This window comes from Kineosporia sp. NBRC 101731 (assembly GCF_030269305.1).
In the GTDB taxonomy this organism is placed as follows: domain Bacteria; phylum Actinomycetota; class Actinomycetes; order Actinomycetales; family Kineosporiaceae; genus Kineosporia.
Genome location: NZ_BSTC01000002.1, coordinates 57,429 through 112,845 on the forward strand (window position 1 = coordinate 57,429; position 55,417 = coordinate 112,845).

Annotated in this window: 58 protein-coding genes and 1 pseudogene (2 of these 59 only partly in view); 29 read left to right on the plus strand and 30 right to left on the minus strand. The window is 69.4% G+C overall.

Annotated features, from left to right (window positions below; genetic code table 11):
• On the plus strand, window positions 1-351 hold the 3' portion of the coding sequence (locus tag QSK05_RS07410; protein ID WP_285595307.1) for a winged helix-turn-helix transcriptional regulator. 90 nt of this gene lie to the left of the window's left edge; only the last 351 of its 441 coding nucleotides appear in the window; its start codon lies beyond the left edge, outside the window; it ends in the stop codon at window positions 349-351.
• A gap of 94 nt (window positions 352-445) precedes the next feature.
• Here the strand turns inward: QSK05_RS07410 and QSK05_RS07415 are convergent, their stop codons facing one another.
• Entirely contained in the window at window positions 446-2,116 is a 1,671-nt protein-coding gene (locus QSK05_RS07415) for a methyl-accepting chemotaxis protein (protein ID WP_285595309.1), read from the minus strand.
• Window positions 2,117-2,389: 273 nt separating this feature from the next.
• Here QSK05_RS07415 and QSK05_RS07420 point away from each other — a divergent pair, with 273 nt between their 5' ends.
• The 4 genes from QSK05_RS07420 to QSK05_RS07435 all read left to right on the plus strand — a co-directional run bounded on the left by QSK05_RS07420 (window position 2,390) and on the right by QSK05_RS07435 (window position 5,841).
• A complete protein-coding gene (locus QSK05_RS07420; protein WP_285595311.1) occupies window positions 2,390-3,256 on the plus strand; it encodes a VanW family protein in 867 nt (288 codons plus the stop codon).
• 104 nt (window positions 3,257-3,360) lie between these two features.
• Window positions 3,361-4,479, plus strand: a complete 1,119-nt coding sequence (locus tag QSK05_RS07425; RefSeq protein ID WP_285595313.1) for a helix-turn-helix domain-containing protein — start codon at window positions 3,361-3,363, stop codon at window positions 4,477-4,479.
• A 70-nt stretch (window positions 4,480-4,549) separates the two neighbouring features.
• Entirely contained in the window at window positions 4,550-4,834 is a 285-nt protein-coding gene (locus QSK05_RS07430) for a winged helix-turn-helix domain-containing protein (protein ID WP_285595314.1), read from the plus strand.
• 35 nt (window positions 4,835-4,869) lie between these two features.
• Window positions 4,870-5,841, plus strand: a complete 972-nt coding sequence (locus QSK05_RS07435; RefSeq protein WP_285595315.1) for a threonine ammonia-lyase — start codon at window positions 4,870-4,872, stop codon at window positions 5,839-5,841.
• Here QSK05_RS07435 and QSK05_RS07440 read toward each other — a convergent pair.
• The gene (locus QSK05_RS07440; protein WP_285595317.1) at window positions 5,812-6,291 is read right to left on the minus strand and encodes a hypothetical protein; all 480 of its coding nucleotides are present in this window, start codon (window positions 6,289-6,291) and stop codon (window positions 5,812-5,814) included. The two genes, QSK05_RS07435 and QSK05_RS07440, sit on opposite strands and share 30 nt — an antisense overlap.
• 131 nt (window positions 6,292-6,422) lie before the next feature.
• Window positions 6,423-6,974, minus strand: coding sequence for an RNA polymerase sigma factor (locus QSK05_RS07445; RefSeq protein WP_285595319.1), 552 nt, complete (start codon window positions 6,972-6,974; stop codon window positions 6,423-6,425).
• A gap of 257 nt (window positions 6,975-7,231) precedes the next feature.
• Between QSK05_RS07445 and QSK05_RS07450 the strand changes: the two genes are divergently transcribed.
• Complete coding sequence (locus QSK05_RS07450) at window positions 7,232-8,239, plus strand: GGDEF domain-containing protein (RefSeq protein WP_285595321.1); 1,008 nt, start codon at window positions 7,232-7,234, stop codon at window positions 8,237-8,239.
• A 24-nt stretch (window positions 8,240-8,263) separates the two neighbouring features.
• On the opposite strand, the gene pyrH is transcribed toward QSK05_RS07450, so the two are convergent.
• On the minus strand, window positions 8,264-8,989 hold the full coding sequence (pyrH, locus tag QSK05_RS07455; RefSeq protein ID WP_285595322.1) for a UMP kinase: 726 nt from the start codon (window positions 8,987-8,989) through the stop codon (window positions 8,264-8,266).
• 270 nt (window positions 8,990-9,259) lie between these two features.
• Between pyrH and QSK05_RS07460 the strand changes: the two genes are divergently transcribed.
• The gene (locus tag QSK05_RS07460; RefSeq protein ID WP_285595325.1) at window positions 9,260-9,532 is read left to right on the plus strand and encodes a hypothetical protein; all 273 of its coding nucleotides are present in this window, start codon (window positions 9,260-9,262) and stop codon (window positions 9,530-9,532) included.
• A 3-nt stretch (window positions 9,533-9,535) separates the two neighbouring features.
• Window positions 9,536-9,736 (plus strand): hypothetical protein, encoded by a 201-nt coding sequence (locus tag QSK05_RS07465; protein ID WP_285595327.1) that lies wholly within the window; start codon window positions 9,536-9,538, stop codon window positions 9,734-9,736.
• On the opposite strand, the gene QSK05_RS07470 is transcribed toward QSK05_RS07465, so the two are convergent.
• Window positions 9,708-10,343 carry a hypothetical protein gene (locus tag QSK05_RS07470; protein ID WP_285595329.1) on the minus strand — a complete coding sequence of 212 codons (636 nt, stop codon included), beginning with the start codon at window positions 10,341-10,343 and terminating at the stop codon, window positions 9,708-9,710. The genes QSK05_RS07465 and QSK05_RS07470 overlap by 29 nt on opposite strands.
• 299 nt (window positions 10,344-10,642) lie before the next feature.
• On the opposite strand from QSK05_RS07470, the gene QSK05_RS07475 reads away from it, so the two are divergent.
• The 3 genes from QSK05_RS07475 to QSK05_RS07485 all read left to right on the plus strand — a co-directional run bounded on the left by QSK05_RS07475 (window position 10,643) and on the right by QSK05_RS07485 (window position 14,020).
• Window positions 10,643-11,317, plus strand: coding sequence for an NIPSNAP family protein (locus QSK05_RS07475; protein ID WP_285595331.1), 675 nt, complete (start codon window positions 10,643-10,645; stop codon window positions 11,315-11,317).
• Window positions 11,318-11,560: 243 nt separating this feature from the next.
• Complete coding sequence (locus tag QSK05_RS07480) at window positions 11,561-12,343, plus strand: hypothetical protein (RefSeq protein ID WP_285595333.1); 783 nt, start codon at window positions 11,561-11,563, stop codon at window positions 12,341-12,343.
• 177 nt (window positions 12,344-12,520) lie between these two features.
• Window positions 12,521-14,020: a sulfatase family protein gene (locus tag QSK05_RS07485; RefSeq protein ID WP_285595334.1), complete on the plus strand. Its 1,500-nt coding sequence runs from the start codon at window positions 12,521-12,523 to the stop codon at window positions 14,018-14,020.
• Window positions 14,021-14,028: 8 nt separating this feature from the next.
• On the opposite strand, the gene QSK05_RS07490 is transcribed toward QSK05_RS07485, so the two are convergent.
• On the minus strand, window positions 14,029-14,193 hold the full coding sequence (locus QSK05_RS07490) for a hypothetical protein (protein ID WP_285595338.1): 165 nt from the start codon (window positions 14,191-14,193) through the stop codon (window positions 14,029-14,031).
• 132 nt (window positions 14,194-14,325) lie between these two features.
• Between QSK05_RS07490 and QSK05_RS07495 the strand changes: the two genes are divergently transcribed.
• A complete protein-coding gene (locus QSK05_RS07495; protein ID WP_285595340.1) occupies window positions 14,326-15,006 on the plus strand; it encodes a neutral zinc metallopeptidase in 681 nt (226 codons plus the stop codon).
• A 71-nt stretch (window positions 15,007-15,077) separates the two neighbouring features.
• On the opposite strand, the gene QSK05_RS07500 is transcribed toward QSK05_RS07495, so the two are convergent.
• From QSK05_RS07500 to QSK05_RS07510, 3 genes are all read right to left on the minus strand, one after another.
• On the minus strand, window positions 15,078-16,184 hold the full coding sequence (locus tag QSK05_RS07500) for a 3-dehydroquinate synthase II (RefSeq protein ID WP_285595341.1): 1,107 nt from the start codon (window positions 16,182-16,184) through the stop codon (window positions 15,078-15,080).
• 77 nt (window positions 16,185-16,261) lie between these two features.
• Window positions 16,262-17,086, minus strand: a complete 825-nt coding sequence (locus QSK05_RS07505; RefSeq protein WP_285595343.1) for a 2-amino-3,7-dideoxy-D-threo-hept-6-ulosonate synthase — start codon at window positions 17,084-17,086, stop codon at window positions 16,262-16,264.
• A gap of 329 nt (window positions 17,087-17,415) precedes the next feature.
• Complete coding sequence (locus QSK05_RS07510) at window positions 17,416-18,249, minus strand: helix-turn-helix domain-containing protein (protein WP_285595345.1); 834 nt, start codon at window positions 18,247-18,249, stop codon at window positions 17,416-17,418.
• 103 nt (window positions 18,250-18,352) lie between these two features.
• Here QSK05_RS07510 and QSK05_RS07515 point away from each other — a divergent pair, with 103 nt between their 5' ends.
• On the plus strand, window positions 18,353-19,177 hold the full coding sequence (locus tag QSK05_RS07515) for an SDR family oxidoreductase (RefSeq protein WP_285595347.1): 825 nt from the start codon (window positions 18,353-18,355) through the stop codon (window positions 19,175-19,177).
• Between the two features lie 140 nt (window positions 19,178-19,317).
• Here the strand turns inward: QSK05_RS07515 and QSK05_RS07520 are convergent, their stop codons facing one another.
• Entirely contained in the window at window positions 19,318-19,866 is a 549-nt protein-coding gene (locus tag QSK05_RS07520) for a hypothetical protein (RefSeq protein WP_285595349.1), read from the minus strand.
• Between the two features lie 856 nt (window positions 19,867-20,722).
• On the opposite strand from QSK05_RS07520, the gene QSK05_RS07525 reads away from it, so the two are divergent.
• Genes QSK05_RS07525 through QSK05_RS07535 form a run of 3 tightly spaced genes read left to right on the plus strand, consistent with a single transcriptional unit; the run spans window position 20,723 to window position 25,333 of the window.
• Window positions 20,723-21,736, plus strand: coding sequence for a 3-oxoacyl-ACP synthase III family protein (locus tag QSK05_RS07525; RefSeq protein WP_285595351.1), 1,014 nt, complete (start codon window positions 20,723-20,725; stop codon window positions 21,734-21,736).
• Between the two features lie 2 nt (window positions 21,737-21,738).
• Window positions 21,739-24,351, plus strand: a complete 2,613-nt coding sequence (locus tag QSK05_RS07530) for an alpha/beta fold hydrolase (RefSeq protein ID WP_285596491.1) — start codon at window positions 21,739-21,741, stop codon at window positions 24,349-24,351.
• Window positions 24,352-24,361: 10 nt separating this feature from the next.
• Entirely contained in the window at window positions 24,362-25,333 is a 972-nt protein-coding gene (locus QSK05_RS07535; RefSeq protein WP_285595353.1) for an NAD-dependent epimerase/dehydratase family protein, read from the plus strand.
• Between the two features lies 1 nt (window position 25,334).
• On the opposite strand, the gene QSK05_RS07540 is transcribed toward QSK05_RS07535, so the two are convergent.
• Complete coding sequence (locus QSK05_RS07540; RefSeq protein WP_285595355.1) at window positions 25,335-26,027, minus strand: hypothetical protein; 693 nt, start codon at window positions 26,025-26,027, stop codon at window positions 25,335-25,337.
• Window positions 26,028-26,213: 186 nt separating this feature from the next.
• On the opposite strand from QSK05_RS07540, the gene QSK05_RS07545 reads away from it, so the two are divergent.
• Entirely contained in the window at window positions 26,214-27,176 is a 963-nt protein-coding gene (locus QSK05_RS07545; protein WP_285595357.1) for a helix-turn-helix transcriptional regulator, read from the plus strand.
• Window positions 27,177-27,416: 240 nt separating this feature from the next.
• On the opposite strand, the gene QSK05_RS07550 is transcribed toward QSK05_RS07545, so the two are convergent.
• From QSK05_RS07550 to QSK05_RS07570, 5 genes and pseudogenes are all read right to left on the minus strand, one after another.
• Entirely contained in the window at window positions 27,417-28,259 is an 843-nt protein-coding gene (locus QSK05_RS07550; protein ID WP_285595359.1) for an aminoglycoside phosphotransferase/kinase family protein, read from the minus strand.
• A 9-nt stretch (window positions 28,260-28,268) separates the two neighbouring features.
• Window positions 28,269-29,048 carry a helix-turn-helix domain-containing protein gene (locus QSK05_RS07555; protein ID WP_352300676.1) on the minus strand — a complete coding sequence of 260 codons (780 nt, stop codon included), beginning with the start codon at window positions 29,046-29,048 and terminating at the stop codon, window positions 28,269-28,271.
• 208 nt (window positions 29,049-29,256) lie between these two features.
• Window positions 29,257-29,676, minus strand: a pseudogene (locus tag QSK05_RS36265) (MBL fold metallo-hydrolase); the annotation flags it as partial.
• Window positions 29,673-30,671 (minus strand): MsnO8 family LLM class oxidoreductase, encoded by a 999-nt coding sequence (locus tag QSK05_RS07565; RefSeq protein ID WP_285595364.1) that lies wholly within the window; start codon window positions 30,669-30,671, stop codon window positions 29,673-29,675. The pseudogene QSK05_RS36265 and the gene QSK05_RS07565, both read right to left, overlap by 4 nt.
• Window positions 30,672-30,694: 23 nt before the next feature.
• Window positions 30,695-31,387, minus strand: coding sequence for a GAF and ANTAR domain-containing protein (locus QSK05_RS07570; protein WP_285595365.1), 693 nt, complete (start codon window positions 31,385-31,387; stop codon window positions 30,695-30,697).
• Between the two features lie 157 nt (window positions 31,388-31,544).
• On the opposite strand from QSK05_RS07570, the gene QSK05_RS07575 reads away from it, so the two are divergent.
• Window positions 31,545-31,751, plus strand: a complete 207-nt coding sequence (locus QSK05_RS07575; RefSeq protein WP_285595367.1) for a hypothetical protein — start codon at window positions 31,545-31,547, stop codon at window positions 31,749-31,751.
• 5 nt (window positions 31,752-31,756) lie between these two features.
• Window positions 31,757-32,410 carry a class I SAM-dependent DNA methyltransferase gene (locus QSK05_RS07580; protein ID WP_285595369.1) on the plus strand — a complete coding sequence of 218 codons (654 nt, stop codon included), beginning with the start codon at window positions 31,757-31,759 and terminating at the stop codon, window positions 32,408-32,410.
• A gap of 106 nt (window positions 32,411-32,516) precedes the next feature.
• Here QSK05_RS07580 and QSK05_RS07585 read toward each other — a convergent pair whose 3' ends face one another.
• Entirely contained in the window at window positions 32,517-33,455 is a 939-nt protein-coding gene (locus QSK05_RS07585; protein ID WP_285595371.1) for a pyridoxal-phosphate dependent enzyme, read from the minus strand.
• A 24-nt stretch (window positions 33,456-33,479) separates the two neighbouring features.
• On the opposite strand from QSK05_RS07585, the gene QSK05_RS07590 reads away from it, so the two are divergent.
• Both QSK05_RS07590 and QSK05_RS07595 read left to right on the plus strand, forming a co-directional pair.
• Window positions 33,480-34,025 (plus strand): GNAT family N-acetyltransferase, encoded by a 546-nt coding sequence (locus QSK05_RS07590; RefSeq protein ID WP_285595373.1) that lies wholly within the window; start codon window positions 33,480-33,482, stop codon window positions 34,023-34,025.
• Between the two features lie 56 nt (window positions 34,026-34,081).
• Window positions 34,082-34,543: a hypothetical protein gene (locus QSK05_RS07595; RefSeq protein ID WP_285595375.1), complete on the plus strand. Its 462-nt coding sequence runs from the start codon at window positions 34,082-34,084 to the stop codon at window positions 34,541-34,543.
• Here the strand turns inward: QSK05_RS07595 and QSK05_RS07600 are convergent.
• The 3 genes from QSK05_RS07600 to QSK05_RS07610 all read right to left on the minus strand — a co-directional run bounded on the left by QSK05_RS07600 (window position 34,537) and on the right by QSK05_RS07610 (window position 37,270).
• Window positions 34,537-35,346, minus strand: a complete 810-nt coding sequence (locus QSK05_RS07600; protein WP_285595377.1) for an aggregation-promoting factor C-terminal-like domain-containing protein — start codon at window positions 35,344-35,346, stop codon at window positions 34,537-34,539. The genes QSK05_RS07595 and QSK05_RS07600 overlap by 7 nt on opposite strands.
• A 454-nt stretch (window positions 35,347-35,800) precedes the next feature.
• On the minus strand, window positions 35,801-36,412 hold the full coding sequence (locus tag QSK05_RS07605) for a DUF4126 domain-containing protein (protein ID WP_285595378.1): 612 nt from the start codon (window positions 36,410-36,412) through the stop codon (window positions 35,801-35,803).
• Between the two features lie 228 nt (window positions 36,413-36,640).
• The gene (locus QSK05_RS07610; RefSeq protein WP_502879744.1) at window positions 36,641-37,270 is read right to left on the minus strand and encodes a response regulator; all 630 of its coding nucleotides are present in this window, start codon (window positions 37,268-37,270) and stop codon (window positions 36,641-36,643) included.
• A gap of 948 nt (window positions 37,271-38,218) precedes the next feature.
• On the opposite strand from QSK05_RS07610, the gene QSK05_RS07615 reads away from it, so the two are divergent.
• The 3 genes from QSK05_RS07615 to QSK05_RS07625 all read left to right on the plus strand — a co-directional run bounded on the left by QSK05_RS07615 (window position 38,219) and on the right by QSK05_RS07625 (window position 42,744).
• Window positions 38,219-39,868 carry a lysyl oxidase family protein gene (locus QSK05_RS07615; protein WP_285595381.1) on the plus strand — a complete coding sequence of 550 codons (1,650 nt, stop codon included), beginning with the start codon at window positions 38,219-38,221 and terminating at the stop codon, window positions 39,866-39,868.
• Window positions 39,869-39,983: 115 nt separating this feature from the next.
• Window positions 39,984-41,711 carry a thiamine pyrophosphate-dependent enzyme gene (locus tag QSK05_RS07620; protein WP_285595383.1) on the plus strand — a complete coding sequence of 576 codons (1,728 nt, stop codon included), beginning with the start codon at window positions 39,984-39,986 and terminating at the stop codon, window positions 41,709-41,711.
• 160 nt (window positions 41,712-41,871) lie between these two features.
• Window positions 41,872-42,744 carry an RICIN domain-containing protein gene (locus tag QSK05_RS07625; protein WP_285595386.1) on the plus strand — a complete coding sequence of 291 codons (873 nt, stop codon included), beginning with the start codon at window positions 41,872-41,874 and terminating at the stop codon, window positions 42,742-42,744.
• 86 nt (window positions 42,745-42,830) lie between these two features.
• Here QSK05_RS07625 and QSK05_RS07630 read toward each other — a convergent pair whose 3' ends face one another.
• The 4 genes from QSK05_RS07630 to QSK05_RS07645 form a co-directional block, all read right to left on the minus strand.
• Window positions 42,831-43,394: a DoxX family protein gene (locus QSK05_RS07630; RefSeq protein ID WP_352300399.1), complete on the minus strand. Its 564-nt coding sequence runs from the start codon at window positions 43,392-43,394 to the stop codon at window positions 42,831-42,833.
• A 199-nt stretch (window positions 43,395-43,593) separates the two neighbouring features.
• Window positions 43,594-44,022 carry a DoxX family protein gene (locus QSK05_RS07635; RefSeq protein ID WP_285595390.1) on the minus strand — a complete coding sequence of 143 codons (429 nt, stop codon included), beginning with the start codon at window positions 44,020-44,022 and terminating at the stop codon, window positions 43,594-43,596.
• 175 nt (window positions 44,023-44,197) lie between these two features.
• Window positions 44,198-45,184: a hypothetical protein gene (locus QSK05_RS07640; protein WP_285595392.1), complete on the minus strand. Its 987-nt coding sequence runs from the start codon at window positions 45,182-45,184 to the stop codon at window positions 44,198-44,200.
• Window positions 45,185-45,300: 116 nt separating this feature from the next.
• On the minus strand, window positions 45,301-45,663 hold the full coding sequence (locus tag QSK05_RS07645; protein WP_285595394.1) for a hypothetical protein: 363 nt from the start codon (window positions 45,661-45,663) through the stop codon (window positions 45,301-45,303).
• 129 nt (window positions 45,664-45,792) lie between these two features.
• Here QSK05_RS07645 and QSK05_RS07650 point away from each other — a divergent pair, with 129 nt between their 5' ends.
• A complete protein-coding gene (locus QSK05_RS07650; protein WP_285595396.1) occupies window positions 45,793-46,653 on the plus strand; it encodes an alpha/beta fold hydrolase in 861 nt (286 codons plus the stop codon).
• Window positions 46,654-46,670: 17 nt separating this feature from the next.
• On the opposite strand, the gene QSK05_RS07655 is transcribed toward QSK05_RS07650, so the two are convergent.
• Window positions 46,671-46,907 carry a hypothetical protein gene (locus tag QSK05_RS07655; RefSeq protein WP_285595398.1) on the minus strand — a complete coding sequence of 79 codons (237 nt, stop codon included), beginning with the start codon at window positions 46,905-46,907 and terminating at the stop codon, window positions 46,671-46,673.
• A gap of 307 nt (window positions 46,908-47,214) precedes the next feature.
• On the opposite strand from QSK05_RS07655, the gene QSK05_RS07660 reads away from it, so the two are divergent.
• On the plus strand, window positions 47,215-48,369 hold the full coding sequence (locus QSK05_RS07660; RefSeq protein WP_352300679.1) for a winged helix DNA-binding domain-containing protein: 1,155 nt from the start codon (window positions 47,215-47,217) through the stop codon (window positions 48,367-48,369).
• 18 nt (window positions 48,370-48,387) lie between these two features.
• Here QSK05_RS07660 and QSK05_RS07665 read toward each other — a convergent pair whose 3' ends face one another.
• On the minus strand, window positions 48,388-48,576 hold the full coding sequence (locus QSK05_RS07665) for a hypothetical protein (protein ID WP_285595401.1): 189 nt from the start codon (window positions 48,574-48,576) through the stop codon (window positions 48,388-48,390).
• A gap of 417 nt (window positions 48,577-48,993) precedes the next feature.
• On the opposite strand from QSK05_RS07665, the gene QSK05_RS07670 reads away from it, so the two are divergent.
• Window positions 48,994-50,481: an alpha-amylase gene (locus QSK05_RS07670; protein ID WP_285595403.1), complete on the plus strand. Its 1,488-nt coding sequence runs from the start codon at window positions 48,994-48,996 to the stop codon at window positions 50,479-50,481.
• Here the strand turns inward: QSK05_RS07670 and QSK05_RS07675 are convergent.
• Window positions 50,475-52,070, minus strand: a complete 1,596-nt coding sequence (locus QSK05_RS07675) for an FAD-dependent oxidoreductase (protein ID WP_285595404.1) — start codon at window positions 52,068-52,070, stop codon at window positions 50,475-50,477. The two genes, QSK05_RS07670 and QSK05_RS07675, sit on opposite strands and share 7 nt — an antisense overlap.
• Window positions 52,071-52,150: 80 nt before the next feature.
• Here QSK05_RS07675 and QSK05_RS07680 point away from each other — a divergent pair, with 80 nt between their 5' ends.
• Entirely contained in the window at window positions 52,151-52,714 is a 564-nt protein-coding gene (locus tag QSK05_RS07680; protein WP_285595406.1) for a TetR/AcrR family transcriptional regulator, read from the plus strand.
• On the opposite strand, the gene QSK05_RS07685 is transcribed toward QSK05_RS07680, so the two are convergent.
• The 3 genes from QSK05_RS07685 to QSK05_RS07695 all read right to left on the minus strand — a co-directional run bounded on the left by QSK05_RS07685 (window position 52,701) and on the right by QSK05_RS07695 (window position 54,224).
• Window positions 52,701-53,204, minus strand: coding sequence for an SRPBCC family protein (locus QSK05_RS07685; protein ID WP_285595408.1), 504 nt, complete (start codon window positions 53,202-53,204; stop codon window positions 52,701-52,703). The two genes, QSK05_RS07680 and QSK05_RS07685, sit on opposite strands and share 14 nt — an antisense overlap.
• A gap of 35 nt (window positions 53,205-53,239) precedes the next feature.
• Entirely contained in the window at window positions 53,240-53,419 is a 180-nt protein-coding gene (locus QSK05_RS07690; RefSeq protein ID WP_285595410.1) for a DUF4236 domain-containing protein, read from the minus strand.
• 91 nt (window positions 53,420-53,510) lie between these two features.
• Window positions 53,511-54,224, minus strand: a complete 714-nt coding sequence (locus QSK05_RS07695) for a GntR family transcriptional regulator (RefSeq protein ID WP_352300682.1) — start codon at window positions 54,222-54,224, stop codon at window positions 53,511-53,513.
• Window positions 54,225-54,389: 165 nt separating this feature from the next.
• On the opposite strand from QSK05_RS07695, the gene QSK05_RS07700 reads away from it, so the two are divergent.
• Window positions 54,390-55,417, plus strand: the 5' portion of a protein-coding gene (locus QSK05_RS07700; protein ID WP_285595415.1) for an MBL fold metallo-hydrolase. Its footprint extends 319 nt past the window's final position; only the first 1,028 of its 1,347 coding nucleotides appear in the window; the start codon lies at window positions 54,390-54,392; its stop codon lies off the right edge, out of view.

The following is a 55,417-nucleotide window of genomic DNA, read 5'->3' on the forward strand; positions in this document are numbered from 1 at the left end:
GACCGGATCTCCGACAAGTGGGTCACGCTGGTGCTGAGTGCGCTGGCCAACAACGGCTGGCACGATCCGGGTGACGCCTGCGGGGGTGGGTCGCGGGTGATGCGGTACTCGGAACTGTCGCGCACGCTGGCGGGTGTCAGCCAGAAGATGCTCACCCAGACGCTGCGCAATCTGGAGCGCGACGGTCTGGTGACGCGCACCGTGACACCGACCGTGCCGGTCACGGTCTCCTACGAGCTGACGGAGCTCGGCCTGTCGTTGCAGCAGATGATCCGGGGTCTGAAGCGCTGGGCTGAGGTGCACATGGACGATGTGGTCGCCAACCGTGAGTCGTACGACCACGCGAAGTAAGAGAGGTAAGAAACGACGAGCTCGCCCGCCGATGCGTTCGGGGACAGGCCGTAGACCTGTCCCCGAACACCCCGAACCCGCCATTGAGGTGAGGTCAGGACTTGAAGCGCCCCATCAGGTTCTGCAGGTTCGTGGACATGTTCGCCAGTTCCGAGGCGGCCTGCCGGGCGTCGGCGATGCTGTGACCGGACGACACGGTGGCCTCGGCGACCGCGCGGACGTCATCGGCGATGCGGGCCGATCCACCGGCGGCCTCGCTGACCGTGCGGGAGATCTCGTTCGTGGTGGCGGTCTGTTCCTCCACCGCCGAGGCGATGGTGGTCTGGAAGGCATTGATGTCTTCGATGATCTCGGTGATGTGGTGAATGGCGGTGACCGCGTCCTGGGTGTCGCTCTGGATCGCGTTGACCCGGCTGGAGATGTCCTCGGTGGCCCGGGCGGTCTCGTGGGCCAGTTGCTTGACCTCCTCGGCGACGACGGCGAAGCCCTTACCGGCCTCACCGGCCCGGGCGGCCTCGATCGTCGCGTTCAGGGCGAGCAGGTTGGTCTGCTCGGCGATCGACGTGATCACCTTGACCACGTTGCCGATCTCGATGCTCGACGCACCCAGTTTGCCGACGGTCTCGCCGGCCATGGCGGCCTTGGACACGGCGGACCCGGCCACGCGCACCGCCTCGGAGGACGACTGCGCGATCTCGCGGATGCTGGCCGACATCTCCTCGGTGCCGGCTGCGACGGTCTGCACGTTGCTGGACACCTGCGCCGAGGTGGCGCCCAGGGCGGTCGCCTGGGCGGTGGCAGCGTCGGCGTTGACGGCGAGCTGCGCGGAGACGGCCGACAGTTCCTCGGCGCTACCGGCCAGCGTGGTGGAGGTGCTGGTGATCTCCTGCATGGCCTGGCGTAACGACACCTGTGCGGTGTTGAGCGAGCGGGCCATCTGGCCGATCTCGTCGCGGCTGTCGACCGTGACGCTGTGGGTCAGGTCGCCGGTGGCGAGGGCGTCGACGGCGTCGCGGATCAGGGCCACGGAACCGACGATCCGGCGGGCCATCCAGTAGCCGAACGACACCAGCAGCAGGGCTCCGAGACCAGCGCAGATCAGGACGTTACGTGTGGCGGATTTCGCGGTGGCCTGCCCGTGGGCCACGGCTGCCTTCATCTCGTCGCCGTAGTTCGCCGCGAGGCTGGTGGTCTGGGCGAGCGCCTCGTCGGCAGCGGTGCCGAACTCTCCGTTCACGAGATCGCCGAGCTTGCGGTATTGAGCCCCGGAAAGGAGATCCGTGCTCTCGGACAGCGGCGCGATCTGAGCCTGGTAGATCGTGTCGAGCTGCTTCGTCAGGTCCAGGATGTCGTTGATCAGCTGTTGCTGGGCGGGGGTGGGATCCTGGTCGTTCAGCGTGTTCAGCGCCGTGACGACGCCGGCGGCGTTCTTCTCCATGCCGGCTTTGGCCGCGTCGGTGTTCTCCTGCGTGTAGGCGAGCCCCATCTGCAGGACGAACCGCCGGTACCGGGCCTGGTAGGTAGTTGCGTCCTTCGCCAGATTCACCTGGTTGGCGGTGTCCACACCGGCGACGCGGGCCTCGTCCTGCACGTTCGTCACGGCCGTCGAGCCGATGAAACCGACCGCCAAAGTCAGGATCAGGGCCACCCCGACCAGGGCGAGAATCTTGGTCCGCAGCTGCAGGTCCCCGAACCACCGGCCGGGCGAGAACCCACGGCCTCCCGGGGAGTGACCTTCAACCGGTGCCGTGGTGAATGTGGACAACCTGCGCCTCCTATGACGAGCCGAGTATCGGCGCCGGACCACTACTTGATCTCGGCATCGACGCCGACTGGAACGGTCATCGGCACCTTCAATCTTCAACTGAGTGTCCGAGGGAAATGATCGTCCGCTTGCCGCGACCCGCGTTCCGGGCCGTTGCATCGCCGCAGGTGGGAATGGGTGGAACGTTCCGCCGTCCCAGGTTCGGACCGGGCCCTGGACGGTGGGACGACGCGGAGCCGATGGTGGCGGCTCCCCCACCGGAAGGACCCCCTGATGACTGCCGAGACCACCGAGACCACCACGAGAGTGGCGCCGATCCGGATGAGCGAGCGCTGGCCGCGGATCCGCCCGGTGGCCGTGACGTACTTCCGGATGCGCCGGCACTGGCAATGGCTCACCGGCGGGCAGACGTTCGCCCGGACGTTCGGCACCGAGCCGCTTCCGGTCACCGTGAAGAAGCACCGGTCTCTGCTGCTGCGTCAGCTCGGCGATGCCGACATGTGGCTCCAGCACAACAAGGTGACGAACCTGCGGATCGCCGTCGCGCAGCTGGACGGCCTGGTGATCAGGCCGGGTGAGACCTTCTCGTTCGCCCGGCTGGTCGGCCGGGCCACGGAGAAGAAGGGGTATGTGGTCGGGATGTTCCTCTCCGGCGGGGAGGTGAAGCCCGATGTGGGCGGTGGCATCTGCCAGGCCGCGAACCTGCTGCACTGGATGGTGCTGCACAGTCCACTGACGGTGGTGGAGCGCTCGGAGCACAGCTTCGACCCGTTCCCCGACTCCGGCCGGGTGATTCCCTGGGGCACGGGCTGCTCGATCTTCTACAACTACATCGACCTCCAGGTGCGTAACGACACCGAGGTGCCCTACCAGCTGCGGATCCGGGTCGGCGAGACCCACCTCGAAGGGGCGCTGCTGTCCACGGCGATGCCGGCCCACAGCTATCACGTGGAGGCCCGGGACGAACGGTTCGAGCAGCACGAGGGCATCTGGTGGCGCAGCAACCAGGTCTGGCGGCGGGTCGTGGACCGGCGCAGCGGCAATCACGTGGGTGAGGAGCTGCTGAAGGTCAACCGCGCCCGGGTGATGTACGACCCCACGATGGCCTACGACGACCGCACACCCGGCGGACGGCTGTGACCCGGTCAGGATGGTGAACCGGCTGGACTCGGCCAGGACCGGCAGGACAGGATGCGACATCCCGGGAGAAAACGTTCCGGGATGTCGAACTGTCCGGAGGAACGATGGAAGAGCAGGACGGCCTGGCCGCCTTGCTCCTGGAGCTGAAGGATCGCTCCGGTCTCAGCTACGGGGTGCTCGCCCGGCGTCTGCACCTGAGCACCTCGACCCTGCATCGCTACTGCAACGGCGAGACGGTGCCGCTGGAATACGCGCCCCTCGAACGGTTCGCGAAGCTCTGCAAGGTCACTCCGGACGAACTGACCGAGCTGCACCGCCGGTGGGTCGTGGCCGGCGAGCAGCGGGTACGGCGGGAACAGCAACCGGCGGTCGTCCGCGTGCCACCGGTTGAGGCAGCGCCGCTCCCGGAACCGGAACCGGAACGCGCACCGGAGGCCGGGCCTTCACCCGTCCGCCCCCGGTGGCGCCGGCACCCCGTGCTCCTCGCCGGCCTGGCGCTCGCCGTGCTGGTTCCGCTGACCGTCGCCTACCAGATGGGGGACGCGCACCAGCCCTGGGAATCACCTCTCCCCTCCCAGCCCACCCGACAGGAGGCGGTTGCCTCCGGAGGCGGGGCGTCGTCCTCAAGCAGTGCGGTTCCCGCACCCCTGACCGTGACCGTCACGCCGTACACCCTCTGCGGCCGGGACATCCTGGTGGACCGGCCACCGAACCAGGTGCCGCCCACCGTCGATCTCCAGGACACCCCGGCCTGGGTCAGCGCTCTCGACGGGATCACGACCCGCAACCACGAAATGTCGGTGATGGTGCAGGGCACCGACGACCGCACCGTGGTACTGGAGGCCCTGCACGTGCGCACCGTGTCCAGCCAGGCCCCGCCGACCACGGGCAACGTGTACGAACTGGGCACCGGATGCGGTGGCCCGGTCGACACGACAATCTTCGACGTGGACCTGGACCAGCCCCATCCCGACCCGAAATCACCGTCGAAGCACCACCTCCCGCTGAAGGTCAGCGAGAACGACCCGGAGGAGCTCCAGGTCGCGGCCCAGGCCCTGACCCACGACGTGAGCTGGTACCTGGAGCTCGACTGGTCGTCCGGCCGCCGGCACGGCACGCTGCGCATCGACGACCACGGAAAACCGTTCCGCACCACCGGCGCCGACGACCGGCCGCACTACTGGTTCGACTACGACAACCGGCAGTGGGCGCCGGAGCCGTGAACCCGCCGGGCGGCGACTCACACCCCTAGGGGTGAAGGAATCCCCGTGCCTCTAGGGAATCATGGGAAAGGTGCCCCTCTCCCCGTACCGCTCCCTCGCCGACCGGATCGCGGCACGCATCCTGGCGGGCCAGTACCCGCCCGGCCAACGCCTTCCCCGGCCGGGCGACCTCGAGCAGGAGGGACATCCGCCCGAGACCGTCCGCGAGGCCCTGCGCTGGCTCGTCGAGCAGGGCTGGGCAGAGATCGGGCCCCATGGCGGCTACTTCGTCACCGACAACGGCCCCAGCAGCGGCCTCGACTGGGACACCCTCCAGGCCGGCGTCGAGGCGCACCTGCGCCGAGCCACTCAGTAACCGCACTACTCAGTAACCGCACTACGCTGCCCGACGTGCCGCAGACACGTCTCGACACCGCCCGGATCCGGGCGGCCCGGCAGGTGATCGACCCGGTCTTCCTCGACACGCCGCTGTACCGCTGCGAGGCCCTGGCGGCCGAACTCGGGTGCGGGGTACGCATCAAACTCGAAACAGCCAATCCGGTGAGGAGCTTCAAAGGGCGCGGAACCGAATGGGTGACGAGCCGGCTGTCGGGTGCGGTCGTGTGTGCCAGCGCGGGGAACCTTGGTCAGGCCCTGGCCTGGTCCGGCCGCCGACGGGGACTGCCGGTCACCGTGGTGGCCTCGCACCTCGCCTCCACCTACAAGCTCGACCGGATCCGGGCCCTGGGCGCCACGCTCGAACTGGTCGACGGTGACTTCGAGGCGGCCCGCGAGCGGGCCGTGTCCATCGCCCGGAGGGACGGCATCCGGCTGCTCGAAGACAGCCTGGACGTCGAGACCTGCGAGGGCGCCGCCACCATCGGCCTCGAACTGGCCGACCGGGCCGCCGAGTTCGACACTGTTCTGCTCGCCCTGGGCGGTGGGGCTCTGGCCACCGGGGTGGGTCATGTGCTGAAGGACCTGGCGCCCGAGGTCGAGGTGATCTGCGTTCAGCCCCTGGGCGCTCCGGCGCTGACCCGCTCGTGGCACGAACGGCGCGTGGTCACCACCGACTCGACCGACACCATCGCCGACGGGGTCGCCGGGCGCTTCCCCATCCCCGACGTCCTGGATGATCTGCTCCTGGTGGCCGACGACGCCGTCCTGGTGCGGGAGTCGTCCATCATCGCCGCGATGCGGATGTTCCTCGAGCACGCCGGTCTGGTCGCCGAGCCCTCGGCCGCGCTCGGTGTCGCGGCGATCCTCGAAGACCGCGAGCGCTTCGCCGGGCGGCAGGTGGTGACGGTCGTGTGCGGTAGCAACGTGGACATGGACGCCTACCGCCGCTGGACGTCAGAAGGCCTCGTCGAACAGCGCCCGTAGTTCCGGGGACGTGACACCGCTGTAGCCGCACTGCCGCACCCGGCCGTCCTGCACCGCCACCAGGTAGGTCTGGCCGACCTCGAAAGATGTTCCGCCGAGCAGGACTTCCGTGGCGCCGCTGGTCTGGGCCACCTCGAGGACGTCGACCGGGTCACCCGTCCAGACCTGGGACACATCCATCGTGACGATACCGTCGCTGACGCTGCGCACCATGCCCTCGACCGCCAGATCGGCCGTCCGCAGCAGCTCGGCGGTGGGGGGTGCGCACTTGGCGGCCGCTCCGCTCATGTCCATCGTGACCCGTTCTGTCGAGGGGGGTGTCACCGGATCCTGGCCGGTGCCGGTCCCGAGACCGGCGAAGAGACCGGCGGCGGCCGCGGCCAACAGTGCGGCGGCGGCGATCGGCCGGGCCTTGCGGTCCCAGAAACTCCGGCTCGGTCGGGCGTCCATGCTCTGCCTCACTGTCTGTCCCACTGCCTGTCTCACAAGGTGGGAAACGTCATCATCGGGGAGCGGCGCGAGAGCGGCCGCCGGGTCGGCGTCACGTAGCTGGGCCCTCAGCTGCGCCCAGGGGTCGTCGGTCACCGCTGTCCCCTTCCCTTCGCTTCGTCCGCACCCGTTCGCTGAAGCTCCACCCGCAGCCGTTCGCGCGCCCGGTGCAGCCGGATGGTGGCCGCATTGGCCGAGATGCCCAGCACCTGGGCGATCTGGGCCGGGGTCAGCTCTTCCCAGGCCCACAGCCGCAGCAGTTCGGCATCCGGTGGACGCAGCCGGGCCAGCACGGCGGTCAGATCAGGGGACGATTCGGTCGCCCCGGCCGTCCCGGTCACGTCGGCCGTCCCGGTCACGTCGGCCGGGCGGTCGATCGTCGCGATCCGGGCCACCAGCCGGTCTTGCCGCCGCCGGGTGCGCTCGGCGTTGGCCAGGCAGTTACGGGCCACCCCGTAGGTCCAGGGCAGTGGCTCACCGGGCACCTCGTCGAGCCGGCGCCAGAGGGTCAGCAGGGTCTCGGCCAGCACGTCGTCGGCCGTCGCGGGGTCGGTGCGCCGTACCAGGAACCGGCGCAACGGCTCGATCAGCCCGGGCGCCAGGCTCTCAAAACGCGCCGATCGAGACAGCCGCTCGTCAGGCATCACGTCCTCCACGCCCCCACATGTCCGGCCGGGCCGGGATCCTTTCAGGTCCCGAAGGCCTCTTCGTCACTGTTCTTCAGCGATGTGTCGTCGGCCGTGGCGATCAGCGAGCACCGGACACCGGCGTGGCGCCTGGCTTCCTCCTGGGCGGTAACCCTGATGATGATCAACGTTCGCCCACTCATGTCCGCCGGGACCGACCGTCTTTCACCGGCGTCCCAAATTTTCTTCTGTCAGCTCTGTGGGGGGCATCAGGTATGGACCGTGAGGACACCGGTGAGCACGCGTGCCTGCGCCGGGCCCGCCTGGTCGAGCGGATCGGGTCCGAGTTGCTGCGTACCGCCGCCACCGACGCCTCGCGGATCCGGCTCGCCGGCTGGGAGACCACACGCGACCTGGTCGAGATGACCCCGGGCCTGCGGGCGGTGCGCCTGGCGAAGACCGCCGACGGCTTCGGTCTGGGCCCGTGGCTGGGAGAGTTCCCGCAGAACCCGCCCGCGGTCACCACACCTCCCGACGCGGGGGCCGACGTTCCCGCCGTTCACGACGTGCTGAACGCGGCCGCCGGCGAACCCTGTGACTGGACGATGATCACGTACGAGTCCGTGGCCCCCGAGGTCACACTGGCGCTGGGCGCCCCGGGTCGGCTCGACCCCGAAGTGCTGGTGACGGCCCGCAGCATCCTGAACCACGTGATGCTCGCGTACCGCAACAGCCGACTGCACGAGGAACTGCGCGAGAGCGTGCGCACCGACGCCCTGACCCGGCTGGCCACCCGCTGGGTGTTCACCGAGGTTCTCGCCACGATCCTGGAAGTGCCAAGCCCCGGGCACCTCTCGTTGCTCCTCATCGACATTGACGACTTCGTCGCGGTGAACGAGGCGTACGGCCACGCCGGGGGCGACGACCTGCTGGTCAGCGTGGCCGAGATGCTGCGCCGGGTGGTGCCGGACAACGACATCATCGCCCGCATGGGGGCCGACGAGTTCGCGGTGCTGCTGCCCGGCATCGACCTGACCTCGGCCGAGAAGTTCGCCCGGCAGATCGTTTCTGCCTTCTCGACCCTGCTGGTCGACGGGGCGGGCACGCAGTCGGTCAGCGCCGGGATCGGCGTGGTCGCGATCGCGCCCGACGCCGACGTGCAGACCGTACTCGTGCGGGCCGGCGTCGCCCTCAACGCGGCCAAGGCACGCGGTAAGGGACAGGTCGAATCATGGCGACCCGCCCTGCAACACGAACCTTCGGCTGCCAGATCTCGCCTCTAGATCCCGCTATGGATACCGACTGTCTCAGTCCGGAGCGCCGCTGACCAGGGTTCCCAGGTCGGCGCCGGCACAGATGTCACGCATGACGCCCTGGGCCGCGACATCGAACACATGCATGACCAGGTTCTGTTCGCTCGCCAGGACCATGGCGCTGGTATCCATTACCCCGAGTCCGGCCTGGAGTACGTCTTCGTACGTGAGACGGCTGTACCGCGTGGCGTCGGGATGGAGTTTCGGGTCGCTGTCGTAGATTCCGTCGATCCCGTGCTTGGCCACCAGCAGCGCATCCACCTCCAGTTCGAGGGAACGCTGCACCGCGGGGTAGTCCGTGGTCACGTAGGGCTGGCCGATACCGCCGCCGAGCACGACGATGGATCCGTTCTCGAGGTGCCGCTGGGCCCGTAGCCGGATGAACGGTTCGGCGACACTGTGGATCGGAACCGCTGTCATCACGCGGACATCGGCCTGCGTCCGGGCGGTCAGGGCACCGCGCAGCATCAGCGCGTTCATCATGGTTCCGAGCATGCCGATGTTGTCGGCCTCGGCCCGGCCGATACCCCAGCCATCGGCCATACGCCCCCGGAAGAAGTTGCCGCCACCCACGACAACAGCGATCTGTACACCGAGTTCATGGATGGAGAGCACTTCGTCCGCAAGGTGCGCCAGGCTGGTGGGATCCACCCCGGTCCCGCCGGAGCCGGCGAGCGCCTCCCCGCTGAGCTTGACGAGAACTCGCTGATACCGGGCCATGAGATGACGTCCTCCCCGGCCACCGAGGTGGCGACCAGAGGGACCCTACTACAGGGCAACATGCACTATTCCGTCGGACCACAGAATGCTGACGGGGACAGTTTGCATGATCACCGAAGGTTTTTTTGGGGGGACGCCGGCCGGGAGTACGTGGGGCTGCGCGTCTACGCCGGGGAGTGACGTGTGTACGACGATCGGGTGAACGGATGTTTGGAGGAATTCCCAGGTCAGGCATGGTGTGACACCGATCTGACGAGAAAGCCTGGTGCCATGAGCCTGACCACCCCCACCCGTCGCCGGAACGACCCGGTCCTCGGAGTCGTCGTGGTGGCGATCATCGCGGCCGCCCTGTGGGCCTACCTCGCCGTCGGGCCGGTGCGGGACAAGTCGGCGGAGTATCACTGGCTGGCCGTGCACGGGGTGCGGGAGAACGTCACGGTGGCCCAGCTCGGACGGCAGGAGGCCGACGGCGCCGCGCTCAGGGCCATCGTCGAGACCGAGAGCGGGGTGGACGCCTTCATCGACCTGGAGGGCAGCAGCTAGAAGGTGACGGCGGAGGGGGACACGGTCCCCGTCGTGCTCGACCAGCGGCTCGCCCCCTCGGTGGGCAGCGGGGTGGCCGCCGACCTGCTCGACCATTCGTTCACCGGCGACTACGCCCAGAAGCTCGCGCCGCCCGCGGGACTGGCCGTGATCGCCCTGCTCGCCCTCGCCGTGATCAGGCGCCGTCGGTCATCCCGCCGCTGAACCGCAGCCGGCCCGACCAGAAGCAGTTCTTGCCCTCTTCGCCCGGCCGGTACCAGGCCAGCCGGAAACGACTTCCGGCCGCCAGTCCCGACGCGATCACCCGGGTCTGCCCCGTCTGCCCCGTCTGGCCCGTCTGGCCCGTCTGGCCCGTCTGGCCCCTCTGATCGAGCTCCGGGAAACAGGCCGGCCGGCCGACCTCCACGGAACCGTCCTCGACATCCTTCAGCAGACTCAGGCAGACGCCGCCGTCGCCTACGGCGTCGAGGGTCACGGCCACGGACGTGTTCTGCATCGCCGTCGCCACGTGCCCACCCACGGTCTGCGGCCCGCGCCTGGCACCCGGCAGCGTGCCCCGCTGCGTCGAGCCCTCGACCGGATGGACCCGCTCCACCGGCACGGCCGGCAGACGCCCCGCCGGGCGGCGCTCGCCGGTATGGGCGGCGATCAGGAGCGTCGTCGCGCTGAGCCCGAACGCGGTCAGCGTGACGGCCGCATACTGCCAGCGCACGGGAACAGCCGGCCAGCGGGTCGCCGGGCGGCGCGGCGGGTACCAGAACTCCTCGTCCGCGGTGCCGCCCGGATCGACAGGCCTGTTGCTACGGCCCATGTCTTCAGTCCCCCGTGATGTTTCGTCGGCGATCCCCTGCGACGTAGTGCAGCACACCCCGCTGCCGGCTACTGACCGGAAGGCCCGGAAGGACACGACCGGCGTGGCGGTGGCCCGGAGTTCCCACTGCTCACCAGCACACGGTGCGGCACGGCCCGGCCCCGCTGTCGTCACCGATGGGTGCAGCTTGCGTGCCGCTGGACAACAGCGTCGCTCCGATGACGAAAGGGACGGTGGAGAAGCAAGTTTCTTCTGGGTAGAGAGCACGGTGCCGCGCTGTCCGAGGCGTCGGCCACGTGGTGTCGGCCGCTCCTCAGACCCGCAAGATCGAGGCCGGGCCCCGTGACGGTAACTTGGCGATCATGGTCTACGAGCTGACGACCCTGGACGGATCCCTGGCGAGCCTGAGAGCGCTGACCGAGGGCGCCCACGACTGGCTCCGCCACAGTTCCGGGGGCACCCTGCTGGGTAGCTGGCGCACCGAGGTCGGGGCGCTGGGGCGCATCGTGGTCCTGCGGGACTTCGAGACCCGTCACCAGCTGTCCGCAGAACGACGCCGGGCCCTGACCAGTCGTGATCCCTTCAACGGCGGCCCCGCTCTGCGGGCGCTGAGCATGGAGACCTACGAGGGGTTCCCCTTCCTCCCCCAGGCGCGCCCCCGCCAACTGGGGGGTCTGTACGAGGTGCGCACCTACGTCCTCAAACCGGGTGGCCTGACGCCGACCCTCGAGGCCTGGGAGAAGGCGGTCGAGCCCGCGAAGGACTACACCGACCACCTGGTGACGAACATGTTCGCCACCGACGGCCCCTCCCGCATCACGCACATCTGGGGCTTCGAGAGCATGCAGCAGCGGGCCGCGCTGCGCGAGCGGTACCAGGCCGCCGGACTGTGGCCCCCGAAGGGCGCGCCCGACCTGATCGCCACGGCGACATCGTCGATCATGCTCCCGAACCCGGGTTCGCCGCTGTCCTGACCGCGATCACTCGCCCCAGAAACAACTTTCAGCTTTCGACCAGAACCCATGGATGTAACCATCAGTAGGACATACCGTTTTCTGGTAGCCACCTGAACTGCCCACCCAGACCCGGCCGGGGCCGGACCAGCTCTCCCCGTCGCGATCCGGCCCCGGCCGGCTTCTCGCTGCGCGACAGGCCCAGGTGGGTGAACGACACCCCTCCGCTTGCGCCCGTCACGGATTGTCACTCAATCTGAACGGATGGCGAGTACTACCCACCTCATCGAACGCAAGGAGCAGTGGGGCACCGTGCTCTCCGGCTGCCCTCTCCAGGCCTCGGCCTGGCTGGCCGGGGCCCAGGGACCGGGCCTGCCGGGCGGCGAGAGCGCCGTGACGCACTTCCCCGTCACCGCGTCGATGCCGGGCACCATCACCGGATCGCGGGCACGGATAGGCCTGGATGTCGGCGGCTTCCTCATCGGCCGCACGCGGGCGCCGGCGAGCCGGTCGGTCACCGGCCTCCTCCCCGCGACGGTCGCCGGTGCGCCCGACGTCGAGGCGATCGGGGCCGCCTACGCCGGGATCACGGCCGATGACCTGGAGATCGGCTGGCCCTACCTGCCCAACCATCACGGCGGCATTCAGCTTTCACCGATCGGCGTGCACCTGGAGGGCCTGGAGGTGATCGCGGTGGGGCGCCCGGGCCGGCCCGTCCGGTTCGGCCTGACGGTGACACGCGGATTCGTGAGCATCGAAGGCGTGCCGTTCGCCGAGCTGCCGCACGTGATCCCCCCGAACTACGAGGTGCACGTGCCCATCGACCCGGCCCAGGGGATCGCGGCCCTCATCGTGTTCAACGAGCAGGTCACCACCGATGATGAGGGACGCCCCACCCAGGTCCCGGAGTCGGGTCACCCCTATCTCTTCGACCCCGAGGCCGGCAGCGGCTACGTCAACGCCGCGCACCTGATGCTGCCGGGAACCTCCGCGGTCGACATCACCGTCGGGCACGCCGCCGTACTCCAGTCGCCACCCCGGCCGTGATACACGTCTGGCCGGACGGCAGCATCGGGCGAGTCGGCCGTCGCCGAGGACCGGTCCTTCTGGCTAAAATGACGTTGTGCGACAGCGGATCGCTGAAAGTTACCGGAGGGTGAAAGCGTAGCGGCGATCCTCCGGAATCGGTCAAAAGTAATCTCTCACACGCCTTATGATCGCGGCATGCTGAAGACCCGCGCTGCCGCGCTGATCTCTGCCGTCCTGATGACGACACTGGCAGCGTGTAACGGGTCAGCCCCGGCATCACCGGCCGCGAGTTCCGCACCCGCCACATCGGCGCAGGCCAGCAAGCCGAACATCGTGTTCGTGCTGACCGACGACCTGTCGATGAACCTGGTGCCGTACATGTCCGAGGTCGGGAAGATGCAGACCGAAGGCGTGACGTTCGACCAGTACATCGTGGCGAACTCGCTGTGCTGCCCCTCGCGCGCCAACATTTTCACCGGTCGCTACCCCCACAACACCGGCATCAAGACAAACACCGCGAATACGGGCGGTGGCTATCAGGTGTTCAAAAGCCTCGGCCTGGATCAGGACACGTTCGCGACCGACCTTCAGGACGCCGGGTACCGCACGGCGATGATGGGCAAGTACATGAACGAGTACCAGCCCGGCAGCCCGAAGAAGCCGACGACGGACAACCCGGCCGGCTGGGACGAGTGGGCGCTCGCGGCGAGCGGTTACGCCGGGTTCAACTACAACCTGAACATCAACGGCCAGGTCCGGCACTACGGCAGGAACGACACGGACTACCTGACCGACGTGCTGACGGGCCTCGGGCAGGACTTCATCCAGCGGTCGGCGGACGAGGGCGAGCCGTTCCTGCTGGAGCTCTCCACCTTCACGCCGCACAAGCCGTACATCCCCGCGCCCCGTCACGCCGATACCTACCCGGGCCTGAAGGCGCCGCGCACGGCGGGCTCGTACGACGAGAAGAACACGGACGCGCCGCGGTGGCTGGCCTCGCAGGAGCTGACCCCGTCGCGGAAGGCGAAGATGGACCAGCAGTTCCGTCAGCGGGTGCAAGCGGTGCAGTCGATCAACGACATGATCCGCACGGTGCGGGCCCAGCTCGAGAAGAGCGGCGTCGCCGACAACACCTACATCGTGTTCAGCGCCGACAACGGCTATCACATGGGTGAGCACTCGCTGATCAGCGGCAAGATGACGGCCTTCGACACCGACGTGAACGTGCCGATGATCGTGGTCGGCCCGGACGTTCCGGCCGGCAGCACCGTCAGCGCCCCGGCGTCCACCGTCGACCTGCGCTCGACCTTCGGCGAGATCGCGGGCGCGACGGTGCCGACCACGGTCGACGGCCAGAGCCTGGTGCCGCTGTGGGAGGGCGGGGCCACCGACCGGCTCTACTCGCTGATCGAGCACACCGGCATGGAGCTCGACACGATGGACCCGGACAACGGCATCTTCCGCAGCCCGATCCCGCCGAACTACACGGCCCTGCGCAGCCGGAAATGGCTCTACGTCGAGTACGACAACGGCGACCGGGAGTACTACGACCTGACCGACGACCCGCTCCAGATGCACAACGTCTATCGGGACGTGTCGAAGAAGAGCCGCGCCGAACTGCACCGCAAGGTCATCCGGGCCAAGAGGTGCAGCGGCCAGACCTCCTGCGCCACAGCCCTGACCCCCACCCCCTGATGGCCTGACTACTGCTCGGTCAGCCTCTGGTCCGGCGACGGGGACTGGCGGTGCTCACGCCGGGCTTTCATCGCCTGCGTGTAGATGAGCCAGAAGACGAAGAAGAAGAGCCCCATGACGACCAGGGCGAGGATGCCCAGGGCCAGGAGCAGGAAGAGCGCGATCAAACTCACCGGATGCCGCCTGTCTGTAGATCATGACCGTATGCGGTCGCTCCAGTGTGACGTGGTGGAGGCCTCCCGCGTTGCAGCCGCCTCGCCCTTCCGACGAGCCAAAAGATCATCTCTGACCTATTCTCGGATGATATGAGGTTGCTGTGGATACGACGGCTGGCCCCGGTCGTCGCCGTGCTCGCGCTGGCCGGGTGCGGCGCGGGCGATCCGGGCTCCGGGCCGGAGGAATCCCCGGCCACGAGCGAGCTGGAACAGGATCTGAACGGCGCGGTGGTCTCGATCGAGAACTACTGGACGACGTTCCTCGCCTCGCAGGGTGAGCAGTTCCAGCCGGTCGAGGCGGTGCTCCCCTACGCCGGGCCGGACGACGGCACCTGCGGCGGTGAGCCCTTCGTGCAGAACAACGCCTTCTTCTGCCCGAGCGAGAACTTCATCGCCTACGACGCGAACTTCATCAAGCAGCAGTACGAATCGATCGGCGACGCATTCGTCTTCTACGTGATCGGCCACGAGTACGCCCACGCGGTGCAGGATTCGCTGGGCATCTCGCACCGCCTGACCATCGAGCACGAGCTCCAGGCCGATTGCCTGGCCGGGGCCTACCTCGGCGACTCGGTGCGGGGCAACGACCTCACACTGGAAGACGGAGACCTGGACGAGCTGCTGAACTCGCTGCAGTCGGTCGGCGATCAGCCCGGCATCCCCTGGTTCGCCGAGGGTGCGCACGGCACGGGACGCCAGCGCACCGAAGCGTTCACCACCGGCAGCGCCGGCACCGCCGACGGGTCGTCCTCGGTGGGCAACTGTTTCTGAAGCCCTCAAACCCTTTCGTGATCATGCAAAGTGTCCCCGGGGACACCTTGCATGATCACGGCAGAGGTGGGTTACTGCTCCAGGCAGAACTCGTCGATCGGGTAGCCGACGTGCCGGGAGGCGGTGGGCAGGTAGCCCCAGACCCGATCGCCGGGCGTCAGTTCGGTGCTGTTCAGCACGGCGTCACCCGGGCCGAGAACCCGCACGTGCCAGTCGTCTTGAAGAATCAGGTTGACCCGGGTGCCGTCGTGGGCCTGCGCCGTGACCGAGAGTAGGGGCCGGGTCTCGATCTTCACCCGGCCGACCGTGACCGCACGGGTCTGACCCTTGGTGTCGACAGCGAGAACCTGACTGCCCGAACGCAGTTCGCTGAGGTAGTTGGTGCGCTCGTTGACCGACAGCGTGTACGAGTGGATCGCCCCGGCGTTGACCCGGAACGGGCGGGTCGGCATGTACGGCAGCGGATGGGTCTCGCTGACACAGAGAATCATGCCGGTGGAGTGCGACCCGACGAGAATGCCCTCGTCCTGCCGGAAGTGCGTGCAGGTGTCCACGCAGGCGCGCTCGCCCATGCCGACGTGCGCCACCTCCGTGACCACCAGCTCCACCAGTTCCAGCTCGGGCGTGACCGTCTGCGCCGCCTCGGCCAGTCGCGCGGCGTCGCCCACCACCTGCGGCGTGAGCAGCACACCGTCGGAACCGCGCTCCAGCACGCCGAAGACGATGCCCGCCTCCTCCACGTCGGCGACCTCGGTGATGATGCTGCCCTGGGCCCGGTCGGCCGCGGCGAGCACGATCTCCAGCGGGATCTTGGTGGGGTCGCGGAACCTCAGCAGGCTCCACTTCTGCGTGGCGGCGGCGCGGCAGGCCTTCTCCAGCGAGGGCGCGTCGACGATCTCGACGAACGGCCCCACCTCCACGTCGGGGTACTTCAGGGCCAGTACCGCCGGGTCGCCGTGCCGGGCCGGATCGGCGATCATCACGTCGACACCGGGCAGTTCGTCGGGCAGTTCGCTGCCCTCACGCAGGAACAGCACCCGGGTGACGCTCGGCGGAACGCTCTCCAGCGTGCTCAGATCATCGGTGAGAATGCCGTCGATACCGTGGTGCAGGGCCTCTTCGACGATCGCGGCCCGCGACCCGTTGCTTGTGGTGACGTCCAGCCAGCAGAGCTTCATCTACGTTCTCCTTGGGTGGGGAGGCGCTACGGGTTCAGCTGCAGAAGGTTCAGCTGCAGGAAGTTCAGCTGCAGGTGTCAGTGAGCGACGATCTCGACCGGGCGCACGGGCTTGCGCGCGTTCGAGACCCCGGGTGCACGGTGCACGACCCGGACCACCGAGCGGGTGACCGCCGCCGGTTCACCGGACTGAAAGATGCTGCGGCCCATGGCGACCCCGGCCGCACCGGTACTCATCACCGCCTCCACGTGGGAGATCAGGTCGGACGTGTCGGCAATGCGTACACCGCCCGCCGTGAGCAGCGGGATCGGACAGGTCTCCACCACGTCACGCATGGCGGCCACGTCACCGCAGTACGGCGTCTTCACCAGATCGGCCCCGAGCTCGGCGGCGAGCAGGGCCGCGTGGGCGATGAGCTCGGGCGACCTCGGGTCACTGACGCGGGGGCCACGCGGGTACACCATGGCCAGCAACGGGAGGTTCCAGCGGTCACAGGCCTCGGCCACCGCCGCCAGGTCGGCCACCTGCCGACGCTCGTCCAGCGAGCCGAGATTCACATGCACGCTCACCGCATCGGCACCGGCCCGCAGCGCCTCCTCCACGGTCGCGACCAGGTATTTGGCATCTGGATCGGGGGCCTGGGCGGTGCTCGCACTGAGGTGCACGATGAGGCTCAGGTCGGCGAACCGGTGCGGTTCGACACGACGTAGCGCTCCTTTGTGCAGCACGACGGCATCGGCCCCGCCCTCGGCCACCGCGGCGACCAGGTCGTCGAGGGCGGAGCCGGGCATGATCGGGCCGTCGCTGATCGGATGGTCGAGCGGCACGACGACGAATCGGTCGTCGCCGGAACGGGAGAGTCTGCGTAACCGCAGCCCTCTCGCGAACCCAGTGGTGGACATGGACGATCCCCTCAGTCGGAAGGAGCTGTCGCGGAGATCGGCACGATCAGGGCGCAGGCCGGGCTCAGGGCCTCGGCTCGTGTCGGTCCCCCGCCCCGCGGTGCGCTGAACCGCAGCGGCCCGGCCACCATAAACCGCCTGCACCACGCCCGTAGGGCGTATCGGCGGATTTCGTCGACCTCGCGGTGAACCAGTGCAGCAACGGTTTTCACTGAGAACCGGACTGCACCAGGTGCACCGGGGGCGTCATCGTTGTCGGCACTGCCCCCAGGCTGAACGCGCGATCCCGCGGGGTTGACGCGACCTGGCACCCGCCCACCCCTGCGTGATCACGAACGGGACTGGGGAGCGTCGAGCATTCCCAGCAGGGACAGCGCTTCGGCCGAACGAGAACCGGGTTCGACGTGGTAGACCACCATGGTCTGGTCCTCGGCCCCGGTCACCGCGAACTTCTCGTACTCCAGCTCGATCGGTCCGACCTGGGGGTGCTCGATGCGGTAGAGGCCGCTGCCCGGGTGGGGACGCACCTCGTGCCGGGCCCAGATCCGGCGGAATACCTCGCTCTTCACCGACAGCTCACCGACCAGCTCGATCAGGCGCGGATCGTCGACGTCGGCCCCCACCGCCCCCCGCAGCATCGCGATCATCCGGGCCACGTCGTCTTCCCGCACATCGCGCAGGCGGGGGTCGAGCAGGACCGCGCGCAGCATGTTCACGCCGGGCACGAAGACCGGCGCGACCAGGGTCGCCAGCCGGTTGGCGGCCAGCACGTCGAGGTAGCGGCCCTCGATGTAGGCGGGCTGGGGCCACGACTCGATCAGGCGGACGATGCCCGGACGCACGCGTTCAGTGGGGCGGTTCGGCCGCCGGTTCAGTCGTCGGCGAGGGACGGCCGGGTCGGCGAGGCCGTGCAGGTGTGCGGTGGCCTCGGGGTCGAGGTGCAGTGCGCGGGCCACGGCATCGAGCACCTGGGCCGACGGGCGCCGGTCACGGCCCTGTTCCAGCCGCGTGTAGTACTCGGTGCTGATACCGGCGAGCATCGCCAGTTCGTCGCGCCTCAGGCCCGGCACCCGGCGGTGACCGTTCACGGCGATACCGGCGTCGTGCGGGCTGATCTGCTCCCTGCGCGCCCGCAGGAACTCGCCGATCAGGTTGGTGGCCATACCTTCACGGTAGGCCTCGGGAGTTCTCGGGAGGGTATCCCTGATGGCACCCCTATCAGCGGGAGACTGGCAACCCCCGGCCCGCCCTCGCAGGCTGCACGGCATGACACGCACCTGGATCATCACCGGCGTCAGCAGCGGCTTCGGCCGGGGGCTGGCCGAACGACTCCTGGCCCGCGGGGATCGCGTCGCGGGCACCGTACGCCGCCTGGACGCGGTCGCCGATCTGACCGCGGCCCACCCGGACACCTTTCACGTCACTCGTCTGGACCTGACCGACACGGCGCGCATCCGCGCGGTGGTCGACGCCGCGCACGAGCGGTTCGGCCGTTTCGACGTGGTCGTCAGCAACGCCGGCTACGGGCTTTTCGGTGCTGCCGAGGAGGCCACCGACGAGCAGGTGCGGCACGTGATCGACACCAACCTGCTCGGCTCGATCCAGCTGATCCGCGCCGCCCTGCCGCATCTGCGGGCCGACGGCGGGGGCCGGATCGTTCAGCTGAGCTCGGTCGCCGGCCAGACCGCCTATCCGGGCGGCTCGCTCTACCACGCGACGAAATGGGCCGTAGAGGGTTTCGCCGAGGCGCTGGCGGCCGAGGTCGCGGGGTTCGGCATCGGCGTCACCCTGGTCGAGCCGGGCGGCACCGGAACCGGTTTCGTCTCCGGGGCACAGATCACCCCGCGCCTGGCCGCCTACGGCCCGACCCCGGTCGGGGGCCTGCACGACCTGTTCGAGAGCGGCCACGTGCCCACGACCAGCGACACGGCCCGCGTGGTCTCGGCGATCATCGACAGCGTCGACGTCACGCCCGCACCCCGGCGCCTACCCCTGGGCAGTGACGCCTGGACCGCGATGACGACCTCGCTCCAGGCCCGGCTGGATGACCTGCTCACGCAGAAGGATCTCGCGAGCTCTACCGATATCTGATGCGGTAGGCACCTTCTCGTGCCGGACGTCGGCGAGCCTCCCGGCCCGGCCCCACCTCTTCGGGCGGGCCGGCCGGAGGATCGCGCGCACCCGGGTCGGCCGGCGCGGCGCCGGCCTCGATCAGGGAGTGCGACCCTCGATCACGCCGCGTCGATGTCTTCCACCCCGTTGCGGCGACGGCCGGTGACCTTCGCGTACTCGGCCGGCACGTCCCAGCTGCTGCCGTCGCGCGGACGCTGGAAGCGGACGGTGAGGCCGATGGGACCCACGGCGATGACCTGGTACCAGACCGAGAGATAACGCACACGATCGCCGGGCTCGAAGTCGTTCGGACCCCAGCGGCGGGTGCGGCCCTGCTCGATCATCCGATCCAGAGCGTCGTTCTCCGCAGCGATGTGCTCGCTGAGTGTGGCCACGGCCGCCTGGGTTTCGGCACGGCGCGCGGGATCGTTCACATCGGTCAGCACACGGCGCAGGCGACGCAGGTTGCCGGCGTCGCGGGCGATGCGCTGCTTCACGACCATCGGGCGGTCGAGCGGGCCGGGCTGGTCGAAGGCCTGCGACATGAGCATCGCCAGGGCCATCTCCGAGCTCGGTTCGATCTCCGGCTCCGGAGCGGCCGCGTGCCGGCCCTGGCGTACGAGGCGGAGCGTGGTGGTGGGTGCCGTCGACGGTGAGCTGCTCGTCATCTGGATCTGCCTTACGGGAAACCGACTGGGGAAGGCCCGGGCCCGGCTCGCGAGAGCCGGCACCGGGGATCGGTGCAGGCCCCACGCTTTGCTCGAGGGCCAGCGACCGGGTTGCTGAAAACGTTGAGGACATCGGAGTAAATCCGGGCAAAGCGAACCCGTACCACTGGCCCACGGAAACCGACGTACTGGTCATCCTCACAGCTCAGACCCGGGAACGCAACATGTCATTTGCGTACATGGACCGACACGTATCCGAATACCGCTCCGAAACGGGCAATTCCGTCGGGTACGCAGCGTCAGCGATCCCTACGCGTCTGTAAACCGCTTGCTCGCAACCCACTTCACCGATTCTGGAGTTGATCGCCAGTTTCTGCCATTCCCAAGGGATTTCGATAACACCGGGAGGCGGATCCAGCCGGCGGCGGATCCGGGTGCATCACGAGGGCGGCGAGAAGGCCGCCCGGTCTGTGGAACCGGTCACCGTCGAACAGACCGGGCCGCCGGACCCCGTCAGACCCCGCCGGACCCGCCGGACTCACCGCACCGGCAGGGCGGACCGGTGACGGCGAGCGGCGTCGGGTGAGCGCCGGGCGTCTCGGCACCCACGCACATCGGCCGTTGATGAACAGTGACGTTCGGTATTCCCCGACCGTGCCCGAAGAGGCGACCGGTCCACGGAACGGCCGTGCCGGGCCACTCGTCGTCCTTACATGTCAGTAGTCGGCACCCGCATCGGTGGCCCCGCAGGCAGCGGAAATGGAATTCCGTGTCAAGATGGCAGACGGCCTCGGCCCGGAGACAGAGACGTCAGGTCCGGACCATCACTACCCACAGTCGCCAAGGTGAGAGAGTCTTGATCAATTCTGCGGTGGTCAGTACCGGACATGCGATTCCGGACGGCGTGGTCACGTCCGCCGAGATCGAAGACGCCGTTACTGCCCGCAGTCGGGGCTTCACCATGCCCGGCGGACTGGTTCAGCGTCTCACCGGCGTGGGAGAGCGGCGTCACGCGGTGCCGGGCACGACGTCTTCCGACCTGGCCTCCCAGGCCGGGCTGGCGGCCCTGCGCAACGCCGACGTCGACCCGCTGTCGGTCGACCTGCTCATCTACTCCTCGGCGTCCCACGACGTCTCCGAGCCGGCCACCTCGGCCATCGTGCAGCACAAGATGGGCGCGCGGAACGCCACGTTCGCCGACATCAAGAACGCCTGCAACAGCTTTCTGAACGGTCTGGACTTCGCCGCCGCGTCGATCGCGACCGGCCGGGCCCGCCGGGTGCTCGTGGTGGCGGGCGAGGTGCTCTCCCCCACGATCAACTGGGAGATCCTGAGCTCCACCGAGCTGCGCACCAAGCTCGCGGCGCTGACCCTGGGCGACGCCGGTGCCGCGGTGCTGCTGGAGGCCACCGAGGAGGAGAACACCGGTCTGCTGCCCGGGCGCTTCGTCTCCGACGGCTCGCAGTGGGAGCTCTCCACGGTGCTCTACGGCGGCAACCTGATGGTGCGCGACAATTCCCGCTCCTACTTCGAGTGCGACAGCTCGTCGCTGCAGAAGCTGGCCATCGAGCACATCCCGCCGCTGATCGAGAAGACGATCGCCGAGGTGGGCTGGACGACCGACGAGATCCGCATGATCGTTCCCCACCAGGTCTCCAAGGGCGTCACCGAGGCCCTCTGCGCGGCGATCGACTACCCGCGCGACCGGGTCGCGGTCACCCTCGACCGGTTCGGTAACAACGCCGCGGCCAGCATCCCGCTCGCGCTGAGCCTGGCCTCCGAGCAGGGACAACTCGCCAAGGGCGACAAAGTCCTGCTGGTCTGCGGCGCGGCGGGCTTCACCGCGGGCGTCCTGCCGGTGATCTGGTGACCATGCAGATCGCGGAGGGTGTGGACGCCCGGTGGGTGCGCTCGGTGACCACTCCCGAGGGCACCTGGCACGTGCTGGACAACCAGGCGGTGCTCGACCGGGAGCCGGTCGGCACGCTGCTCTGCGTGCACGGCAACCCCACCTCGTCGTACCTGTGGCGGCACGTCATCGCCGAGCTCTCGACCGGTGACCGCCCGTGGCGCGTGATCGCGATGGACCAGCTGAACATGGGCTGGTCGTCGCGCACGGGCCGGCGGCGCCTGGGTCAGCGGCTCGACGACCTGGCGGCCCTGACCGACGAGCTCGGCCTCGAGGGCCCCGTCGTCACCCTGGGGCACGACTGGGGTGGCTGCATCTCCCTGGGCTGGGCCGTGAACCACCGCGCCGACCTGGCCGGGGTGGCCGTGCTCAACACGGCCGTGCACCAGCCCCCCGGCTCGGCGCTGCCCGCCCTGATCGCGGCGGCCCGGCTGCCCGGCCTGCGGCGCCTCGTGACCGCCACCACCCCGATCTTCCTGCAGGGCACGCTGGCGATCGCCCACCCGCGGCTGTCCCCGCAGGTGCGCGCCGGCTACCTCGACCCGTACCGCGGCGCCTCCCGGCGCGGCGGGATCGACGAGTTCGTCGAGGACATCCCGGTCAACCCGGAGCACCCGAGCTGGCCCGCGCTCCAGGGCATCGTCGACGGGCTGCCGAGCCTGGCCGATCTGCCCGCGCTCATGCTCTGGGGCCCCCGCGACCCGGTGTTCACCGATCTCTACCTGCGTGACCTGCGCACACGCCTCCCGCAGGCGAAGGTGCACCGCTTCGAGAAGGCCGGCCACATGGTCGCCGAAGACGCCGAGGTGGCCCGCGCGGTGCGGCAGTGGCTTGAGGACGACGTGGAGCCCGGGCTGCCCGGGTCACCGGCGGTGCCGTCCCCCCGGAACACCGACGCTCTCCCCGACGTGATCCAGCAGTTCCTCCCCGGCCAGCCCCGGCGGTCACTCTGGGCTCCCCTCGAGACCCGCGCGCACGACCTCTCGCCCGCCCTGGTCGAGCCGACCGGGCACGGGAACGGCCGGATCGGCAGCTGGCGCACCACCACCTGGATGCAGTTGTCAGGTGATGTTCATCGCGTCGCCGCCGGCCTGACCGCCAGTGGGGTGAAGCCCGGCGACCGGGTCGCGCTGCTCGTCCCGCCCGGCGCCGACCTCACCGTCGCGCTCTACGCCTGCCTGCGCATCGGTGCCGTCGCGGTGATCGCCGACGCCGGGCTGGGCCTGCCGGGCCTGCACCGCGCCATCCGGGGCTCGGCGGTGAAGCACGTCATCGGGATCGACCGGGGGCTGCTGGCCGCCCGGGCACTGCGCTGGCCGGGGCAGAAGATCTCGGTCGGGATCGCCGCCGGTTCGGCCCGGGCGAAGGCCCTGGGCGCCGGCCTGGCCCTGGAAGACCTGAAGAAGGTCACGCTGATCGACCTTCCGCCCGCCCCGGCCGAGAATGCCGAGGCGATGGTCATTTTCACCTCGGGCTCGACCGGCCCGGCCAAGGGCGTGGTCTACACACACCGCCAGCTCGAGGGTGTGCGCGATGCCTTGCTGTCGGCCTACAAGCTCCGCACAGGCAGCGAGAATCCTTACGACGACGACCGTTTCGTGGCCGCATTCGCCCCGTTCGCGCTCTTCGGACCGGGCCTGGGAGTGCCCTCGGCGGTGCCGGCCATGGATGTCACCGCACCGCGCACCCTGACCGCGAGCGCCCTGGCCCAGGCCGCGCGGGCGATCGACGCGACGGTGGTGTTCGCCTCCCCCGCCGCACTGACCAACGTGCTCGCGACCTCGTCCGCACTGGGTGCCGACGACCGCTCGGCCCTGACCGGGGTGCGCCTGCTGCTGTCGGCCGGGGCTCCGGTGCCGGCCGAACTGCTCACCACGTTGCAGGGTCTGCTGCCGCAGGCGGAACTGCACACGCCGTACGGCATGACCGAGGCCCTGCTGCTGACCGATGTCGACCTGCCCGAGTTGGTGGCGGCCGGTCCGGGCAACGGTGTGCTGGTCGGCCGGCCGATGCCAGGGGTGGAGATCCGGATCAGCCCGCTGGACACGGACGGCCGGGCGATCCGGACGGAGACGACCGGCAAGACCGACGTCACCGGCGAGATCCTTGTGCGGGCGCCGCATCTCAAGGAGCGTTACGACCAGCTCTGGCTGACCCAGCGGGAGACGTCGACGACCGACGGCTGGCACCGCACCGGTGACGTCGGGCATTTCGATGCCGACGGCCGGCTCTGGGTCGAGGGGCGGCTGATCCACGTGATCCGTCCCGCGGGTGGTTTCGTCACGCCGTACGGCGTGGAGCAGCGGATCCAGACGGTGCCCGGCGTGCAGCGCGCGGCGCTGGTCGGGGTCGGCCGGGCCGGAGCGCACCAGCTGGTGGCCGTGATCGAGGCGCCCGACGCCGAACTCGGTGTCGCGCCGCTGGAACTGGCCGCCGCCGTGCGGTCCGCGGCCGGGCTGGAACTGGTCGCGGTGCTCGTCACCGATGCCCTGAAGACCGACATCCGCCACAACTCCAAGATCGACCGGGACGAGGTGGGCCGCCGGGCAGCGGCTCTGCTCGCCGGGTCACGCTGAGGCAGCGTTCATGAAGATCCTCGTCACCGGCGCCAGCGGGATGCTCGGCGGCGGGGTGGCCCGGAAACTGGCCGAACGTGGTGACGACGTGACGGTGCTCCAGCGCCGTCCGTCGTCGCTGGCCGGGGTTCGTGAGATCAACGGTGACATCACCGACGCGTCCACACTTCTGCGGGCCGTCGAGGGGATGGACGCGGTGGTACACCTGGCCGCGAAGGTGAACGTGATCGGTCCGTGGGCCGAGTACCAGGCCGTGAACGTCGACGGGGTGCGCCATCTCGTCACCGCGATGCAGCGGGCGGGCACTTCCCGCCTGGTGCACGTGTCGTCGCCGTCGGTCTCTCACGGCGGTGTGGCCCTGATCGGCGAAGGCGCGGGGCCCGCCGACCCGGAGCACGCGCGGGGCAACTACGCCCGCAGCAAGGCCGCCGGTGAGCTGCTCGCCCTGGCAGCCGACTCGTCCACGCCGGCCGTCGTCGCCGTGCGCCCTCACCTGGTCTGGGGGCCGGGCGACACCCAGCTGGTCGGCCGGATCGTGCAGCGGGCCCGCCAGGGGCGCCTGCCCCTCATCGGTTCCGGGGCGGCGCTCATCGACACCACCTACGTGGACAACGCCGTCGACGCCACCGTCGCGGCCCTCGACCGGATCGAGGTGGCCCACGGCCGGGCCCTGGTCGTCACGAACGGCGAGCCCCGGCCCGTGGCCGATCTTTTCGCCCGACTCTGCGACGCCGCCGGGGTGCCCGCCCCGACCCGGCGCATCCCCTTCCCGGTGGCCTGGGCGGCGGGGGCCGCGGTCGAGGGGGTCTGGACCCTGGGCCGGCGCCGCGACGACCCGCCCCTGACCCGCTTCCTGGCCGAACAGCTCGCCACCGCGCACTGGTTCGACCAGAGCACCACCCGGGCCGTGCTCGGCTGGACCCCGGCGGTGAGCCTGGAGGAGGGCTTCGAGCGCATGGCCCAGTGGTACGCGCGCCGGTAGGTCAGGATGACACGATCGTGCCCTTGCTGATGAGGGAGATCACCACGGCCACCAATAACGCCACGCCGCCGGTCAGACGACGGTTGAGGTCTTTCGGGGCCGGGACGAGCGGAGTGGGCCCGGAAAGGGCCAGGAACAGCGGTGGGGCGACCGGGGCCAGCAAGCACCACACCCAGAACCAGGCCCAGCGGGTGGCCCGCCAGGGCTCCGGGCCCGCGATGATCCGTACCAGGGTGCCGAAGTGCACCACCACATACATGATGCCGAGCACCGGATTCATGGAGTCGAAGCCGAAGATGTCGCTGGTGGCCTGCCGCTCGCCCTCGGACTTCACGGTGGCGCCGGGGTACGTCTGCCGGAGATAGGTGACCACGTCCTGGGACTGGAGCACCGGCCCCTGGAACGCCGGCCTGTCCTCGCCGGAGTAGGCCAAGACGGTGTCGGTGCGCAGGAACAGCCCGTCCCGCCAGCGCACCGTCTGCTCGATCTGCGGGGAGTCGGGCAACCTGTACCCCCGGACCGTCACCTCGGTCACCCGGCCCGAGGCGAGATCTTTTTCGAGGTTGCTGAAACGCCCCTCCCGCTCGCCGGACAGAACTATCAGCAACACCATGACGAACCACGTCACAAGCAGCGCCCATCGCACCCAGTTACCGACCGGACGCAGAGCGCGTGGGGATTCAACGATCTTCACCGCTGAAACATACGCGACCCCCAAGGCCGAAGTACTTCCTCCGTGATCATGCAAATCCTCCCTGGCGTTCTAGAACTCTTCGCCCGACAGTTCTAGAACTCTGGGGAGGTTTTGCATGATCACGGCAAGGTTTTTGGGGGGCAGGTCAGGTCAGGTTCTGGCCTCTACTGCGGGCATCATGTCGGGATGAGCGGAACCTCCGAGCGGCTGCTGTCTCTGCTCTCGCTGTTGCAGGCGCGGCGCGACTGGCCGGGGCCGGTGCTGGCGGAGCGTCTGGAGGTCAGCCCTCGCACCGTGCGGCGCGACGTGGACCGGCTGCGGGAGCTGGGGTATCCGATCGCCGCGTTCAAGGGGCCCGACGGGGGCTACCGGCTCGAGGCCGGGGCCGATCTGCCGCCGCTGCTGTTCGACGACGAGCAGGCCGTGGCCCTCGCCGTGGCCTTACGCCTGGCCACGGTCAGCGGGGCCGGGGTGTCGGAGGCGGCGGGCCGGGCCCTGGCCACCGTGCGGCAGGTGATGCCGTCGCGGCTGCGGCACCGCATCGACGCCCTGGAGGTGACGGCCGTCGGCAGCCCCGTCGACGCCGACCCCCAGGTGCTGATGGCTCTGGCCGAAGCGGTGCGGGCCCGGGAGACCGTGCGTTTCGACTACGGCACCGATCACGACCGGCCGCCCCGCCGGGCGCAGCCGCATCACCTCGTCAGCCGTCACGGCCGCTGGTACCTGCTGGCCTGGGACACCGACAAGAACGACTGGCGCACGTTCCGGGCCGACCGGATGTCGCTGCGCACACCCGGCGGCCCCCGGTTCACCCGCCGGGAGATCCCGGGCGGCGACCCCGCCACGTTCGTCACCGGGTTGTTCCGCGGGTCCCGCGAAGGCGACCCGCAATGGCCCTGTCAGGGAAGCGTCGTACTGAACATCGACGCGTCCACCCTGGCGCCCCACATCGGCGACGGCACCCTCGAGCCGCTGGGCCCCGGAACCTGCCGCCTGACGCTGGGATCCTGGTCGTGGGCCGGGCTGGCTGCCTCGATCGCCCGGTTCGACGCCGATTTCGAGGTCGAGGGACCACCCGAACTCCTGGCCGCAGTGGACGCGCTGGGTCGCCGGTTCGGGGCGGCCTCCGCGGGCGGCCGGGAATCCTGACGGGCGAAGCGACGCGTCACCGGCTGGTCGGGCGGCGCCACCGCCTGGGCCAGGCCCGCGCCCATGAGCAGCACCGTGACCAGGCCCCAGCCCACGACCGTCGTGAACGACCATTCCTCCCCGGGCATCCCGGCACTCCCTCTCATCCAGTTCCCGCTCCGGACAAGTGAGATGCCGGGGACGACCGGAAAGTTCGGACGAGTATCCGGATCAGGCCGGATCAAGCTGGATCAGGCCGGATCAGGCCGGGACCAGGAGCCGGCCGACCGCTTCCAGGTACACATCCAGATCGTCGGAGCCGTCAGAGTCGTCAGAGTCGTCCGGGCCGTCGGGATCGTCGGAGACCAGCCGGAACACCGCGGCCCGCAGCATGGCGTTCCGGGCCGGGCCGGACGTCCAGTCGTCCAGCACCTCCACCGGGGCACCCTGCCACATCACGCTGTCGAGCACGCACACCGCGTCGGCCCACAGCACCGGCCGCCAGGCCGGTGACACGTCGATCACGACCGGGGCGCCCCCGGCGTCCAGCAGGACGTTCCCGGCCAGATCGCGGTGCACCAGCTGATCGGGGCCCGGGGGCGGACCGTCGATCGACGCCAGGATGCGCGTCACCCAGGCATGGACCGCCGGCCGCAACCGCGGCACCGGAGCCTCCCCGAACGCCACCTGCTCAGCCACCGACCAGCGGTCGGTGCGGCCCTCCAGACCGGCCGGCCGCTCCCTCACCAGCGACGCGAACCGCGCGTGCAGCACGTGCCCGGCAGCGATCGTCACGTCGAGGTTCTGGCAGGTGACGGTGCCGGGTTCGTAACGGCTGGCGCCCCATCCGTCCACCACCCACGACCCGTCCCGCGCGGGCACCGGCATCGCGACCCGCAGATCCTGCGGATGGCGGGCCGGATCCACGTCGAGGCGGACGGCGAACCGCGCCAGCAGCGGGCTCAGCCAGTCCTGGGTGCCGGGGTCGCGATCGGGACTGAGCACCAGGTCACCGGCGCGCACGGTGAACCCCTGACCACCCGGCAGGGGCTGCGGGTCTTCCGGCACCGCGAACAGGTCGAGCACGTGAGGGGAAGGACGCACCCGAAAAGCCTAAGTCAGGACGGTGGCTGCGTACGACGCCAGGAGACAGAACTTGTCCTGACTCTCCTGGGTGTCGTCGGGGTAGTAGATCACCAGCAGCAGACCGTCGACCGGGAGCTTCTCCCGGTGCAGCCGTAGCTCACCGACGAGCGGGTGGTTCACCCACGACCGGCCGCCCTCCAGGGCCCGCACGTCGTGCCGGGCCCACAGGCTGCGGAAACGCTCGCTGGCCAGGGAGAGCTCACCGACCAGTTCGATCAGGCGGGGGTTGTCCACGTCGTCGCCGATCGACTCCCGGAACGCCGCCACGAATCCGGCCGCGGCTGCGGGCCAGTCCGCCTGGAACGCCTGCTCCTGCGGATCGAGCATGAGTGAGCGCAGCCGGTTCTGCCCCGGCCTCAGGCGCGGCGAGAACACCCGGGCCAGCTCGTTCGAGGCGAGCACGTCGAACGCCCTCCCCTCGACGAACGCCGGCACCCCGATCGTCGCGAGCAGGCTGTGCAGACGCTGCGGCACCCGTTCCGGGGCCGGGCGGCGCCGGGGCCGGGAGGTGGTGAGGCCGAGCAGGTACTGCTCCTCGACGTCGTCCAGGCCCAGCACCCGGGCAAGGGCCTGGAGCACCTGGGGTGAGGGATTGCGGTCGCGGCCCCGCTCCAGCCGCAGGTAGTAGTCGGCGCTGATCCCGGCCAGCAGCGCGACCTCCTCCCGCCGCAGGCCACTGACCCGGCGGTTGCTCCCACCCGGCAGGCCGGCCTGTTCGGGGGTGACGAGCCCACGCCGTGCGCGCAGGTACTCGCCGAGCCATGATGACGGCGATGCGCTGGCCCGGCCGGTGCACGCTCACCTCCTCGAGCGTGACGCCCCGCACCGTCTCGCCCCGCTGGAGGCGTCCCAGATCCGGCCCGCGCAAGCCCTTCTCGGCCGCCCAGGAGGGTGTGACGCGGCGCGTGTCGTCTTCGGTGAACCGGTACCCCACCGTCGGCACCCGGTGGTGCAGCGGCGCCGACCGCACGGTCCAGACGCCCAGTCGCATCAGCTCGGCCCCGGGTGTGGCCGGGGCCGGGATCCACCGGTGCAGGGGCTCCGGGCCGTTCGTCGCGAAACCGGTCAGCAGGTCAAGTCGTTCGAGGGCGGCGGCGGGCGCGGCCACCGGCAACGGCTCGGTGGAGCCGTCGACCCGGCGACGGTTGAGCAGGCCGGGCACGCCGAACGTGTGGTCACTGTGCTCGTGGGTCAGGAACATCGCGTCGATCTGCGAACTGCGCACACCGGCCCGCAGCATCTGGCGCTGGGTGCCCTCACCACAGTCGACGAGCACGGCCACATCCCCCAGGCGCACGAAGGTCGCCACGTGATTGCGTTCTCGGGTGGGGATCTGGCACGACGTGCCGAGGGCCACGATCTCGCGGGCACTCATCCGGTGAGGGCCTGGGTCGCGGTGACGGCCAGCTCGAAGGACCGGATGCGGTCGGCCGGGTCGTACAGCGGCACGAACAGCATCAGCTCGTCGGCCCCGGTCTGCCCGGCGATCTCGGTGAACCGCCGCTGCGCCGTCTCCACCCCGCCCCGCACCTGCGTGGCCGTGTGCCCGAGGATCTGCGGGAGAACGTCGCGCGGGATCTGCCGCGTCGCCGCCTCGGCGGGTGGCAGCAGCGCGGCCTCGCCCCGGCCGGCGAGGAGACTGACCTTGCCGTGGTCGACGGGCACCGCGAGTTCGGCGGCCCGTTCGTCGGTCTCGGCCACCAGGGTCTCGACGCAGAGCATCACGTACGGCTCCTGGCGCCAGCGCGAGGCGGTGAACTCCTCCCGGTAGACGGTCAGCGCCGCCGCGGTGTGGTCGGGGCGGATGTGATGGGCGAAGGCCAGCGGCAGACCGAGTTCCGCCGCGAGCCGGGCACCCGCGGGGCTGGACGAGAGCAGCCAGGGCTCGACGTCGACCGGTCCCAGGGGCCCGGAGATCAGGCGCTCCCGGCCGGTGAGCAGGCGAAGCAGAGCCGCCACGTCGGCCCGGTAGTCGGCGTCGGTCGGCGGCCCCGCCCCCCGCCGGAGGTCTCGCACGATGCCCGGGTCGTGGGTGCCCGGCCCCCGGCCGATCCCGAGGTCGATCCGGTCCGGGTGCAGCGCCCCGAGGGTGGCGAACTGCTCGGCCACGGCCCGCGGTGCGTGGTTCGGGGCCATCACCCCGCCCGAACCCAGCCGGATATCCGAGGTCAGCGCCGCGAAGTGCGCGGTCAGCACGGCCGGCACCACGCTCGTGGCCCATTCCGAACCGTGGTGCTCCGCGAACCACAGACGCCGATAGCCCAGCTCCTCGAGCCGGGGCACCAGCTCACCGACGGCGCGCAGTGCGTCGGCGGCGGTGCGGCCCTTCTCTGCGGTGGCCGCTTCCAGCGCTGAGAGCTTTATCCCCATACCTCACACCATAAGGCGGGCTTTCACGCCGTTTGTATTTTCTTCACAATGTCCTGGGCCAGGTCACGCAGTTTCACGTTGCGGCCCATCGACGCCTTGCGCAGGATCTCGAAGGCCTGGTCGGGCCCGCACCGGTTCTGCGCCATGATCACGCCCTTGGCCTGCTCGATCGCGGCCCGGCTGGCCATCGCGGCCTGCATCTCCGCGGCGAACCGGGCGGCGTCGTCGTAGGTGACGGCATTGCCGATGGCCACCGCGATGTGCCCGGCGATCTCCACGCCGGCCCCCACGGCCTCCTGCGGCACGCCGGGCACGCGCCCGTACCAGTTGAGGGCGCCGATCAGGTCGATCTGCAGCGGCAAGGGCACCGAGACCGCGCTGAGAATGCCTTCTTTCGCCACTGATTCGGCATAGCCCGGCCAGCGCGTCTCTTCGCGCATGTCTTCGATCCGCAGCACCTCACCCGACGATCCGGCATCGAGGCAAGGGCCGTACCCGAACCCGTACTGCAGCTCGTCGGCGGCCAGCGCGAGGTCACTGGTGTAACTGGCGGTGAAAGGACGCTCGTTCCGCATCAGCGTCACCGAGACATCGTCCATGCCCCGCACGCCGGCCTGGGCAATCTCGAGATAACGCTGCAGGACGTGTTCCAGCGAGGCACCCTCGAACCGGATGCCCAGCAGCTCGGTCAGGACGACTGTCGGCAAGGTGGACATGATCAGACGTTACCCCCGCACACCGGCTTCGGTCCTGGTGACGTGCAGTGCGACATCACCGACGCGAGCTACCCGAAGTTGCCTACCCCGGGGGACGCGCCGGGAAGTCCGCCGAACTGCGCAGATCCGCATACCGAGAGTCCAAGGAGATCGCGCCGTGGATCCGCTGGAAGACGTGCTGTCGGTGATCGGCACCACGAGCTATCTCTCCACGCGGATGGTGGCGGATGGTGGCGGGTGGCGACTGGGCCCTGAACCGGATCGAGACCGAGGTGTTGACGAAGGCCCTGGGCTCCGCGTCGATCAGGTGCACGTTCCCCGAACGCTCGGCCGGTTCATGCGTCCTTCATCTGAACCATACTGACCCGCGTGACCGAACCGGACTTCCTGACCGCGACCCGAGCCAGCTACGAGACCGTGGCGCAGACCTACACGAACGCGCAGAGCCAGGGGCTGCAGGGGCGGCCGTACGACCGGGCCTTCCTGAGCCTCTTTGCCGAGCTGCTGGGCGAGTTCGGCGGTACGCGGGTGGCGGACGTGGGGTGCGGGCCCGGTCACATCACGGCCCTTCTGCGTGATCTGGGGCTGGACGCGTTCGGTATCGACCTGTCCCCGGCCATGCTCGCCCAGGCCCGTCAGGCGTACCCGGAGCTGGAGTTCCACGAGGCGTCGCTGCTGGATCTGCGGGTCACGGACGGCAGCCTCGACGGGATCGTGGCCCTGTACTCGTTCAACACCGTTCCGGCGGAGCATCTCTCGCAGGCGTTCGAGGGTTTCCGGCGGGCCCTGCGGCCGGGCGGGGTGCTGCTACTGTGCTTCAGCGTGCGCGACGAGCCCACCGACATGACCACCTGGCTGGATCATCCGGTGGCGTTGCCGTTGCAGCGTCTGATGCCCGACGAGGTGACGCGGGCCCTCACCGGGGCCGGGCTGCACGTGCAGTCCCAGCTGGTGCGCGACCCGCGCCCGCCGTACGAGACCCGGCCCTACGCCGCGATCATCGCGGCCCGGCCGGTCTCTTGACGCGCGACGCCCCGGTACGGGTACGCCGTGACCGTGCGCACACCACCCACCTTTCCCCCGATCCCGACCATGCGCAGCGCCGCTTTTTTGTCGTGGTCCGACCCGGTCAGCTGGCGGCGTAGATCCCAGAATTCCCAGGGTGCCCGAAAAGCCCTGGCAGGCCGCCGGTGTGCAGCAGCACCGTGCGCTCACCGGTGTGGATGCTGCCGTCCGCGACCGCGGCGATCAGTCCTGCCGCCGCCCGGCCGGTGTAGACCGGATCGAGCACCACGCCCTCGGTGCGGGCGGCCAGTTGCAGGGCCTGCCGGACCTCCGTGGTCAGCCGCCCGTACTCGCTGGTTGCGCGGCGGATGCGCAGCGACGGCGCGCCGCGGACCAGCCTCAGCACCGCCGCCTCGGGATCGTCCACGGCGCCGACATCCACACCGAGCACCCGCTCGGCCCCCAGCGCGTTCACCAGCCCCGCCATCGTCCCGCCCGACCCGAGCGCCACGACCACCGTGTCGAGATCCGTTATCTGCCGCAGTAGTTCGGCCCCGGCCTCCTCGTACCCGCGGGCACCGAGGATGCTCGACCCGCCGAACGGGATCACCTCCACCCGTTCCCCGCCGGCCCGCAGACGCTCCGCCTCGGCCTCCACCCGCGTTCCCATCTCGGCCGGTCTCACCTCGCCCGCCCAGATGATTTCAGCCCCGAAAAGATGATTCAGCAGGAGGTTTCCCGTGGCGGCGGGCGGCTCGCGCCCCTCCAGCACCAGCACCGCCCGCAGCCCCAGCCGGGCCGCGCCGGCCGCGGTCAGGCGGGCGTGGTTGCTCTGGGCCGCGCCACTCGTGACGACCACATCGGCCTGCTGCGCCCGGGCCGCCCCCAGCGTGTACTCCAGCTTGCGCACCTTGTTCCCGCCACCGCCCAGACCGATGAGGTCGTCCCGCTTGATCCACAGCTGATCCAGCCCGAGCGCCCCGGCCAGGCGCGGAGCGGGTTCGAGCGGCGTCGGGTAGGTACCCATTCTCGTTGCGCTGTCCGGTGCTTCAGGTGAGGTCATGGCCAGCAGACTACGATCGTCCCGATGACCGACCCGACCCCGGCACTCGCGTCCGAACGACTGCTGTTCCCCGACGGCCGCCCCGGCCCCCTCGGCAAGACCCTGCTGGTCAGGTCCACCCAGGAGCCCTGGCCGACCGTCCGGCGGTTACGGCTGCGCCCCCTCACCGACTGGGCCCGCTACGAACAGCTGCGGATCGAGGTGGAAGCCGGGTTCGGCGTCGGGCCGGAACCGGCCCGGGCCATGGTCGCCGCCCTGCGCGAGCGCATCGTCCGTCTGCGCCTGACCATGCTCATCGCCGACGACGACATCGGCGCCCTCGGCTGGTTCCCCTGGCCGACCCGGGCCGACTGCGCCCGCCCCGGCTGGGCCCGGCTGCAGGAGGTCGACGTCTTCCCTGCCCATCGCGGCCAGGGGTTCGGCGACGCGCTCCTGGCGGCTGCCCTGGAGCACCTGGCGGGGTGCGGGGTGCACACGGCGATCATCGGCGCGGACGAGGACGACTGGCCCCTGGACTGGTACCGGCGCCGGGGATTCACCGCCGTCGCGCGGGTACCCCTGAGCCGGTAACACCGTTGTGATCCAAGGTGATCCAACGGGTATTGCGGCCGCCCATACTGTGCGCCATGCCCCCGTCGCAGGAAGCCGACGTGACCGCTCTGGTGCAGCGTCTCGAAGAGCTACGCCACGATTTCCACCAGCAGCTCGTCGAACCCCGCCAGTACTGGCAACTGCACTACGGCCCGGTGCGGATCCGCCGTCGGCTCTCACCCCGCACGGTCACATCGACGTTCCTGAGCTTCTGCCTGCTCACCCTGACGAGCGGGATCGTCGCGACCTTCTTCGACAGCACGCAGGACCTCGGCGTCGCTCTGGTGGTAGCCGCCGTCTTCACCGGCGGTTCGTTCCTGATCCAAGCCTGGACCTCCCAGATCGAGGTCGAGCACGCCCTCTACACCCAGCTCTCCGACGCCCGTCAACGCGACATGCTGGAGACCTACGCCAAGGAGATGAACGCCGTCGCGGCCCGCATCGCAGCCGCCGATCCGCGGTTCTTCCCGGCGGACGGCACTGCGCCGGATCAGTAGGAGTTGTGGGCCTGGCTGAAGTTCCAGGCGCCGCAGGGAGTTCCGTAGCGCTCGGCAATGTAGTCCAGGCCCCAGCGGATCTGGGTGACGGGATTGGTCTGCCAGTCGGAGCCGGCGGAGGCCATCTTCGAGCCGGGCAGCGACTGCGGGATGCCGTAGGCACCCGAGCTGGAGTTGGTGGCCTGGTAGTTCCAGTTGCTCTCCTTGATCCAGAGCGAGTCCAGGCAGCTGAACTCGCTACTCGACCAGCCGCGGTCGGCGACCAGCAGCCGCGCCGCGGACTTGGGGTCGCGCTGCGCGTTGCGCAGGGCCTGCTCGCGGCGTTCCTGCGCGGCCTTGACCCGGGCGGCGGCCAGCTGGGCCTGGCGGTACTGGTGGAAAGCCGCCTTCGCCTTGGACGGTGAGGTCTCGCGCTGGGTCTGGCGCCGGGCCGCATCGGCCCGGGCCTGCTCGGCCTGGGCCGACGCCTCTTCCACTTCAGCGGCGCGGAGCTGTATCTCCTCGTCCGTCAGCACGAAGGCGGAGGCCGCCAGGTCGGAGTTCGCTGCGTCGGGGCCACCGAACGTGTGCTCGGCCAGGTACGACGCGCCCACACCCTGTGCACCGACCACCAAAGCCATGACGACCAGCCGGGCCGCGCCGGCCTTCCCCTTCCCCAGCAGGGGGACGGTGGGCCGGAACGGGTCCCGCGAGACCGGCAACGGCACGTCCACCCCGGCGGGCCGCCACGCACGGGCCTGCGGGAGCGGCAGGGACGCGGGGGTCGGGGCGAGAGCGTCCGGCATCAGGGAGTACGGGTTCAACGGGGAACGACGAACCGCCTCGGCGCTGCGCGACGCCGTCGGCGGCGCGGGCGGGCGGTGCCCACCGCCCGGACCCGACGGGCGCCCGTCCGCAGGACGGCTCGGACTGCTGAGACGGCTCTGATGGCTCTGATGGCTCTGATGGCTCTGATGGCTCTGATGACCGGAACGCCGCGTGGCGGCCCGAGCCTCGGCCCGCCGCAGCTCGGAGCGTTTGGGGTAGCTCCGGGGCTCCTCCAGAAGAGGTCCCGCTCCTTCGGTCACAGCCAGGCCACCGTTATCACGGAGACAACGGTGGCCTGTGAGAAAGCTGTGCACAAGTACCCCGATCAACAATCACCGAGGGCTACAGCGATGCGTCCGGGGGTGAGCCATCGGCCCGTGGCAGAGCTGATCAGAGCTGATCGGGGCCGATCGGGGCCGATCGGGGCTGATCAGAGCTGATCGGGGCCGATCAGGTACCGACGGGCAGTTCCTGGGTGCGGTCGAGCTTGCCCCGCCGGCGCGAGGCCCAGCGCCGCCAGATGCTCACCATCGCCCAGACCATGAGCACCAGCACCACCAGGATCACGACCGGCGCGAAGATGGCCAGCACGCTGACGACGACGGAGATCACGTCTTCCACCGTCGAGATCACCGGCGCCCCGAAACCGGCGGTACTGACGTTCACCACCGGGCGCACCGCGGATTTCGTCGCGTGGGTGAGCCCGGCGACGGCCACCCCGATGACCGCTCCGGCCCAAGGGTTGTCACGCATCCACTGACTGTTGTCGAGGTTCTGCGCGCTGAACGTGGCGCTGGAGATCAGGCCGCCGATGGTGGGGCGCACCAGGGTCTGCACCACGTCGTTCATGTGGTCGACCACCGGGACCTTGTCCAGCACCAGCTCGGCGACCAGCAACAGGGCCCCGATCCCGATGGCCCAGTTCGAGGTCACCCAGTCGTACTCCGTCGGCAGGGCGATCACCTCGGTGAGCCGGGCCACCATGGCGACCAGCACGAACGGGATCCACGCGTTCAGACCGGCGGCTGCGGCCAGCCCGGAACCGGTGAGAGCAGCGATCACGACAATCCTCCGACTTCACTGGCCATGTCCGGGATTCTGCCGGATCGGCAGCCCGGCGCGACCTCATCCACACCATGGCAACAGGTGCGACGAAGGGTGTCAAAGGCAACCAAATCACGTCGTCCCCGCGCAACGAAACCGGCGGGCGCTGCGTCCTGCTCCAGATCTGCGGGGCCCCTTCACATGAAGGACGACGTGGAGACTCGAGTCTCCACGTCGTCCTTCATGTCAGAGGTCGTCGAGAGAGACCAGGCCGTCCTGGATCGCCCGGGCCACCAGCGTGGCCTTGGTCGAGGCGGGCCGCCCGGTGTTCGCGTACTTGATCCGCACCCGGTCGATGTAGGTGGATACCGTGCGCGCCGAGATGCCGAGCTTCTGCCCGACGAGATCCTTGCTCTCGCAACGGAACCATTCCAGCAGCACATCGATCTCGCGAGGCGCCAGCTCGGGGCGGATCCGGCGGTTGTCCACACCCATCGCCCCGGCGAGCGACGGCGACACGTAGGGCCGCGACTCGTGGGCGGCCCGCACCGCGTCGACCAGGTGGGCCTGCCCCTCGGCCTTGGTGAGATAGGTGAAGGCACCGATCTCCAGACAGGTGAGCGCGGTGTCGCTGTCTTCGCGCATGGAGTAGACCACCACCTGCCGGCCGTGCTCGACCAGGCGGGACAGATCGGCATAGGCGGGCGCCCCACCGAGCTGGAGGTCCATCACCACCACCGGCACCGAGCGGCCCGGCTCCAGCCAGGCCACCGACAGGTCCGACCCGGCGGCGACCACCTCCACCGCGGGGCTGGCCATCACCATCCAGGCGTGCACCCCGGCCAGGATCGCCGGGTGGTCGTCCACCAGCACCACCTTCACGCCGACGTCATCAGCCTGGTCCGGGACGGCCTGATCGGCTGCGCTGTCCACGTCACCTCCACCCGAAGTCGGCGACAGAGTCGGCATCCACCGACGACGGGTCCACCCGTTCACGTCCCATCACACCGAGCCGCCCGGGCGGCGATTGATACGCATCCGGCGCTTGTCCGACCGCTTGTCCGACCGCTTGTCCGACCGCTTGTCCGACCGCTTGCCTGACGTGGACGACGGGCCGGGACGCAGAACGTCTGCGTCCGGCGACCTTGGGCAGGCTCGGGCGAAGCCACGCGCGATGCACCGGGAGTAACAACACCGGGGCATTATGGCAGCAGGGCATGCCAAAAGGGACTTTTGTCACCCCTCGGTGACGAACCCTCACACCCGGTCAGAAATTCGACCGGGCGTCCCTGACGTCGCGTCGGGCTCGACACCCGCCCCTCCCCGGGTGTCGAGCAACCCCATCCCCACCTTGATCAGGCGGAAGAGGCCGACGCTCTTGACGCGTTAAGAAGTCTGTTTCATCGCGGGTCGCGATGGTGTCCGTCAAACAGCCCACATCTGACAGCGGAGTGTGTCGACCCTGCACACCACCTTCCGTTATGACCGTTATGGGCGCGCTCCCGGTCAGCGGCGAACGGCGGGTGCGCTCGGCAGGTCCGGGTGGCCGGCAGCGACGGCCCACCACGACCGACCGGGTTCGGCAGGCCACCTTCCATGCCACCAAACCCCTGACCCACGGGGAGTTCCACGTCGCAGGGCGGCCCGGAGCCACGGCCATCCAGCCAACACGTGTCTGATACTCCGCCTTCGGGAGGATGTCCCCCCGCACCCAGGACGATCCGTCTCATACCGCAGGCTGATTCGGCGCCGGGGAAGCAACCGTACTGTTCGGGACAAGCGTCATGGAGGTGACGCCATCGCAGATCCTTTGAGGGGACCCCCGTGAACCCGAACCAACGCCGCGCCCGTACGCGCATCGCGCCCACCGCCACCGTCGTGGGTGTGACCCTGACCGCCGTGCTGGCCGGCTCCGTGGTCACCGCCGCGGGGGTCAAGGCCGCCGAGCGAGTCTCCGGCAGCCCCACCGCCGCCGCCACCACACCCCTACTCGACCTGGTCGTTCCGGTGAAGACCCAGACGGTGGCGCGGTACAAGGGCGAACCGGTCGACCTGTACGGCCTCGGCTTCTACGCCGTCGCAGCGAAGACCGTCGAGATCCGCACCCAGCGCGGCACGTCGTACAAGAACCCGATCACCACCACCCTGACGGTGGGCGAGGGCGCCGAGCAGACCACCACGCAGCTTCCCGCCGGGATCACGGCCAACCCGTCCACGTTCACCAAGTTCTTCGACGTCAAGGTGACGAACCCGGCCGGCAAGTCGGTGTTCTCGTCGAAGGTCGACTTCTGCATGAACTCCTACGAGCAGAACCGCGTCTCGGCCGACGCGGTGGCCGAGACGCCGTACCCGCAACAGTGCGGCAACCACCCCTACGCGCTCGGCGGCGTCTTCGGGCTGCCCGCGGGCTGGGCCACACCCGCCCTCGGCGACTACAGCGCCACCCCCAGCTTCAAGGGCAAGGACGGCACCTACACCCTCAAGGCCACCGTGAACGCGCAGTGGCGCAAGGCCCTGAAGATCTCCACCGCCGACGCCACCTCGACGATCAAGGTGAAGGTCAAGACGGTCAAGGAGGGCTCGGGCTACGGGGCCGCCGCGAGCCACGACATGAACCACAACCACGGCGTGAAGATGGCCGGCATCGACATGAACGCCAAGGAGCTGTCTCCGCAGCACGCCGCCCGCGAAGCCGCCCGCAAGGCCGCACTGGGTGCGCCGAACACCCCGGCGAAGACGAAACCCAGCTCCAGCCGGATCTCCTCGGCCGCGGCCGCCGACCTGCCGAAGCCCGACCTGCGCTCGCTGCCCGCCTACCAGATCGCGCTCGACACCACGAGCCGCAAGAAGAAGACCTACCTGTCGTTCGGCGCCACGGTCTGGAACGCCGGCCCCTCACCGCTCGTGGTGGACGGTTTCCGGCAGCAGGGCAAGAGCGTGCTGGACGCCTACCAGTACTTCTTCGACAAAGACGGCAAGCAGGTCGGCTACACCCCGGCCGGATCGATGCAGTGGGACCCGCGCACGGGCCACAACCACTGGCACTTCAAGGACTTCGCCTCCTACCGGCTGCTCGACTCGACCAAGAAGAAGGCCATCATCAGTGGCAAGGAAGCCTTCTGCCTGGCCCCGACCGACGCTGTCGACCTGAACGTGGAGGGTGCCCAGTGGCAGCCGGCCTCGACCGACCTCTACACCGCGTGCGGTCAGGGCAACGCGAACCTGTTGAGCATCCGCGAGGTCCTGAACACCGGCTGGGGTGACACCTACGGTCAGTACCTGCCGGGCCAGTCGTTCAACATCACCAACGTGAAGAGCGGCATCTACTACATCCAGACGATCGCCAACCCGAGCAAGAAGCTCGCCGAGTCGAACTACGCCAACAACTCGGCGCTGCGCAAGGTCAAGATCGGCGGGAAGCCGGGCGGGAAGCGCACCATCAAGGTGTACGCCTACCAGGGCATCGGCGGCTGATGCAGATCTGACCGGCCGGCCGGTCGGTCGCCGGAGCCCTGGGACGCCCCTGCGTCCCAGGGCTCCGGTCTGTGTCGACCTGCCCCGGCTGCGGGCGCGACGTAGCGTGCCAACCATGACCACCGTGGCCGACATGATCATCGACAGCCTGCACCGACTCGGCGTCCGCACGGTCTGGGGCGTCGTCGGTGACGCCCTGAACCCGCTCACCGACGCCATTCGCCGCAACCCCGACATGCGCTGGATCGGCGTGCGGCACGAAGAGGCCGGAGCCTTCGCGGCCGGTGCCCAGGCCCAGGTCTCCGGCACGCTCGGGGTGTGTATGGGCACGGTCGGCCCCGGCTCGATCCACCTGCTCAACGGCCTTTACGACGCGAAGAAATCGCAGGCCCCGGTGCTCGCCATCTGCGGTCAGGTGCCGACGCCCGAGATCGGCAGTGACTATTTCCAGGAGGTCGACAACGACCTGCTCTTCACCGACGTGGCCGCCTTCCGCGCCACGGTGACCTCGGCCGCACAGATGCCCCGGCTGCTGTCCCAGGCCGTGAACGCGGCCTACGCCGGTCCCGGTGTCGCCGTGCTCACCCTTCCCGGTGACGTCGGTGAGATGGAGATGCCCGCTGACGCGGGTCGTCCTCACTTCGTCACCGCCCGCCCGGTGCCCCATCCCGACCCCCAGGTGCTGGAGGACGCGGTTGCTCTCCTCGAGGAGGCCTCGAACGTCACGATCCTGGCGGGCATCGGGGCTGCCGCGGCCAAGGACGAACTGCTCGCCCTGGCCGGGAAGCTCGGCGCCCCGATGGTTCTCACGATCAAGGGCAAGGGCTTGGAGGAGGACAACCCGTTCGAGGTGGGCCAGAGTGGCCTGATCGGGAACCCGGCCAGCAAGACCGCTTTCGACGGCGCCGACGTGCTGCTGATGGTGGGCACGGACTTCCCGTACCCGGAGTGGCTGCCGAAGGTGCCGACGATCCAGATCGACGTGAAGGCCGAGCACATCGGCCGCCGCACACCCGTCCAGGTGGGCCTGGTCGCCGACGCCGCCGTCGGCGTCCGTTCCCTGACCGCCCGGGTGACCGCCAAACCCGGCACCGACCACCTCGACCAGGCGCGCGAGCACTACGCGGACTGGCGCGAACGGCAGCAGGCGCTGCTCGGCGGTGGGAAGGGCTCGCTGCCGGGCCGGATCCTGGCCAAGGCGCGGCGTCCCTTCGAGAACCCCTCCGGCCTGATCCGCCCCGAACTGCTCGCCGACGTCATCGACCGGGTGGCGGCAGACGACGCCGTGATCACCACCGACACCGGCATGTCCACGGTCTGGGCCTCACGGTTCCTGCGGATGCGCGGAAATCGGCAGCTGGTGGGCTCGTTCGGCCTGGGTTCGATGGCCAACGCGATGCCCCAGGCCCTCGGTGTCCAGGCACTCGACACCGGGCGCGAGGTGGTGTCCCTCTCCGGTGACGGCGGCCTGACCATGCTGCTGGGCGACCTGATCACCGCTGTCGTCGAGCAGTTGCCGGTTCGGGTGGTGGTTTTCAACAACGGACGCCTGGGCATGGTGAAGCTCGAACAGGAACAGGTGGGCCTGCCGGAGTTCGGCACGGTGCTGACCAACCCCGACCTGGCGGCCGTGGCCCTCAGCCTGGGATGGAGCAGCTGGCGCGTCGAGAAGGCCGAAGATCTGGAGGAGACCGCCCGCAAGGCCTTCGCCACCGCGGGCCCGGTCCTGCTCGACGTGCTCACGAACCCGGACGAGATCTCCCTTCCGCCCCAGGTCACGTCGGACAAGGCCTGGGGCTTCGCGATCGCCAAGGTGAAGGAGACGCTGGAGAGCCCGGCGTAAGGGCGGGATAAATCGTGACAACGAGAACATCACGAATTCATCCACGCTCCTGATTAATTCATCTCCAGATGTCAGACTGATCCGATTCGCACGGCGGAAAGTCCGCGGGGGGCATGCGACGATCAGGAAGACGAGGCGCAAGTCTCACGAGGTATCCCCCGTGCATTCGCTGAAGACTCTACTGACCGCGCCGGGCGCGCGTCGTCGCAGCCTGCTGGTCGTCGTCGGTTCCGTCTGCGTCACCCTGGGCGTGATCGTCGCGGCCGTCAGTCTCATCCGGCCCGGCTCCGACGAGCCCGGGCAGACCAACACCGCGGCGGCCTCCTACGTGCAGCCCCAGACCCCGACCAGCAACACCACCACGCAGGCATCCGTGTCGCCCGCCCCGACGAGGACCACCCAGGCACCCCGGCACACCGCGCGGGAGCAGGCCGACCAGCTCTCGCCGTCGACCCGGACGATGACCCGGACCGTCACGCAGACCCAGGATGCTCCGGCCGGTGACTCCGACACCCCGGCGAAGAAGAAGCAGCCGAAAGCCACGAAGACGGTCACCCGGACCATCGTCAAGATCGCCGGTACCGACGCCGTGCTGACCGGCCCCTCACAGATCCGGAACCAGAGCACCGGTCTCTGCCTGGACCTCGGCGGTTACGACGCGGTGGACCCGGCCACCCACACCGCTCAGTTCACCTGCAACGCCGGTGGCGCGGACAACCAGGAGTACGAGCGGCTGAAGGTCGGCAGCCAGTACTTGCTGCGCAACGTGAAGAGCGATCTGTGCGTGGACGTTCCCAACTACGGCTCCGAGCCGGCCGGGGGCGACCTGAACGTCTTCGCGTGCACGCCCGGCGACGCCGACAACCAGATGTTCCGGTTCCAGGCCAGTGGCGGCGGCTACCAGATCGTCAACGGCAAGAGCAACCTGTGCGTGGACGTCTCCACCGTGAACGGCCGGGTCAACGAACTCGACCAGCCGCTCACCATGGCGGAGTGCGGATCCACCGGTACACAGGTCTGGACGTTCGTCTGACGTTCGTGAACGAAGAACGGCGCCGGGCCCTGGGGCCCGGCGCCGTTCTTCTTCTCACGGGATTCTTACGGATTCTTTCGGACGGATCAGGAGGCGGTCTCCAGCGAGCGGCTCCCGGCGGGGACCCGCTCCAGACCGGCGACACCACGTGCGAGGCGCGGTGAGATCACCCGGTCGAGGCTGATCCGGCCGGCCCCGACGCCCGCGAGCAGCAGCGAGAAGGCGGCGAGGATGAGCACGTACTCGTAGCCGCCGTCCTGCGCGAACAGCCCGGCGTCACGGTGGGCGAACCAGAGGGCACCGAGCATGTTGCCCGCCAGGAGGATGCCAACCAGAGGCACCAGAAGGCCCGCGATCAGCAGGATTCCGCCGACGAGCTCGACCGTCATGGCGAACCAGGCCGCGGCCGTGGCCGCCGGAATCCCCATGCCATCGAAACCTGCTGCCGTAGCATCCATTCCGTTCGTGCTGAATTTCTGCCAACCATGGGCGATGAAGACCACCCCGAGGGCGACACGGGCGATGAGGATGACGACGTCACGCAGCAAAAGGGAATTCACAAGGGTCCTTTCGACCGAGGAGGGGCGCTGGACCCGACGCTGGGCAGCACCAGGCACGCCGCCGACGCGACCCGGTATCCGTCTTCGCACACCGGCCGCCAGGATCGGCGCACTCCCGTTCTAAGGCTTTTTGTCCTATTAAAAGTTGAAGCGACAATCATCGCTACCTCAACCCTGCGCTTAACAGTGGTCACGCTGTGGGATTGCTGGACCCCAGCTGGACCCCGGCTGATCCCAGGTAGACGGCCGGAACGGCGCCGAGAAGCCCGGCGCCGTTCGTCCGCAAACCTCAGGCAGTGATCCCGTCGGCCAGCTTCGGCGCCACCAGCCGATCGAGGCTGAAGCGCCCCGCACCGATCGCGGCCAGCAGCAGCGAGACCACGCCGAGCGCGAGCACGAGCTCGTAACCACCCTGGTCGACGAAGACACCGCTACCCATGTGCACGGTGGCGAACGCGCCGAGCATGTCGACGAAGAGCAACAGGGCGGCCACCGGCAGGGCGAGGCCGGCGATCAGCAGGGCGCCGCCGACCAGCTCGACGATGGCGGCGAACCACGCGCTCAGCGTCGGTGCAGGCACGCCCATCATGTCGAAAGCACCAGCGGTGGCGTCAATTCCGTTCGTACTGATCTTCTGCCAACCATGGGCGACGAAGACCACTCCGACAGCGATCCGGGCAACGAGCACGACCAGATCGCGCAGCAGGGCGTTGTTCACGACAGTCCTTTTCCATGGGTCATGGCGGCCACGGCCGATGAGGGACGCCCCGTCGCCTCCCTCGCGGCCGACCGCAGAGGGCCGTCCACCACCCTCACCCATCAAGAAACTTGAAGCAACAAATATTTAGCGTTCAACTATGAGGCCTTCGTCACTGGCCTCGTCACTGGCCTCGTCACTGGCTGATGCTGTGGTCGCCCGGGTACTTGTCCCGGCCACCGGGCAGGTCGTAGGAAGCGACGGGCAACTGCGACCGCTCCAGCAGCCGCACCAGATGGGTGTTCATCTGCCGCACCACGGGCAACGAGTTGTTGCCGTTGAGCGCCTCGATCCGCAGGCTGGCCGCCCCACCCGCATAGATCCCGTCCCGCGAGGGGTAACGCATCTCGTGCAGCGTCACCAGGTTGTCCTTCGCGTCCTGCCCCAGAAGATCCACCGCGCTGAGCAGCTCGCCGTACGACATCTGGATGCCCGCGGTGCCACGCACCGTCAGCAGCTGATCGTGCAGCTGGGTCATGCGGGTCGCCACCCGCTGCAGGTCGGCCACCTCCGGGCTCAGGTCGGGCAGTCGCGGATAGGCCGGATAGTCCAGGTCGGGGCAGCGGTTGTGGCAGCCCCGCAGTCGCGCGGCGTTAGCCCGGCTGATCTCGTCGATCTCCCGTTCGACCCCGGCCAACCGGCGGTTGTAGGTCTGGATCGCCGCCCGGACCCGCTTCATGGCCGGCAGATAGCGCCGCTCCCCCGAGAAGAACGCAGCCCGGGCCTCCATCAGCACCTCGAGCTGGGGCAGCAACTCGGCCTGGCTCCGTTCCAGCTCAGAGGCCTGCTGCTGGGCCGGTGTCAGGTCGGTCCCCAGCGCTCCGGTCAGCCGGAACGCCCCCAGACCCAGTCCGGTCACCACGACCAGCCCGATCCCGGCGACCCAGACCCCCCGGCGCCGCGTGCTGCGATGCCGGTTACGGCGCACGGTCTTCGGCGTCAGGATCTCCTGAATGTGCACCTGCCGGGGAAACGAGACCTCGGACATCGGCCGCGGGGACGGCAGCCGGCGCACCGACGGCGGTTCACCCGGCCGGGGAGCCCGGGCGCCGCACGCCTCGCAGAAGTTCAGCCGGTTCAGCGGTCGGGAACACGCCGGACAGGTCAGGGTCGTCACACCCACGCAGGGCCCCCGTACACAGAAGAGGTCGGTCCAGATCTCTTCGGCAGGTGAGGGCGGCGGGTCAAGAGCGAGGCGGCACGGGAGCGAAGTGATCTCGATCGGGATCAGCTGATCTCCTACGAGATCACCTGACCCTTTGCGAGATCACCCGCTGACACCCCGGGCGGACCGCCGATGATGATCTCGGTGGCGATGCGGGTCAGTTCGACCCGCAGGGTCTCGGGCTCGGCCTGGGAGAAAGGGTCGCCGGGGATGGCCTCGCGCAGGGTCACGATGCCGGCGAAGGTCGAGAACAGCAGGCCCGCGCGCACCCGGGCCCTGGAGACGTCTTCTGCGGTGGGATCTTTCCAGCCACCCTGCTGCGCGATCTTGTCAGCCATGTAGGTGATCACCGCGCCGAGGGTCTGGTGACGCAGTTCGGCGGTGCGCGAGTCGGTGCCCTGGTCGCGCAGCATCACCAGCAGCGGGTGCTTGCCCACAGTTCTAGAACGCCGGGGAGGTTCTGCATGATCACGACGGGTGAAGGTTGTGGTCGCTACCGGGCCGTTCCGCCTTTCCGCCGGGACATAATGGCCACAGGACGACGGCCAGAGATCCGGAGGACGACGATGGGCCGCTACCGGCGGGATCTGGACATGGCGCAGCAGCGGCTGATTCACCCTCCCGCACTCCTGTCCGTCGTCGGCGGGGTCGAATACCTACAGGTCGGCACGGGACCGCCGGTGCTGGTGCTGCACGGGAACAACGGCGGCTGGGACCAGGCCGTCGACTGGGCCGGCCGGCGGATCCCGGCCGGGTTCGGGGTGATCGCGGTCTCCCGGTACGGCTATCTCGGGTCCGCCCTGCCCGCGGACGCCACCACCGCCGGCCAGGCCGACGACCTCGCCCGCCTACTCGACCACCTGGGCCACGACCGGGTCGACGTGGTGTCGCTGTCGGCCGGGTCCACCGCCGCCGTTCGCCTGGCCCTGCGCCATCCGGACCGGGTGCGACGGCTGGTGCTCGAATCCCCCGTTCTACCCGCCGTACGACCGCTGCGCCTGCCGCCCACCCCGGCGCTGCGCCTGCTGCTGCGCACCGAGTGGCCCACCTGGCTGACCTCAACGCGGCCCGAGATCGTAGCCCGGGCCGGGGGTGTCGCGTGGAAGAAGCTCGACACCGATGCCCGCCACGAGCTGCGGCAGATCATGGAGACCCTGCTACCCGTACGGTCCCGCCGGGCCGGGATGCTCTTCGACAACGCCGTCACCGCCCCCGAGATGCTGCGCGACGAGCTGGCTTGGGAGCAACTCGCCGCCCCCACTCTCGTCCTCACCGCCGAGGACTCACCGTTGCCGAAACCCGCTGACGCAGAGGCAATCGCACGGCGTCTGCCGCAAGGACGACTCGAGGTCCAGCCATCGGGCGGGCACCTGCTCCTGGGCAATGTGCCGAGGCTGCAGGCGCTGCTGCGCGACTTCCTGAGGTGATTCCCGGGAGCCGTCCCTCAGGCCCGGGCCACCAGGACGAGCCCCACCAGCATCACACCGGTGAGCCGGTATCCGGCGATCAGTGCCGCATGCAGCGGCAGCGCACCCTGCGCCAGATCGGTCAGGGCCACCCGGGACAGCACCTGCCGTACCGGGAACCACCGGCCCGCCACCGGAACCGCCCGCCCCTGCATCAACCGCGCGGCCACCAGACCTCCGAGCAGCGCCTGGACCAGGAGAACTATCTCGAACACGAACCAAACCTCTGTGAATCTCAAAATGATTGCCTCACAAAAGACCTCGACAATGATGGCCTGAGATCCATTCACCCCCAGACATTCTCCCGATCCAACGAAGTGAGACGTGACCCTACCGTGACATGATCACCACCCCCCGGGTCGCAGAGGTCACTCACCGTGCCCGAAAGGGGCTCCCAGCAGGGCGGTCTTCCCTCGGTTCCATCTGAGGCCAGGCCGGTTAAGAGGTATCGATCACACGCCGGACCGACCCACCGTGATCGTCCCCGAGCGCTCCGGAGCCGACGTCGGGCATGATGACGGCGTGCGCACCGTCACCGATGCCGAACGCCGCTCCCGCCTGGCCGTCCGGCACGCCCTGGCCCCCGGCTTCCAGGTCGACTCGCCCGAGGCGGTCACCGAGGCCCTGACCGTGCTGCACGCCACCGAGCCACCGTCGCCCTACCTGTCCTGCCGGGCCCGGATGCCCTCGCCGCAGACCGCCGACCTCGACCGGGCCCTCTACGACGACCGCACGCTGGTGAAACAGCTGGCCATGCGCCGCACCCTGTTCGTGTTCCCCCGCGACCTGCTGCCCGCGGCGTGGCCGAGCATCTCGGCGCGGGTGGCGGCCACCGAGCGCGCCCGGATGGTGCGTGACGTGGTGCGGACCGGGCTGACCGCCGACGGTGACGCCTGGCTCGACGCCGCCCGTGAGCAGGTGCTCGCCGTGCTCGCCTCCGCCCCGGAAGGCCTGCAGGCGGCCCAGATCCGCGAGTCCGTGCCCCACCTCGCGGTGAAGGTGACGGCGTCGCCGGGCGAGATCTGGTCCGGACCACGGGTGCTCACCCAGCTCGGGGCGAGCGGGGAGATCGTGCGGGGCCGCAACGCCGGCCGCTGGGCCACGTCGCGGCCGCGGTGGACGCTGACCGGGCACTGGCTGGGCGAGGCCGCACCGGCGATGAGCCCGGCCGAGGGATACCGGCACCTGGTGCGCCGCTGGCTCTTCTCGTTCGGCCCGGGCACCGAGGCCGACCTGGTCTGGTGGCTGGGCTCGACCAAGACGGTGGTGCGCAAGGCCCTGCTCGAGCTCGGGGCGGTGTCCGTGGCCCTGGAAGACGGCTCACCGGCCTGGCTCCTGCCCGACGACCTCGACGAGGTGCCCGATCCCGGCCCCTGGACCGCGCTGCTGCCGGTGCTCGACCCGACCGTGATGGGCTGGCAGGGCCGCGGCTTCTACCTCGGACCCCACAAGGAGCGGCTGTTCGACACCCGCGGCAATGCCGGTACGAGCGCCTGGGTGAACGGCCGGATGGTCGGCTGCTGGGTCCAGGACGAGTCCGGCCGGGTCGAGGTGCGGCTGGTGGAAGACGTTCCGCCGGCGGCGAGAAAGGCGCTCGACGTCGAGGCCTCCCGGCTGACCGCCTGGATGGACGGCGTGCAGATCCGCACCGTGTACAAGTCGCCGGCGATGAAGTGACCGGATCAGCCACCTTCATCACTTCATACAGCCACGGGCTCCCTCGACCGCGAGGAGCGTTTCCGGCTCGCAGGTTCCGGTGATCGTCACGGCCGGCGCACCCGGCACCGCCTTGACCACCCCCGCACTGAAGCCGGTCACGGCCAGGGCCCCCAGGCCCAGCCCGGCCACCGCGGTCCCCACGCGCCTGCCCACAGAAGTACTCACGTAAGGATGAGATGCACGCAAGGGCAGATTAGATCGTCCAAGTTCACGTGACCCCGGTCACACATTGATGTTTCCGTCGGCAACGAGGGCTAAACGGACGCTAATTCCGCGATGGAGGCCGTGGCCCCGCGAGGCACCGACGTAGCTGTATACAGTGCTTCAGCAGCACGACACCTGACCGTTAAGCCACGCTGCGGATTCGGACGGCCGTTCAGAAATAGCCAGGTCAAAGCGCCTTTTTCCGCTGTTAGTGTCACCGCCGTGAAACCCGGTGCACAGAATTCATCGAAAACCGCCCGTCGTCGGACCGCAGCCGTAGCCGGCGCGACCGCCGTACTGGTGGTCGGCGCCTCGGCCAGTGCCGTCTACGCCTGGCCCCACCGAGGCGAGCGGCACACATCGGGAAGAACGACCTCCGTGAGCGCCACCACGACGGCGACCGCGACCGCAGCGGCGACCGCGTCGTCCTCCGCGACCGCCACGGCCACGGCGGCTCCCGCGGAAACCACTACCAGCAAGGCGACGACGACCGCGACGGCGACCACGTCGTCCTCCGGCACCGCGAAGACCTCGGGCGACGTGATCGCCAACCTCTTCGAGTGGAACTGGACCTCGGTGGCCAAGGAATGCACCACGGTGCTGGGCCCGAACGGGTACGGCGGCGTGCAGGTCGCCCCGCCGCAGGACTCCCTCAAGCTCAACGGCAGTGCGCACGCCTGGTGGGAGGTGTACCAGCCGGCTGGTTACGACCTGAACAGCCGGATGGGTAGCGAGGCCCAGTTCAAGAGCATGGTGACAGCCTGCCGCGACGCCGGCGTCAAGGTCTACGTCGACGCGGTCATCAACCACATGTCCGGTCACGACATGACCAATGCGAAGTCGTACAGCGGCAACTCCTACACCTCCACGAACTACCCGGGTCTCTACAGCGCCGACGACTTCCACCAGGCGAGCGAGTGCCCCACCTCCTCCGGCACCGTCGAGGACTACGACAACGTCACGCAGGTGCACTTCTGCCGGCTGTCGAACCTGGAAGACCTGAAGACCGAGAGCACCTACGTGCGCGGCGCGATCGACACCTACCTGAACAAGCTGCTCGGGTACGGGGTCTCGGGCTTCCGGGTGGACGCCGCCAAGCACATCCCGCTCGCCGATATGAAGGCGATCATCGACGGGCTGGACCAGACGGTCGACGGCACCGACCCGTACGTGGCGCTCGAGGTGTTCGGCGGCAAGGGTGAGCTGTCGCAGGCCTCCTACGCGGAGCTCGGTTCGGTGCTCGGCCTGGACGCCTCGGTACAGCTGAAGAAGGCCTTCGCCGGGAACATCTCGTCGCTGAAGACCTTCGGCGACTACCTGATCCCCTCGAGCAAGTCGCTGACGTTCGTGATGAACCACGACACCGACCGCAGCGGCGACTCGATCAGCTACAAGGACGCCAAGACCGACCGCCTGGCCACGCAGTTCATCCTGGCCAACGACTACGGCACGGCGCAGGTGTACTCCTCGTTCGCCTGGTCGGCCAAGGACGACGCTCCCCCGTCGAGCAGCAACGGCATGGTGACCGACACCGACTGCAGCAGCTCGGCCTGGAACTGCCTCGACCGCGACCAGGGCGTGCTCGGCATGGTCACCTTCCGTAACACCGTGGGCAGCGCCGCGGTGAAGAACTGGTCGGACGACGGCGCCAACCTGATCGGCTTCAGCCGGGGCGCCAAGGGCTGGACCGCCCTGAACAACGGCACGTCGGCCAAGACCCAGACCTTCCAGACCGGTCTGGCCGCCGGCACCTACACCGACCTGATCACCGACGGCACCACCGTCAAGGTCGGCTCGGACGGTAAGGCGTCGGTCACGGTGCCCGCGCGGGGTGCGGTCGCCATCACGGTGGACACCCTTCAGTAACGGGCAACCTCGATACTCCGGCCCTGGCCGCCCCAGGGTCGGAACACTTCACCGCCCGTCCGTCCTCCCTCCGGTGGACGGGCGGGCGGTGATGTTTCTGCCGGGTCTCCATGGTGGACGTCCGCACGGGCAGTTCCCGCGCCGGTCCACCTTTCGTACGTCTCGAGCCAGCCGGGCGGCGCGGTCCCGGCCCAGGCCACATAGCCGTCCGGGCGGACGAGCACGGCCGGGCCGTCATCGGTGCGACGCACCTGGGTGACCGACGGGGCACCGGCGACCGGGACGTCCTCTGCTCGAAGAATTAACACCCAGCGGCCGTTCCGCTGAATCTCGGTCAGACGCTCACCGGCCAGCGGGATCTGCGCGGCGCGGGTGCCGACCAGCGGGCTCTCACCCTTGCCCCGGGCGTACCGCAGACCGGTGCCGGCGAAACTCCCGGCGATCAGGTCACGGACGAACGGGATCGAAAGAGCGCACGGAACCACGGCATTACGGACGAGGCGCGCGGGTCGGGGTCGGATTGTCGCCGCCCGGAGCATCGCCCCGGACTGGAAGAGCACCCGGCGCCCGATGGGGTGGCGCTCGGACTGGTAGGTGTCGAGCACGGCGTCGGGAGCTCCGGACAGCACGGCATCGATCTTCCAGGCCAGGTTGGCGGCGTCCTGCACCCCGGTGTTCAGACCCTGCCCACCGATCGGCGAGTGCACGTGGGCAGCGTCTCCGGCGAGGAACACCCGGCCCTGCCGGTAGCTAGGCACCTGGCGTTCCTCGCTGTGGAAGCGCGAGTTCCAGCCGATCTCGACCACGCCGACGTCCCGTTTCATCTCGCGGTTCAGCACCCGCTCCACCTCCCCCTCGCCGACCGGGACGGTGTCATCGACCTGATGGCCGCGGTCCCAGGTCATCGCCCGGAACCAGCTGCCGTCGGGGTCGTGCCGGCCGTAGGGCGCGAGGAAGGCGAAACCGTCAGCGGTGCTGCCCAGTTGCAGACCTCCGTCGGAAGGACCACGGCTCAGCTTCACGTCGGCCAGCACGACCGAGCTCAGCACCGACCGGCCGGGGAAGGGCAGGTCGAGCAGGCGCCGCCCGGTGCTGTGCGCACCGTCGGCGGCGATCACGTAGCGGGCCCGGAGAACCTGCTCGTGCGAAGGGTCCTCGTCGTCCTTGGGCCGGGCGGTCACGATCACGCCATCAGCTTCCGGCCGCAGGCCCACCACCTCGATCCCGCGCCGCACCTGCGCCCCTTGCCCGACGGCGTAGCGCCCGAGTGCCGCGTCGACGTTGGTCTGCGGGGTGATCAGCGCGAACGGGTACCGCGAGGGAAGTTTCGACAGGTCGAGCCGCGCCCGGCCGAAGATGTCCACGCCCGGGGTGGTGGTGCCGAGCTCCAGCAGACCGTCGGCCAGGCCGCGACTGTCGAGCACCTCCAGCGTCCGGGCCATCACGGCGAAGGCCCGGCTGGAGGGATTGATCTGTGGCCAGCGCTCCAGCACGGTCACGGTGCGGCCCAGGCGGGCGAGGTCACCGGCGGCGGTCAGGCCGACGGGACCGCCACCGATGACCAGGACGTCGACGTCCGGTGCGGACATGAGCTCCTCCAGTCGTTCAACAAGCGTTGAATTGACCATAGACCTCGCCGCACGGATGTCAACAGGTGTTGAATGCAGAGGTGAGCTCAGTACGCCCCCGGGACGCCGAGGTGACGAAGGCGGTCATCCTCGGTGCGGCCCGTCTCCAGTTCGGGCAGCACGGCTTCGACCGCACCACGATCCGGTCGGTCGCCTCGGCGGCGGGTGTCGACCCGGCGCTGGTCATGCACTACTTCCGCACGAAGAACGGGCTGTTCGAGGCGGCCGCCACGCTCGACGTGGACCTGCCCGACCTGACCGGCGTGCCGCCCGGTCAGGTCGCGGCTGTGCTGGTGCCGGTGTTCGTCAAGCTGTGGGGGCCCGACGGGCCGCTGCTACCGCTGCTGCGGGCCGCCACGTCGAACCCGGCCGCGCGCGACATGCTGATCGCGATCTTCGCCGAGAAGGTGGCACCGGCCCTGGGTCCCCTGACCCCGGACCGCGCCCAGGAACGGGCCGCGCTGATCGGCTCACACCTCATCGGGGTGGCCGTGGCGCGGCACATCATCGGCCTGCCGGTGCTGGAGGCGATGGACGACGAGACGCTGATCGCCTGGCTGGGGCCGGTTTTCAAGCACTACCTGACGGATCCTAAGCCTGCTTGAGCGCCCGGGCCACGCCGTTCAGCCGCAGGTTGGTGGCGCCCCGCAGGTGCCGCACGTCCATCTCGCCGTCGTCGCGGTAGGTGAGGAAGGCGACCTGCTCGGTCCAGTCGAGCAGGGTGCGGCCGCCCTCGCCGGGCAGCTCGTACAGCTCGATCGTGGCCAGGGCCGTCCAGGCGGGAACATGGTTCACGCTGGTCTCGTAGACGTAGAGGAGCCGCCGGCCGGGCTGGAGGTCGATCCAGCGTGAGCGGTTCTCGATCTGCTCCTGCGCGCCGTCCATCATGGCGAAGGTGGCGAGAGCCCGCTCGGTGCCGCCGACCCGGAAGTCGAAGGTGTACTCCGCATCGTGGCCGGGCATCTTGAACCAGAGGCGGCGCAGGGAGTCGTCGGAGAAGAGCCGGTAGACCGTCTCCGGCGGAGCCTCGAGCTCGCGGGAGACGGTGAAGGTGTGGTGCCTGACAGCGCTGACCGCCGTGTCCATGGCTGCCATCACACCATGGTGACGGCAGCCCGGACAACGAGTTCTTAGCGGCCGCGCGTCTTGCTCTGGTAGTTCACGGGACCCGGCAGGTCCACGGAGTGCCGCTTGCTGCGCGAGTTCCAGGACCAGCGCCCGATGTGCCAGGTCTTGCTGGTGCCGCTCTTGGAGACGTTCAGGCGCAGGAACGGGAGCAAGTTGATCCGCTTGCGGAACGTGAAAGGCATGTCTTTCTCTCCCTCGGCTGCTCAGAGGGCCCCGGTACGGCCCGATACGACCACCATTGGGCCAACCTGACACCTTCGCAAGCCGAGCCGATCATGAACTCGCCAGGCCGACCCGGTAACCGCCACCCGTGGAGAACTGCACGGCGACCGAGAAGCGGTCGGCGCGCACCAGCGTCCGTCGGTACTCGGCCGGGCCGTTCGGGCCCTGGGTGCGCCGCTCGATCGCGAAAGCCGCTGTCTCCGGGCCAATTCCGAGCAGATCGCGCTCGGCCGGGGAGGGCAGCACGGCGTGGATGGTCTCTTCGCCCCCGCCCAGACGTACCCCGCACCGGCGCTCCAGCTCCCGGTAGACCGCGGTGTGCGTGAAATCGGCCTCCAGCAATGGTTCGGCCAGATCGGCGGGCAACCAGACCCGGTCGAGTGCCAAGGGCTCGGCATCGGCCAACCGGACCCGTTCGAGATAGAACAGGCGGGTGGACGCGGAGAGCGACAGCCGGGCGGCGACCTCAGGGTCGGTGCGCACCTCCAGAGCCCGCACGATGCTGCGCTGCTCCAGCCCTTCGGCCTCGACCGAGGCGAAGAGGCTGTAGAGAGCGCCCAGCGGCTGGGTGATGCGGCGGGTGCCCTCGGCGACACGGGGACGCCGCCCTCGGCCGGCGATCACCACGCCCTCGTCGCGCAGTCGGCGCAGGGCCTCACGCACCGTGTGACGGCTCACGTCGTAGGCCTCGACCAGTGCCATCTCGCCCGGGAAGCCCTCGGTGAACTGGCCGTCGTTGAGGCGCTTTCGCAGATCTGCGTGCACCTGGGCCCAGAGGGGCAGCGGGTCGGCCCGATCGATCGCCGCCGCCCAGGCGCTGGTGCCAGAGTCAACCGTCACGTCGTACCGCTCTCCATTGCCACTCCAACCGGCCGCGCCTTAATGTACGGACATTCGGATGTACCGGCAATATGCAGGAGAGTGCAGCCCGTGATCCAGGTGGACGTGATCGAGACCAGCGAGCTGGGCGACCGCAGCTACATCGCCCACGACGGCACCAGCGCCGTCGTCGTCGACCCGCAGCGCGATATCGACCGCGTGCTGGGCCTGCTCGGGAACCGGAACCTGACCTGTGTCCTCGTGCTCGAGACCCACATCCACAACGACTACGTCACCGGCGGCCACGAGCTGGCCCGCCGCACCGGCGCGGTGTACGGGGTGAACGCCGCCGACGACGTGTCGTTCGAGCGGCGCCCCCTGCGCGACGGCGACCTCCTGGACGCGGGTTCCCTGCGAGTGCGGGTCATCTCGACGCCCGGGCACACCGACACGCACCTGGCCTACGTGGTGGAGGACGGTTCGTCCGCGCCCGTCGTGTTCACCGGTGGGTCGCTGCTCTTCGGCAGCGTGGGCCGCACCGACCTGGTCGACCCGGCGCGCACGCACGAGCTCACCCACGCGCAGTACCGCTCGGCCCACCGGCTGGCCCACGAACTGACCGACGAGACCCAGGTGATGCCGACCCACGGGTTCGGCAGCTTCTGCTCGGCGAGTGCGAACGTCGGCGGTGCGTCCAGCACCATCGGTGACCAGAAGCGGCAGAACGACGCGCTGCTGGAGACCGACGAGACCGCGTTCGTGGAACGCCTGGTGGCCGGGCTGACGGTCTACCCGTCGTACTACGCGCACATGGGCGTGCGGAACCGGCAGGGGCCGGGCCCGGTCGACCTGACCACGCCGCAACTGACCGAGCCGGACGAGCTGCACCGGCGGCTGCTGAACGGCGAGTGGGTCGTCGATCTGCGTGACCGCACCGCCTACGCCGCCGGGCACGTCCCGGGCACCGTCAGCATCGATCTGGGCGGGCAGTTCAGCACCTATCTGGGCTGGCTCATGCCCTGGGGTGCGGAGCTCACGCTGATCGGTGAGAGCGTCGATCAGATCGAGGAGGCCCGGCGCCAGCTCGTGCGCATCGGGATCGACGAGCTCGACGCCGCCCTGGTGGGCACCCCGGCCGA

What these genes read in the sequence shown, in the direction of transcription:
- pyrH (WP_285595322.1), bottom strand. Translation starts at nt 8,989, where the DNA reads ATGGCCCGGTATCAGCGAGTTCTCGTCAAGCTCAGCGGGGAGGCGCTC.
- QSK05_RS07690 (WP_285595410.1), bottom strand. Translation starts at nt 53,419, where the DNA reads ATGCCTTTCACGTTCCGCAAGCGGATCAACTTGCTCCCGTTCCTGCGC.
- QSK05_RS07480 (WP_285595333.1), top strand. Translation starts at nt 11,561, where the DNA reads ATGGCGAGTACTACCCACCTCATCGAACGCAAGGAGCAGTGGGGCACC.
- QSK05_RS07685 (WP_285595408.1), bottom strand. Translation starts at nt 53,204, where the DNA reads ATGGCAGCCATGGACACGGCGGTCAGCGCTGTCAGGCACCACACCTTC.
- QSK05_RS07440 (WP_285595317.1), bottom strand. Translation starts at nt 6,291, where the DNA reads ATGGACGCCCGACCGAGCCGGAGTTTCTGGGACCGCAAGGCCCGGCCG.
- QSK05_RS07595 (WP_285595375.1), top strand. Translation starts at nt 34,082, where the DNA reads ATGCCCCCGTCGCAGGAAGCCGACGTGACCGCTCTGGTGCAGCGTCTC.
- QSK05_RS07485 (WP_285595334.1), top strand. Translation starts at nt 12,521, where the DNA reads ATGCTGAAGACCCGCGCTGCCGCGCTGATCTCTGCCGTCCTGATGACG.
- QSK05_RS07570 (WP_285595365.1), bottom strand. Translation starts at nt 31,387, where the DNA reads ATGTCCACCTTGCCGACAGTCGTCCTGACCGAGCTGCTGGGCATCCGG.
- QSK05_RS07535 (WP_285595353.1), top strand. Translation starts at nt 24,362, where the DNA reads ATGAAGATCCTCGTCACCGGCGCCAGCGGGATGCTCGGCGGCGGGGTG.
- QSK05_RS07650 (WP_285595396.1), top strand. Translation starts at nt 45,793, where the DNA reads ATGGGCCGCTACCGGCGGGATCTGGACATGGCGCAGCAGCGGCTGATT.
- QSK05_RS07460 (WP_285595325.1), top strand. Translation starts at nt 9,260, where the DNA reads ATGAGCCTGACCACCCCCACCCGTCGCCGGAACGACCCGGTCCTCGGA.
- QSK05_RS07450 (WP_285595321.1), top strand. Translation starts at nt 7,232, where the DNA reads ATGGACCGTGAGGACACCGGTGAGCACGCGTGCCTGCGCCGGGCCCGC.
- QSK05_RS07530 (WP_285596491.1), top strand. Translation starts at nt 21,739, where the DNA reads ATGCAGATCGCGGAGGGTGTGGACGCCCGGTGGGTGCGCTCGGTGACC.
- QSK05_RS07520 (WP_285595349.1), bottom strand. Translation starts at nt 19,866, where the DNA reads ATGACGAGCAGCTCACCGTCGACGGCACCCACCACCACGCTCCGCCTC.
- QSK05_RS07505 (WP_285595343.1), bottom strand. Translation starts at nt 17,086, where the DNA reads ATGTCCACCACTGGGTTCGCGAGAGGGCTGCGGTTACGCAGACTCTCC.
- QSK05_RS07425 (WP_285595313.1), top strand. Translation starts at nt 3,361, where the DNA reads ATGGAAGAGCAGGACGGCCTGGCCGCCTTGCTCCTGGAGCTGAAGGAT.
- QSK05_RS07495 (WP_285595340.1), top strand. Translation starts at nt 14,326, where the DNA reads ATGAGGTTGCTGTGGATACGACGGCTGGCCCCGGTCGTCGCCGTGCTC.
- QSK05_RS07545 (WP_285595357.1), top strand. Translation starts at nt 26,214, where the DNA reads ATGAGCGGAACCTCCGAGCGGCTGCTGTCTCTGCTCTCGCTGTTGCAG.
- QSK05_RS07445 (WP_285595319.1), bottom strand. Translation starts at nt 6,974, where the DNA reads ATGCCTGACGAGCGGCTGTCTCGATCGGCGCGTTTTGAGAGCCTGGCG.
- QSK05_RS07420 (WP_285595311.1), top strand. Translation starts at nt 2,390, where the DNA reads ATGACTGCCGAGACCACCGAGACCACCACGAGAGTGGCGCCGATCCGG.
- QSK05_RS07510 (WP_285595345.1), bottom strand. Translation starts at nt 18,249, where the DNA reads ATGGCCACCAACCTGATCGGCGAGTTCCTGCGGGCGCGCAGGGAGCAG.
- QSK05_RS07675 (WP_285595404.1), bottom strand. Translation starts at nt 52,070, where the DNA reads ATGTCCGCACCGGACGTCGACGTCCTGGTCATCGGTGGCGGTCCCGTC.
- QSK05_RS07515 (WP_285595347.1), top strand. Translation starts at nt 18,353, where the DNA reads ATGACACGCACCTGGATCATCACCGGCGTCAGCAGCGGCTTCGGCCGG.
- QSK05_RS07500 (WP_285595341.1), bottom strand. Translation starts at nt 16,184, where the DNA reads ATGAAGCTCTGCTGGCTGGACGTCACCACAAGCAACGGGTCGCGGGCC.
- QSK05_RS07565 (WP_285595364.1), bottom strand. Translation starts at nt 30,671, where the DNA reads ATGGGGATAAAGCTCTCAGCGCTGGAAGCGGCCACCGCAGAGAAGGGC.
- QSK05_RS07470 (WP_285595329.1), bottom strand. Translation starts at nt 10,343, where the DNA reads ATGGGCCGTAGCAACAGGCCTGTCGATCCGGGCGGCACCGCGGACGAG.
- QSK05_RS07620 (WP_285595383.1), top strand. Translation starts at nt 39,984, where the DNA reads ATGACCACCGTGGCCGACATGATCATCGACAGCCTGCACCGACTCGGC.
- QSK05_RS07585 (WP_285595371.1), bottom strand. Translation starts at nt 33,455, where the DNA reads ATGACCTCACCTGAAGCACCGGACAGCGCAACGAGAATGGGTACCTAC.
- QSK05_RS07590 (WP_285595373.1), top strand. Translation starts at nt 33,480, where the DNA reads ATGACCGACCCGACCCCGGCACTCGCGTCCGAACGACTGCTGTTCCCC.